The sequence below is a fragment of the Paenibacillus sp. J22TS3 genome (genome assembly GCF_018403205.1).
Taxonomy (GTDB): domain Bacteria; phylum Bacillota; class Bacilli; order Paenibacillales; family Paenibacillaceae; genus Fontibacillus; species Fontibacillus tuaregi.
In genome coordinates this window covers 230686-287565 of sequence record NZ_BOSF01000003.1, presented here as the reverse complement: position 1 = coordinate 287565, position 56880 = coordinate 230686, and the positions used below count along the sequence as shown (strand labels likewise).

Genomic DNA, 56880 nt, shown 5'->3' with positions numbered 1-56880 from the left:
GCCCCTGCAAAATATCCAGCGTATCCTCCAGCACGATGTCCGGTGCGCCGTATTCATCGATATCGCAAAGGATGATCAAATCCGTGATTGCTTGAGCATCGGTCAAGCTGGCCGGCGTGATGTGAAATGAATCCATAAATGTAACCCCCGTGACTCCGGGCTAAGTTGTCATACACAAGAAGCCAACTAACCCAAAAGTGAATTTGTTCCATAGTTTACCATACAGGTACCCCAATTAAGTCTGGAAAGTTCGTTATATATATGTTCTCTCCTCAATTGAAAGGCTAAAGTGTTTGGCAGGGTCAAGAGAGGAGACGAAGGCCGTAAGGCCGGGATTACGGGGGAACTTAAAAACGGGAAGAAGCCCATCAAGTTCACTCTGAACCAATGGGCTATTTTCTCTGTTTGCTTTTATTAAGTTTTAACATGCATATAACGCATCAAGTCAAGGTAGAGGTAAAGAAGCTGTGTCTAACTGATGAACCCGAGCTGTCTTGCCTGCTCCTCAGTAAGTATGTATTGTTCGTTCGGCCAAGTCTCATCCTCCTCCCGCACCCCGAACATTTTGGCGACCTCGGTCCATACGCCCTTCTCCACAGCTTCCTGTTGAGTAATTATAATCTTCATATTTCCCGCCTCCTCTTCTATTGTGTGAAATGTTCTTCCGATCGCTGTTGTTCCCAGATTTCTTGAATTCAATTTATAAGGTAGAAGTCCGGTCACAAAGGCGAACGCTTCGCTTCTCCAGAATCATTTTCACAACTTACCTATTGTTAGTTCTTAAGTTCAGGCTGCCTTACCTGTAAATTCATAATTCAACTTATATAACTTTAAGTTACCCGAAAAATGAGTACCCCAATACGAAATTTGATGCCTTATGCGGCCTAAGTGGGGGAAGTACAATTAGGATATAAATGTAAAGGCTTACATAAGAGAACATCTGGAGGAGACAAACATGGAGGAGAAAGTAACGGCTGAATTATCCCCAGGGCAGCAGCGCCCCTTCTCGCCAGCGGTCAAACGAAGCCTGCTTCAAAGGCTGTATTCACAGCGGCATTTGCAGGTGATGGCTTTGCTTGGGGTGGCGTGGATGATCATTTTCAATTATGTTCCGATGTACGGGATCATCATTGCTTTCAAGGAATACATCATTGGACAAAGCATGCTTGATGCGCCATGGGTTGGATTTGATCATTTCAAAGAATTTTTTGAAGACGAGAGCCTGGGCAATGTCATTAAGAACACGCTGGGCATCAGCTTCTTCAAGCTGCTGATCGGCTTCCCGCTGCCTATTATTTTTGCGCTGTTCCTGAACGAGATCAGGTCGGTGAAGTTCAAGAGATTCGTCCAGACGATCTCGTATCTCCCACACTTTCTGTCATGGGTAGTGCTTGGCGGGATTCTGGCAACCTGGCTTGCGGATGTGGGGATCATCAACCATATTCTTATGGCTCTGCATCTCATAGACAAGCCGGTATCCTATCTGGCGGAGCCCGGCTATTTCTGGACTATCGTCATCGGATCGGACCTTTGGAAGGAGCTTGGCTGGTCAGCCATTATCTATCTGGCTGCGATTTCGAGCATCTCCCCGGAGATGTATGAGGCCGCCACGATTGATGGTGCGGGACGATTTCAGAAAATGTGGTACGTCACGCTTCCGGCCATTAAATCGACCATCAGCATTTTGTTCATTCTTGCTGTGAGCGGGGTGCTCAATTCTAATTTTGACCAAATTCTGGTGCTTCGCAACTCACTGAATGACAGCGCAAGCAATGTGATTGATATCTATGTCTACCAGACCGGGATTATATCCGGACGACATTCGTATTCAACCGCGATCAACCTGATCAAGTCGATCATTGCCCTGATTCTGCTGCTGGCTGCCAACCGGATCACCAAAAAGATGAACAATACTTCGCTATTTTAGGAAAGGGGCTTAGTTGAATGCTTACGCTTAAACGCAAAACGAAGGGCGAGGCCTTTTTCGACGCGGTTAACATTACCGGAATGCTGCTGATCTGCTTTGTGACTCTGTATCCGATCTGGTACGTGCTGGTCAATTCGTTCAACAACGGGGCTGACGCCATGCGGGGCGGAATTTACTGGTGGCCGAGAATGATCAGCTTTGAGAATTTCAAAGCCGTCTTCGCAAGTCCCGGCATCATGACCGCCATGGGTGTAACGGTAGCGAAGACGCTGCTCGGGACCGTGGCCCATGTCCTGTTTACGGCTATGGTAGCCTATGCATTCTCACGCAGGGGACTGATCGGCGGCAGAATCTATATTTTGCTCGGCACCTTTACGATGTTCTTCAGCGGTGGACTGATTCCCACGTTCCTGCTGATCCGGGACCTGGAGCTGCTGGACAGCTTTCTGGTATACATTGTTCCGGCTTTATTCAGCTTCTTCGACTTAATCATCTTCATGACGTTCTTCCGGGAGATTCCCGAGGGCCTTGAAGAGGCCGCAAGGATCGACGGGGCGAACGACTGGACGATCTTTCTGAAGGTGGTGCTTCCGGTATCTATGCCGGTAATTGCCACGATTGCGCTTTTTCATGGCGTGTATCAATGGAACGATTATTTTACCGGGATGATCTATGTGAACAATACAGATCTTCAACCCATCCAGACGTATCTGTACCGGGTCGTGGCCCAGTCCAGTTCGAATCAGATGATGAACGCGGTGCAGGGTGGGTTGACCAAGAGTGTGACCTCCCAATCGATCAAGCTGGCTACCATGGTGGTGACGACACTGCCGATTGTGTTTGTCTATCCGTTCCTGCAGAAGTATTTTGTTAAAGGAATGATGATCGGTTCTATAAAAGGGTAGGGTGCGTCTGTACAGCATATGAATCGCCATCATAACCAGGTAATTCCTCTGGCCGCTATCGACCGGTGAGAGTTGCGATAACCTAAAATTTGTATTTGAAAAGGGGTAGAAAGATGAGCAAGAAGCATTCGCCTAAATCCATGCTGATCCTGCTTGTGGCCATCATGATGATGTTCTCTATGGCGGCATGTTCCTCCGGGGACAGTAAGAAAGCCGGGGAGACTACGGACAGCGGCAAGTCTGCGGTCAAGTTGACCGAGAATGATCCGGGCTGGAAGGCCGATACGTCGCCAATTACTTTTGACTGGTATCTTAATTTCTCCTGGTTCCCGAACAAATGGGGGGTAGATCCCACTTCGCAATATATTACGAAAAAGACCGGTGTGAACATTAATTTCATCGTTCCCGCCGGCAATGAGAATGAGAAGCTGAACACCATGATTGCCTCTGGCAAGCTGCCTGACTTCATCACACTTGGCAACACTGAGGATGCCTTCCAGAGAATGATTGACGGCAAGCTCGTTCTGCCGCTGAATGAGCTGGCCAAGGAGTATGACCCTTATTTCTTCAAGGTGTCCGATCCGGCCAAACTGGCCTGGTATACGACCAAAGATGGCAAAGTCTATGGATATCCAAATGCCTCCTCTTCTCCTGAAGATTACAAGCAATACGGGAACACCTATATAGGCAATCAGGTGTTTGCTGTGCGCAAGGATATGTACGAGGCACTGGGCAAACCAGATATGCGGACCCCAGAGGGATTCCTTAAGGCCCTGCAAGCGGCCAAGGAGAAATTTCCGGATGTGAATGGGCAGGCGCTGATTCCACTTGGACTGCATGAATTCACAGAGAAAGGTAATTATTCGCTTGAGGCTTATATCCAGAATTTCCTGGCTATCCCGAAAGAGAAGGACGGCAAGCTGTATGACAGGGAAACCGATCCGGAGTATGTTCGCTGGCTCAAGACCTTCCGCAAGGCGAATGAGTTGGGCTTGCTTTCCAAAGATATCTTTATCGACAAGCGTCCGCAGATGGAGGAGAAGATTGCCCAAGGCCGGTATTTTGCCATGTTATATCAGCGTTCAGACTTTACAGCCCAATTGAACACGCTGTACGCTGCCAATCCGGAAGCGACCTATATCGCCATTGATGGTCCTGCTAATGCCAACCTGGATGCGCCGAAGCTGGATGGACCTGGAATTTCCGGATGGACCGTGACTCTGATCTCCAAAGATGTTAAGGACAAAGCCCGCGCCATCCGCTTCCTCAGCTACCTGAACAGTGAGGAGGGCAACAAGGACCTGTTCCTGGGTGAGAAGGGTGTGACGTATGATACAATTGACGGCAAAGATCAATTCAAACCGGAAGCCTTGGAGCTCCTGAACAAGGACCGCTCTTCCTTTGACAAGAAATATGGCGCTTCCTTTACATTCTGGATGCTTATGAATACTAATATCACCACAAAGTGGAATCCTGCCCAAGTTGAGCCGTTCAAACAGCTGGAAGATTGGACAAAGGGCAAGATCGTCAGCGGGTCGCAGTTCGAACTGCTTGATCCGCTTGGGAACTCTACCGAAGGGATTATCAATAACAAGATTGGACTGCTTCGCGGCAAGACTCTGCCCAAGCTGCTTATGGCGGGTTCCGATGCGGAATTTGACCAGATCTGGGCTGACTATCTAGCGAAGCGTGCAGAGTATGGCATGGATAAGGTTCAGGCCTACAAACAGGCCAAATATGAAGAGAATATGAAAAAGCTAAAAGAGTTCATAAATTAAAGGACTCTTCAAATACCCGCCATTGCAGCGGGTATTTGAGTTATTCGGGAGAGAAATGGAGAGTCAGCATGAGAGGGGAATTTGGAAGGCTTCTGCATGGGATCAAGTATTGGTGGGATCGCAGGTCTCTGCAGACCCGGCTGATCGCCGCTTCGATATTGATCGTTCTTATACCGGGACTGATTGTGTCGGTATATTCTTTTCGTGCGATTAATGAAACTTATATCGGAGATACGCTTAAGAAGAGCGAGAACCTGCTGGAAATGGAGCAGCTCCATATCTCTAACCAGGTGGAAGTGCTGGAGAGAGCAGCCCAGCTGGCCATTTCAGATAGGGATGTGATCAATTACCTGACGAGTGATACCGACCCGAACACCCAGGAACTCATAGAGTTTAATGAGAGCGCTTTTGCCAACTTAACCCGTATTCAGGTCAATAACCCCAATATCGAGCACCTTAGACTGTTCTCCAGCAGCAGGCAGGTGTATGAGATTTGGCCGATTATTTTCAGGGAGGACCGGGTGAGGAAGGAGCCCTGGTTCCCTAAGGCTGCCGGCCTGGGAGATCAGGAGCTGTGGGTTTTCCAGCATAGCGATCCGGACATTATGCAGCGGTTCTCTCCCCGGGCGCCGGACACAACACCCAAAGTGTCTCTGCTTAGGGAAATGAATATTCCCGCAGGCCATCACGCGGGTTTGATCCAGGTGGATATGCTTCTGACCCACTTTACTTCAAAGACGTTCTCGGGCAGACAGGACAACGAATCCCAAATGTATTTGATTGACTCAGATTTGGAGCTGTTCACCAATAAAAATAACCGGCTCGGCAAGACCAGTCCTGGTCTAACTGGGGCCATTCAGAGCCGGGTCCGCATGCTCCGGGACACCAATAAGTGGAATCAGGAATACAGGGAGAATGGAAAGTCTTATCTGCTTACGTATAGAAAGCTGGAGCAGATCGATGGGTATCTGCTGAATGTAGTATCGCTTGAGGGTGTGCTCCGCGACATCTCCACGATCCGTAATATGATCATTGGCGCGAATGTCGGCTTTATTGTCCTGGTCACGCTGATCGCTTATATTCTCAATGCGTTCATCCTGAAGAACCTGAAGAGGCTGACAGAAACGATGAAGAAGGTGCGCAAAGGCGAGCTGAACACGGGAATTGAAATCCGTGGAGGTGGCGAGGTAGGTGAGCTTGCCCATCATTTCAATAAATTGATGAGGACGATTAATGAGCTGATTGCCCAGTCAGTCCGCAAGCAGGCCCTGTCCAAAGAAGCGGAGCTGCGCACCCTGCATAACCAGATTGATTCCCATTTCCTCTACAACACGCTGGAGAACATTAAGATGCTGGCTGAGATGGAGAATCAGTATAAGATTTCCGATGCTCTGACCTCGCTGGGAGGAATGATGCGCTACAATTTCAAGTGGTCTGGAGAATATGTGAAACTAAAAGATGAGATAAGGCATATTCAGAACTACATTGAGGTCATGAATATCCGCTTTGAGGAGCCGGTTAAGCTCCAGCTTGAAATCCCGGACGAATATATGGAGCTGGAAGTGCTGAAGGTATCCCTTCAGCCCATTGTCGAGAATTCGGTTAAGCATGCCTGGGGGGAGCAGGATGGATCATCTGATCATAGGATTACCATTCGCGCCGAAGAAAGCGGCGGTGGAAGGGTACAGATCTCTATCACCGATAACGGAAAGGGAATACCCGAAGACAGGCTTGCCTTATTAAATCAACGCTGCGAGGAAGCCGGGCATGAGCGGTCAGGCTTTGCATCCTCAGCCTCTATCTCCTCTACGGAGCTGAAGGCCGGAGTTGGGGGGATCGGGCTGCTTAATGTTCATCAGCGGCTCAGGCTGTTCTATGGTCCTGAGTTCGGACTGCGTGTGGAGAGTGAAGAGGGAAGGTACACAACCGTTAATTTGAGCATCCCGAAACGGCTGCTTACAGGAGGTGGCATTCATCATGCGGAAACAATTATTGATCGTGGATGATGAGAAGAATATCAGGCAGGGCCTTCAGGTGATGATTGAACGGCAGTATCCGGGAAAGTATGAGATTCGGACGGCTGTTCACGGACAGGAAGCCTTGGATATGCACAGGCAGCAGCCTGCCCATATCATCCTGACCGACATTCGGATGCCTGGAATGGATGGATTTCAACTGATGGAACAGCTGAGCAAGGAGGAGGCTGGGGAAAGGCCAACTCTTGTGATTCTCAGCGGTTATGATGAATTTGAATATGCCAAGACGGCTATCCGGTATCAGGTTGTAGAGTACCTTCTCAAGCCGATCCGTCGTGAAGAGCTGTATGCCGTGCTGGAGCGAATTGAGGAGGAAAGCCAGAGCCGAATCCGGATCAAGCAGCAGCTCGCTGAGTCCGAGGAGTTCCGGCGCGAGCTGAGGTCCAGTCGGCTGCAACTCCTGTTAGGCGGCGGGGAGTTGTCTGCCCCTGAGCTGACGGCCATTGGACAGCAGATCGGGTTCCCGGATTATAAGCTTCCGTTTCAAGTGGTCGTACTAACGTATATTCGTAAGGATGAAGGGTGGATGAAACGGGATGAACTTCGGCTTCTTGGCGACAAGCTGGTAAAGGAGGCAGGGGCGGATTATGAAGCGGGCGTGCTTGACGCCCAAGGGAGGATGGTGTGGATTACCTCCCAGCCCCAAGCCTTTCAGACAGCAGCCGAGCAGGCTGAAGCAAAAGGTCTCGGCGGTGTCGTCATGGGAATTAGCAGTGAGGGGCACACATTGCCGGATATTTATCGGTGTTATGAGGAGGCGCGGATTGCACAAAAGTATGTGTTTACCCTGTCTCACGGGAACTGTGTCCGGTATGAATCCATTCAGGAACGGAACCGGCAGGAGGAGCCGATACCGGCAGAGGACATCCGCAAGCTGGGGAATCTCCTTGGCTGGAAGCCGGAAGAGGAGATTAAGGACCATCTCCAGTCCATTTTTAAGATAAGCCAGCTGCCCCAGATCAGCATTTCTTATTTAGAAAGGGTGAGCCGCGAAATTAATGAACGGGTGCTGGATGAAGTGTTCCGCATATACGGAGAGGCTTCCATAGAGCTGCTGAAAATGTACCGCCGGGTGGGAAGCTTGTACAACTTCCGTCATTTTCACGCGTATTACCGTACATTGGAGCATCTCCTGATCTGCTTGAATGACTATATCAGGCAGATCAGTTCTGTGCACTCGGGCCAGGCCGATATGAGGAAGGCCTTTGCCTATATTGAGGAAAACTATCACCGTATGCTGAACATGGCGATGGTGAGCAACTACGTATCGCTCAATTACTCCTACTTCAGTGAGGCCTTCAAGGCTGCCGCAGGGGAAAGCTTTGTGAATTATTTAAAAAAGGTACGGATCCGCCACGCCAAGGATAAAATGAACAATTCTTCGTTGAAGCTGACTGAAATCAGCCGAATTGTAGGGTTTGAAAGCACCAAGCAGTTTACCCGGGTATTTAAGGAGATAGAAGGAATTACTCCCCAGGAATACAGGGCCAAGCTGGCGGTATCGGTGCAGGTTCAGAAGGATTAATCCGCGGCAGCGGGTTTCTTTATATTTCCAGCCAGGAGGCAGTCTGGTACACTAAAGGAGTGAAATCTAAGCGGGAAAGAGAGGGGATTAACGACATGACAGATTTCAGATATCCGATTGGGCAATATGAGGGCAGCAGGGACAATTCGTCTGCCCAGAGGGAGATTTGGATTCAGGAGATAGATGAGCTCCCGGTCAAGCTTGCTGAGGCCACCCTGGGGTTAAGCGAAGATCAGCTGAATTTGCCTTACCGCGAGGGAGGCTGGACCCTAAGGCAGGTGGTGCATCATTTGGCTGACAGCCATATGCATGCGTACACTCGCTTTAAGCTGGCTCTGACCGAGGAAGAGCCGGAAATCAAGCCATATTTTGAGGAGCGGTGGTCTAATCTTCCGGATGCGCTGACCTCTGATATACATATTTCATTACAGCTTCTGAAGGCCCTGCACGAGAGATGGGTAATCTTGCTGAGGTCGATGGGGGAGTCCGATTATAAGAGAACCTTCTACCACCCTGAATTAAAGAGGGGGATCAGCCTGGATTATAGTCTGGGTAATTACGCGTGGCACGGCAAGCATCATACGGCACATATCACTACACTTAGAGAAAGGCTGAATATCTAAAAGGCAATCAGCCCCTCTTCGAATCGGTTCGGGATCAGGTGGGAATTGCAACAAATGATCTGGAGATTACAGTCTTTGAAACCCCGAAGCATCATTGGGGAATCCGGGGTTTGCCGGGCGCTGAGCTTTCGCTGAATTATAAGATGGATGTGTAATGAAGGGACTCCTGGCATGACCATGAGAAATTAGACAGAGAGAAAGGAGCACCCTAAATGTTTATAATCAATCTTACTTACCGCCAGCCCCTGGAGGCCGTGAATCAGTATCTTGGCGAACATGGCCAGTTTCTGGACAGGCATTACCGGGCAGGGAGGTTTATTTTCTCCGGAAGAAAGGTTCCGAGAACCGGGGGAATTATTCTAGCTAAGGCGGCATCCAGGGAAGAGCTGGAGGGCATCCTTAAAGAGGACCCTTTTCATCAGCAGGGGCTTGCAGAGTATGACATTACCGAGTTTCATATTACTAAATTTGATGAGCGCTTTGCGTGTTTCATGGACAATTAGGAGGCGAATATATTGAAAGCTTTTATTTTTGATATGGATGGGGTCATTATCGACAGCGAACCGATTCATTTTGAGGTCGAGATCGGTACAGTCAAATATTTCGGGGCCGAAATTACCCAGCAGCAGCTGGAGAATTATGTAGGCATGACCGCACCTGAGATGTGGAATGAGATTAGAAATGAGTATAAGCTGGCCCATCCGGTAGAGGAGATTCTGGCTTACCAGCTGGAGAACAAGATTAAGGCTTTAAGAGCCTCTGAGCTTGAGCCGATCGAAGGCATCAAAGAGGTGATTGAGGGGCTGAAGCAGCGTCAAATCCCAGTGGGTATCGCCTCCTCTTCTTCACCGGAATTTATTAAGGAAGTTCTGCTTAAATTCGGATTGACCGAATATTTCGATTGTATCGTAAGCGGGGAAGAGGTTCCGAAGGGCAAGCCAGCGCCGGATGTATATCTCAAGGCAGCCGAGCAGCTTGGAGTTAAACCGGAAGATTGTGTGGTGCTGGAGGATTCCTCGCATGGAGTTACCGCAGCCAAGGCGGCAGGTATGAGATGCATCGGGTATGTCAATGTGAACTCGGGCAATCAGGATCTGTCCCGTGCCGATCTGATTGTAAGTTCAATTCACGATATCAATTTGGATGACCTCAGCCGTCTGTAACGGCGGGATGTTGTACATTAGTTGAATTTCTGGTGTATAGGCGCGCGAATGTTTAACGGATGAGGAGAAGTGCATATTATTTTGACAAAAATAGAAGCATTGAATCCAAAGCTGAAGCCAGCCATGAACATTCATAAATAGATTGCTGTCCTGCTCTCCGCACTCCTGACAGGTCTCGGCATGTTCTATTCCGGAAATCTGCTCTCCATATCACTGGCAGTTGTTTTGCTGATAGGTCAAGGGTTTGTTGTCTATATCTCGTTTGTTACAATGGGCTTCCTGGGCATGTTCACACTGCCGCTGATCATTGCGAACCACTGGTTCTGTATTTTTCTGACTTACAGGTTTACAGTCCGCGAGGAGCGCACGTTCATGCCCGCAGGCCGGCGGTACAGCGTCCCCTTTATAATGCTTCGGGTCCTGATTGGTGCCGTGCTTATCTATTTGGCTTATACCGAAGGATACAAGGCGGGAGTGGCTCCATTCACGAAGACGGAAAGTGAGAAGGCCGCTGTACGGCGGCAGGCTGAGAAATATCTGGAGCAGAAATATGCGGAGAAATTTAAGGTGGACGGGGTTGAGTATATTTTTGCTGTGGACAGTTATAAGATCAAGCCAGATATAAGCAGGCATAAGATTTGATGGAGGATAGAAAATGCTGAACTTCGTGGCATGCTCGCCGGAGACGATTCGGGTCGAAGTAGAGATTATGAATTCAAACCGGGCTTTTAACCTGATGTCGAATGATAAGGAGGAGCTTACTGAGCAGGACTTTCTCGATGATATCAATGAATCGTCCAAGCTTGGAGCCGAGCGGGTTCTGCTTCAGGTGGACAATGAATATATAGGGGTTATGGATTGGATCATGGAGAATCCAAATGACGGATACCCTTGGCTGGGGCTGCTGGCCATTCATAAGCAGTTTCAAAGGAAGGGATACGCCCGTCAAGCGCTTGCCCGCTATTGTGAGCTTATGCGGGAAAGAGGGGTGTCATCTTTCCGAATCGGGGTGCTCCTGGACAATGAGCCGGCTCAGCAGTTCTGGAAGCGGATGGGATTCCGCGAAGTGAAGAACGGTAAGATGGGTGAGAAGCCGATTATCATTTATGAGAAGGCGCTTTGAGCGGAGGGAGAGCATGGGTGATTCATCAAAAAAGACTTGGACTGCCTCTTTGTCAGGGGATTTCGTACTGAATTTCCCTATCTATGTCGGCTGCTCCTATGGGCTGTTCACCAAATCAGGTGAACTTGGCCAGACGTTCTGGCCACCTCATCCCTTGCCCGTCCCCGATAAGGAACGATATGAGCTGAAGCGCCAGTGGGATGTCTGGTGGAACGATATAGTTATGCATAAATCGCAAAGCAAAACGCAGGGGTTTAGGTATTCACCTGGAATGGGGCTTGCTGATCAGCAATTCTCTGATCTCGAAGGGGATCTATTAAGACAGGCTTGTGTGGATAGCTGGCCTGTGTTTAATAGATGGTGGAACATGCCTGCTGGTGGGCAAATAGCTATGTATTATTGGGAAAGTGTTCCGAGGATAGAACGGTATATGCAAAAGCTTGAACAGCTGCATGGGGGCCTGAAGTCGTCTTTGTCCCTGGTAGTTGACCTGATCTATACAGGATTGGATGCTCCAATAGAACCGGAAGAGGGTTATTTGATTATACCGGTTGATGGTCCGCATTTGCTCAAAGAAGAATGGTGGTTAAAGACGTTAAGCCGATATTTCTCGGATTGATTAGGAGGACTAATGAAAGACAGACGCAGTGTTATTGAGGCGGCCGAGCGGTACGTTAAGAAGGAACTTGAGGCTGATCCCAGCGGACATGATTGGTGGCACATTGACCGGGTAAGGCGAATGGCCCTGCGCATTGCCGACAAGGAGCAGGCCGATGTGTATATATGCGAGCTTGCCGCACTTCTTCATGATATTGCGGATGAGAAGCTTAACGATTCGAAGGAAGCCGGAATGGCCAAGGTCCACGGTTGGCTGTGTGAACATGTGGAAGACAGGGATGTCATTGACTCGGTTGTTGAGATTATCTCAACGATGTCGTATAACGGCGGGCAGAACCCGCCGATGAAGACGCTTGAGGGACAGATCGTTCAGGATGCGGACCGTCTGGATGCCATCGGAGCAATCGGGATTGCGAGAACTTTTGCTTACGGGGGCTCCCGGGGAAGGGTTATGTATAATCCCGGCGCATATGAGGAACTGTCCCCTGAAAACTACCGAAGCGGTGACCGGGCTACGATAGACCACTTCTATGATAAGCTGCTTAAGCTAAAAGATCTTATGAACACGGCGTATGGCCGGGAGCTTGCCCTTGAGCGCCATAAATTCATGGAGCTGTATTTAAAGCAGTTCTATCTTGAATGGGGAATAGAGCATTGATGATGAAGGGGGTCTATGATGTCCAAAGCATTGATGGTGATTGATGTGCAGGTGGGGATGTTTGATGAGCCCGATCCGGTATATCAAGCCGAAGAGCTGCTGGTAAAGCTGGAGGACCTGATTGAAAGAGCGAGAAGAAGTCAGGTTCCAGTTATCTATGTGCAGCATAATGAGGAGCCCCCCTATGGCCAACTGGTACATGGACAGCCTGCTTGGGAGATCCACTCCCGGATAGCTCCGGCGAGTCAGGATACCATTATTCAGAAAGAGACGCCCGATTCTTTTTTTAGAACGAACCTGAAGCAGGAGCTTGAGAGCCTTGCTGTGAACGAGCTGATCATTGCGGGTCTGCAGACCGAGGTCTGTGTGGATACAACGATTCGAAGTGCCTTTAGTCACGGTTATAAGCTTACTCTGGCCCAGGATGCCCACAGTACCTGGGATGGAGGCGGACTTAGTGCAAAGCAGATTATCCGCCATCATAACCGTATTCTGCAAATGTTCGCAGATGTGAAGAATAGCGCAGATATTTCTTTTTAACCCTGCTAAAATAAAACCATACCCAAATTTCACACTGCATGGCCCGGCTGTAGATCCGTAACGATCTACAGCCGGGCTGTGTTTTTTTATATGTAGGAGGAAAGTTAATCTGCAAGGAGAAAGGGGCTTAGGATTGGGAAGGATTCTGTTATTAGCGATAGCCGTATTGCTGGCGAGTTTTTCGGGATGCAGCGAAGAGGAGACGCCAACTAGAGAGTCGATAAAGCTCTTCAACACCCGGGACGAAGCTGTAAGGCAGTATATCAAGAATGAACCGAATAATGGAATTGTTGTTAGCCTGAGTCTTGCTGATGGAGCGGAGTTTCTTCTCTCTAAAGACAGGCAGAAAGTTTACTATCTTGGCCAACTTGTCCAGAAGGGGAATCAGACAGGTGCAGAGCGAATTACACCCGGCTTTAAGTTCGATGGAGAGTGGGTCAAGTGGGAAATTGATTCTTTGGAGGACCGCACGTACACAGTCAAGCTGTCTAAGGAAAGCACTGACCAAGGCACATATCTGAAAGAACTGGATATTTGGGTTGTAATCGAGGAAGGCAGGCATCAGAACAGTGCGCCTGACATCATGCCAGTCAATGCTATCTTATCGTATAAGGTACTGGGAACAGAACTGTATGTTCCGGGTGCCGCATAACAAGATTTTGCAAGGGTGGGAAACCGGCTGGGGTTCATTTTGGGAAACAAGGGGGTACTAAAGAGTAACCGGAATGTTTTCTTGGTAGGAGTCACGGTTTCGATTGGCATTGAGCTGCTGCAGTGGACATTGACCAACCAGCAACTAATCTATCCGAGGTCCGTAGAATATAAATGCTGTGTTGTTGAATACGATTGGCTTCGCTGCGGGTTATGGGGCAAGCCGACAAAGAGAGGGGTTTAAGTATGAGAATTGAAGATATGATCATGAACAAATTTACATGTTCGCGGTGTGGGCATACAGAGTGCAATGTGAAAGAGGTGGCTATGAGCGGCACGGGGCTGAGCAAGGTGTTTGATATCGAGCACAACCATTATTTGTTCGTGTCCTGCACCCATTGTGGAATCGTGGAAGTGTATGATCCAGATGTGCTGCGTGGACATAAATCCGGCAAGCTCGGTACGGTAATGGATATTTTGTTCGGAGGCTAGGTAAAAGAGAAGGAAAGGAGCGAGGAAGGATGGGGATGACCGGAATTCTAAAGCGGATACCCGAAGAGACTCTTGATTTAATCCTCAAGGGGGATCTGGACCCTGAGGATGTGATTCGGGATGAGGAGGAGCCGGGGCTTGATTTGGATAAGTCTTGGCACGCCCTTCATTTCTTACTGAACGGCAGCGCCTGGGAGGGTGAGCCTCCTCTCTTCAACGCTATTCTTGGGGGTGCCGAAATAGGAGAAGATCTAGGGTATGGCCAGATCAGGTATTTGACCAGCAAGGAGGTACAAGAGGTTGCACTAACGTTAGTAAGCATTACAGAAGACGATCTTATGACAAGGTATGACCCGGACGCGATGAATCAGTTGGAGATTTATCCTTTTGACAATTGGTCGGGACCGGGTGGAAGGGACTATGTACTCTCTTATTATTCAGATTTTAAAGAGTACTATATGGAAGCTGTGAGAAGCGGCAGCGCTATGCTGCTGCTAATTGCATAGTTGCGCGACTGATTCAGGTGGCCAACTCCTGGCTTGTGTGGGGGTAAAGGGCAGAAGGGAGGAGTGCCAGATTTGAGGAAGCTGTTCAAACGTAGGCATATTATCGGTTTGTCTGCCGCCTTGCTGCTGATTGTGGCGAGCTGGGTCGGGAATGTCATATATTATCAGAGCATGCAGCTGAAAGGCCCGTTGTTCATTAAAACGTACATGACCATCACCCAATCAGGGGAGCGGATTGAGCTTCCTTATCTGGAGAACAAGTCAGCCTCCCGGAAGGTGGCACAGGTTATCCTTGATGAGCTTCCTGGGTTGAGTTTTGACATTTCACCTGGCAGTTCTCATGAGTTTGCTCATCAAATTCTGAATACAGCCTCGGCACAGTGGCATGCGGATGAGGGAGGGAGCCCCCGTCTACTGGAAATTCATGAGGCCACCGTCATTTACAATGACGGGCAGTCTGTGAGGCTTCCCATTGGGGAGATAGAGATTGTACCGGATACCAGAGAAACACGGCTGCTGCAATCTCTGACAACTTCAGGATCTACAGATGGAAAGGGCAGTGAGGTGGTGAATCTGACTGAAGATGCGGCTCTCGAGCAGATCACCTGGTCATATAGAGATGTTCTGGAGCCGTACCTTCACATTCGGGAGTCAGATAAACCGATAGACAGCCTTAAGCTGCCCTTATCCCTAAAAAGAGGGGCAGTTCTGTCGTTTGCCTATCAATGGGATATCCCGAGGGACAGGCTGATCGAGCTGGCCAACTATAAACCAAAGCTGCAGCTCACCTTCCGGTTGAAGGATGGCCGGAAAGTAAGAGAAAGTCTGTCATTAGCCAGGGGGCTCTATTTGTCAGGGCAGCAGATTCGGCAGCTTGTCCAGGCTGGAGGTGAAAAGCCGTGAATGACCGTGCCAATCAGGCGTTTCGCCTTATGGGCTGGGGAATGGTATTTCCCTTGCTCAATCTCCGTATTCAAGGCTTTGACTTGATTTCGGACTGGATCGGTTACACCATGGTTCTCGTGGCCTTGAACACCCTGAACCCGATGAATCGCTTCTTTAGGATAGCTAAGTGGATGGCTGTAGTACTGGTGTCCGGATCTGTAGCAGGCCAAGCCGCAGGTTTGTTCACTGGCTTTGAGGTGTCTGACTCTTCTTATTTGATACATCAGGTATACTCAGGCCTCGTGTCTATACTTCATGCGGCTCTGGTGTACTGCATCTTTAACGGGCTGATTGCCGCGGCATGGGCAGTTTCGCTTCGGAATTTAAGGCACAGCACGGCTGTACGCCGGGACACCTATTTTATAATCGTCTCTGCTCATCTGCTGCTTTGGCCATTTGGGCTTAATCTGGATGATGGATGGGCACTTGTGGTAACTGGTGCAAGCATTCTTCACCTTGTTGTTGAAGTGCTGTTTGTTCGACTGCTCTTTAAATTTGCCAAAGAGTATTTACCGGGGAGATATATGGATAGATCAATCTAAATATACTGCGGAGGTGACGTTTTGGAATTTAAGCTGTTGACACAATACACGTCCGAGGACCAGAGCCTGCTTGGTCCATGCGGTTATAGATCCCATCATAAGTACGAGGTCAGCCGGTCAGGGACGGCCGAATGTATGACCATACAGATTAAACGGGTTCCCCTCCCGGAACCTTACGTCAAAGAATGGCAAAATGATCCGGATGAGCTGGAAGAGTATAACCGGATTGCACCGCTCGGACATTCGTGGGGGGCTTATATGGACGGGCGGCTCGCTGGAGCTGTAATTGGGGAGCCGCAGACATGGAACAATACGCTGCTCATCAGCTCTTTTCACGTGGCTGAACCCTATCAGCACAGAGGCATTGGCAGCGGGTTGATGCGGACTTTCCTGAATGCTGCGGGCGAAGCAGGATTCAGGGCGGTGGTGCTGGAGACGCAGAACACGAATGCCCCGGCAATAGACTTCTATCGGCGGTGCGGATTTGGAATCGAAGGGCTCGATATGTCCTTGTATAGCAACGAGGATTTAGGCAGAGAAGTGGCTATTTACATGAGATACAAGTTCCCAAGTACTCCTGGTGCAGCCGGCTTGGCATAATTACATAGGTCGGCGAATAACTCGGTTTCCCTACCTCCATCGCAATTTTAATGCTAGCTTTACAATTGCAGGCATCTCCTGAATTAGTCATATTGTACTATATGAATAGAGAAAAGGACTCATTTGCCAAAGGAATCTATTCAGACCAGTAGAAAGCAGGAGAGCAGCATGCCGAAGCAACCCACTTCCAGACTGCACTTACGCAGTCTGTTCACTTATTTCCGGTACCTTAATCATGCCCGCAAGAAGGAAATGATGGAGTACAGGAAGTTTGTGGCCTTTCAACAGATTATGAGAACCAGGGCGTTATCCACCTTTTTTCAGCCCATTCTGGACCTGGAGACGGGGGAGAACCTGGGTTATGAAATATTGAACAGGCCGCCCGTGTCGGAACTGTTCCCCACTACGGAGTACTTTTATGATTTTGTGGGCCAGCAGACCGGCCAAGTCGCCCGGTTCGAGCGCGGCTGCCGGGAGGTCTCACTACAGTCCTTCAGGGAAAAGCAAACAGAGCAGCCGGGGAACAAGGCTCCGCTAATCTTTATGAACGTGCATCCCCTGGCACTCAGCGAGACCAGCTTTGCCAGCGGGGAACTGCTGGAGCTGCTGGATCAGCATAAGATATCCCCGGGCCAGATCGTGTTCGAGCTGACAGAGAAGCAGGCAGTCACAGATTATGAGGCCTATGACGAAGTGCTGTCCGCCTACCGCGAACGGGGCTTTCGAATTGCTATTGACGATGCGGGCTCCGGCTACAACAGCTTGAAGACGCTGGTCTATCTGAAGCCGGAGTATGTGAAGCTTGACAAGTCACTTACACATAGAATTCACCAGAACCCGGTGCAGCAGCAGATCGTTACGATCCTGCTGGAATACGCGAATACATCAGGAACCCAGGTTATAGCCGAAGGAATTGAATATATGGAGGAATTATCGTATCTAAGGTCCCGGGGAGTACATATGGGGCAGGGATATGCATTGGGAAGACCCGCCATGGAACTGACCCGAGGAGCTCTGCCTGTGGGAGATGAGAATGTATGTGACGGAAGCGCTTGAATCGGCAGTCCAATTCATGATCTTGTGTTCGTGAAATTTAGAATGAACGGAGTACCAAAGTGTACGATGGGGGTGTAGAATGATTACCCAAATTGGAGAGATTGCAGAAGTAATTCCACACGTCTATGTGAATACCAAATGTGAAAAGGTGGATCAAATCTTCAAGAGCAGCCCTAAGCTGCAGGGGGTTGTTGTGCAGGATGGAAGCCGCCCGTCTGCCTTGGTCATGAGAGCCCGGTTCTATCAGCAGATTGGCACCTTGTATGGGTACAACCTGTATATGGGTCGTCCGGTTGAGCTTGTCATGAACAGCTGTCCGCTCATCGTGGATTACAGTGAGAATATCACGGAAGTCAGCAAGCTCGCCATGAATAGGCCTGAGGAAGAGCTGTATGATTACGTCATCGTAACCCGTGACGGGCAGTTCTACGGGGTGGTCAGCATCCGCCATTTGCTGCTCAGCTTCGCTGAGATTCAAGCGGCTATCGCTACGTTCCTTAACCCGCTCACCGGGCTTCCCGGGAACCTCTCCATCGATGAGCGGTTAAGACTCTGCCTGGGACAAGCCCGGTTCAGTGTGCTGTACTTCGATCTGGATCATTTCAAGGCCTACAATGATACTTACGGTTTCAAAGCTGGAGACAAGCTAATCCAAGCTACAGCCTCTATTCTAAAGGAGACTGTGACCGGGCAGGACAGCTTCATTGGACATATTGGCGGCGACGACTTCATTGCAGTCCTGAATGATTACAATTATCCTGAGCTATGCTCGGGTATCATTGGACAGTTCGATGAGATTATCCGGAGCTTCTACACGGAGAAAGATCTTGAGAGACAATATGTAATGAGTGAGAACCGGGATGGGCAGGTAGAGCCGATCCCGCTGGTCAGCATCTCCATCGCGGTGGTTACCAATGAACTGCGCAGCTATGCCAGTATTGATGAAATCGTTCGTGAGTCCGCCCGAATCAAAAAAGTATGCAAAAAACACAGTTTCAGCTGCTACTGTACCAATGAGGGGGAGCAGTCTGAATCTGTGTTGAGACATTAGTCTGCAAGGAAGGGCTTCTTCTAGACATTTAGTTTGCTGCTGCAATCGGCTCCACAGCCCAATTAGTATATGTCTACAGTTGCTCCAAGGGTCGCAGCCTTGATGAAGGAAAGCTGCTGGAGTGCCTTTAGCTGATTTTTCGTTCCTGTAACAACAACGCCGATAATCATGCCTGATTGCTGGTGTGATTTAACTGAAGCAAGCGCTCGTCCTGCATTCTCTGCATAATACGAGTTCGTGCATTTTGCAACGGCCTCGAGATTTTTTATGAACTGCTCCTCGGTAGTCCTGTTGCTGTCAGATAAACGTTCGGTATAGGCTTGAAACCCGTACAGCTCTTCGGCCCGCAGCGGTTCTGCCCCATTCTTCAGAGTGTCCCGACTATAGCTGTCTGCCCAGTACCAGGTGGCATGTATGCCCTGCGGCAACATACGGTCTACTTGACTTAGAGTATAGCCTTTATCGAAGGAAAGTCCCATTTCAATATACTGGTCATCACGCATCCTATTCAGCAATGGAAGATCATTTAAATAACTTGAATATATCACGGACGGATGGTAAAAGAGCATTTGGCGTTCCCCGCTGCGGTCATTATAGAACCGGGCATCCCCGCCATCATTAACCTGAACACCCATACTGCTGCCATGCAGTACTTCGCCTTCGCCGCGAATAATATCGAAGGGGACTTTGTGGTCATCCCATGGAATGACCCGATTCTCGATCATCTTGAATTCTTGATACTCAAGGGTTCCTCTCAGGAGACTGAAGTGGAATTGAGGTTTATCCATATACAAATTGGGTCCGGTGATTCGTTTATTCAGCTCAAGCGGGGTTACTGCCTTCCAAGCGGTTTTGGAGAGCAAATACGAATTCAGTAAGTAACCACCACAGAAAACCAATATACTCACCACCCCCGAAATCAGAATATTTCGAAACACACTTCTCCATTTGGCCTTTTGAAATATTTTATTCATGGACTCATCATTGAAGGCCTCTTCATGTGGGTGTTGTTCGTTTCTGTACTCATTCATGTTTACCTGACCTCCTGTATATTTTGGCGAACTGCTTCTTAGCCCGTGATAAATAGGTCTTTACGTTGCTTGGCTTCAAATCCATGGATTCGCCGATCTCTTTATAGCTCATTTCATGTTTGTATCTGAGTTCAAGCACTTGCTTGTGCAGCGGGGATAATTCCTGCAGCACTTTCTGCACTTCCTCACTCTCTTCCTTGACCGCGAGCAATTCCTCAGGCAGGCCTTCTTTGGAGACAAGCTCCTCCGGGGAGGGAAGAGAAGCCAGCCGTGTAGATCGCCTGCATAGATCATAGTAAGCGTTAATGGCTACTCTAAACAGCCAGGCGGAAAGCTTCTCGGTATTAATGGAGTCCGAGTACAGGAATGCCTTGTAGAACGTGTCCTGTACAATATCCTTCGCATCCTCGCTTGAAGCGCCCATCTTTACCAAATAGTTGTGTATTTTGTTCATTTGATTCTGGGTCCATTCCCTCTGCGCAGGGTTCATCTCTTCCCTCCTCCCGGCTCTATAACGTTGGAGCAGCATGAAAGTATACACTTCGCGAAAAATTTTTACCGAAAATGTTCATTTCGATTGGGCTTCTGGACATGCAAAAAACCCGCGCAGCGCGCGGGCCAGGCTGAGGTATAGATGAATCCAGCTGCTTGATTCACTATCACTTACTTATGAAAATATTTGTCCACTCCGCCAGAAATCCCGGCAACCAGCTTGTCCTGGTAAGCGGGGGTCGACAAGCGCTTGTCTTCATCCGGATTAGACATAAATCCAACCTCAACCAGTGTGACCGGTACCTTGGACCAATTGAAGCCGGTCAGATCACTGCGGGGCACCACGCCTCTGGATTTGGCCTTGGTTGCACTTTTCATTTCCTGTTGGATATACTCGGACGCCAGCTTGCTCTTCGCGTAGATGGCTTTCGTGTACTTATTGCTTTGAGCCGGATAAAGCACGCTGAAGCCTGCGGTCTTCGGAGAGTTGTCCCCATCAGCATGAATGCGGATGAAGAGATCAGCCTTGGCGTTGTTGGCGATATCCGAACGCTCTTTGTTGCTCAAATTCACCTTATGTGTCTTGCGGGTCATAACCACCTTGTATCCGCGTTTCTCCAGCTCTTTCTTCAGCTTCAGGGAAATCTCCAGATTCAGCACATATTCCGGTTTTTTGGTAGCTACCCCCTGTGTCCCCGAGCTAACCTTGGGTTTCTTCTCGGCAGCCCCCGGGCCAATCGGTTCCTTTTGGTTGTTGCCCTTAAGCTGATGACCAGGATCAATGCAAATGACATAAGGCTTCTTGGCTTGTGACCCCTCAGAGGATTCAGATGTCCGGGACTTCGCTGCGGAAGAACCTTCAGCACTGGCAGAGGAGACGAAAGCAAACATTAAGGCAAGCATGGCAAGTAGAGATGTGTAATTCTTCTTCAACGCATGAACACTCCTAAATCGCTTGATAGTTAAGATTTCCATTCCAATTTAGTATACAACAATCCATACAACAACAAATACGAAAAATCAGGTTCAGCATAACCAAATGAAGACAGCATGTTCATATCAAAAAAGCGCAAAGCCTGACTCTGCTTCAGGCTTTGCGCTTTACTATTCAATTGTCTATTTAACGTTCTTCTTATTATTTCTAATGATGTTGTGATAGCGTTCGAGATGCTGCTCATGGGATTTCAGATAAGCATTTGGCCCAAAAAGATTATCGTAATAGTCCAAATCCAGGTGGTGGGTCTGCAAATACATTAAGCTGAATACCGAAGGAACGGTAGCCGGAAATTTACCGAAGGTATCAAACACATATTGGGCCTGCAGGGTAACGGCTGCACGGAATTGCTCATCGTGTACTTGCGCACTTTCACGGACTTTGTCACTCTTCTTCCAAGGGCCCGGAGTGTCAGGATGGAATGGTCCTCCGGGTCCAAACTTCCTGTCACAGAAGGCATCAACCGCGGCTTTCATAGACTCGAAGTGCGGCGGGGTGTAGGAGACAAATACATCTTCCAGCCCTGTAGGGTTAGGAAGAGACCATCGCTTATCGGTATCATAACGGAAGCCAAGTCCTGGAACGTCGGGATCTCCGCTGGCCCCTAGCACAGTCAACCGGTCAATTCCGTCGAACATCCAGCCGCCAAGACCTAACGCTTGCTGCATCAATGCACCGGCATAAGTGGATGTGGCAAGCTCAGCCGAGAGCTCTGCTAATGAATACTGGTCGAGGAAGGTGAGCGGAAGTGGATGATCTGTATCCACCAGGTCTTTAAACTGCTCAATGCCCGGGATTTGGCGCTGATTGACATCATCATATATGCACAGCCCGTTCTGTACATAAAAGCACAGGTTAGCGATCGTGTGTTGAGCCAGATCACCCACCGGGAAGGCAAGCAGTGTACCGGGTTTGTTCGCTACCCAGGAATTGTGGCCTTCCATGTAGGGTTCGTAATTAGGAATATGCAGACGCTTATCAGAGAGCTTGTGAATGTGTTTCTTATAGGTGCGGAGGAGCTCTTCGACATTCAGCCGTCCATTCTCATCACGCTGGACTTCGGGAACCGCATCACGGGTTTTGAAGATATACGTTCCCGAATCGTCTGTAAAGAAGATTTCAGACGTATGGAAGCCGGCAGCCGAAGGAAAGGTCCGGCCTGTAGCTGATCCGGAGTAATTGGATAGATGTGGTTTATAACGGTCATGACGTGTAACCGAATGGTGCCATCCGGTTACGCCCCCAACCGCAAGCAGAATAAGCAGCCGCTCCAATTCATTAAGCGGGAGCGGTTCATGCTGCGATTTGTAAGCCAGCTGTCCGTCAGGAATCTCAGCTCCCAAGAAGAAACGTCTGGATCGTCTCCCGAACAAGGCATCAACCAAGGGGAAATTTAGCAGGTCTTCAAGCAGCAGGTCATTGTTTACATGATTTTCTTGCCCATTTTGTAATGTTGACATCATCGTACCTCCAAATAAATTGAAATAAAAAAGGAGATATTTCTATTGTTTGTTGCAAAAGAAATATCTCCAGTTTGTCTGGTAGAATACTTATTAAATTCATAGGATTAGTTAAGTTTATGGATTTAACGGATATATTAAACAATGATATAAGGCTTGTCAATCTTGAAAATTACGGATTGACGAAGCTTTAAAAGTTGTGCTAACATGTCCCACATCAAAGCATACTATGTCTATGAGAATAATCACATTTACCGGACCGCCGGAGATGACTTCACTTAATTGCTATTAGGTGTGTCATCTCCTTTTTTATTCAGATCAGTGTATGCGCAATGAAAGCAGCATAGGAGGTACCACAGGATGATGAAGTTAGAGGGTTCAATCGTAGATGTGCCGGGGACGAAATTGGGACATGCACACAATGAGAAAGCCTTGACTGGCTGTACGGTCGTTATCTGGGAGGACGGGGCTGTCTGCAGTGTAGATGTCCGCGGCTCTGCTCCCGGGACGCGGGAGACCGACTTGCTTGAACCGACCCGCTTGGTTGACCGGGTCCATGCCGTTTGTCTAAGCGGTGGTTCAAGCTATGGGCTGGATGCGGCAAGCGGAGTTATGGAGTTCCTGGAGCAGAAAGGAATTGGAGCGGATGTCCGCTTCGGCGTGGTGCCTATTGTCCCGGCGGCGGTGTTATTCGACCTGTCCATGGGAGATCCCTCTGTCCGGCCTGACCGGAATATGGGTTATCTTGCGGCAAGCCTCGCTTCGGACGTTGAAGCCCGGCAGGGCAACGTCGGAGCGGGGTGCGGGGCCTCGGTCGGCAAGGTCGGGGGCTTCGAGAGGGCCATGAAGGGTGGATTGGGCACCGCATCCATTAGCCTGCCAGGGGGACTGGTGATTGGAGCGGTCGCCGCAGTCAATGCGCTGGGCGAAGTTCGTGATCCTGCGACCGGAGAGGTACTGGCTGGACCGATTGGAGATGCAGGTGAGCTTGAAGACAGCATCACCTGGCTGACGAAGCGGCCCTTCTCTTTCAATCCGGTTCCCCCTGGGACGAATACGACACTGGCTATTGTGGCCAGCAACGCTAATCTCAGCAAGAGCCAGGTGAAGAAAGTAGCCGAGATGGCCCAGAACGGGCTAGCCCGAACGATCTACCCGGTTCATACCCTGCATGATGGGGATACCGTGTTCGCTGCCGCAACCGGAGGTGTGGATGCTTCCGTAGACCTTGTCGGGTCTCTGTCAGCAGAGGTGGTGGCAGCGGCCATTGTACGAGCGGTCAAGGCATCTGAATCCGCAGGTGGACTCCCTGCATACCGGGATCTGGCAGGTGGAAGACAAGGAGGAGAATCCGTATGAGCGGCCGTTATCATGTCAGGGACATTAGGATCGAGCGAAATGTTTCCGTTCCCATGAGGGATGGGGTAAGGCTCTTCGCCGACATTTACAGGCCGGATACGGAGGAGGAGTTCCCAGTCCTGCTGATGCGGACTCCTTACAACAAGGAAGATGCACAGACGATGAATTATGCTCACCCATCCTGGTACGCACAGCATGGCTATGTTGTGGTGGTTCAGGATACCCGGGGACGCTGGGCCTCGGAAGGGGATTTCGATCCTTATCGCAAGGAGGGAGAGGACGGGTTCGATACGATTGAATGGGCTGCGGCTCTACCTCATGTCATTCCGAAGGTAGGAATGTATGGATTCTCCTATGTAGGTGCAGTTCAGTGGCTGGCCGCTTTGGAGCGTCCCCCTCATTTAATCTGTATTGCTCCAGGCATGATCGGGAGTGACGCATATCAAGGAAAGACGTACCGCAGCGGCGCCTTCTCCCTTGCCCTGATCCAGTCCTGGGTCCTCTTCATAGGAGAGAATCATGCTCTGCGCAGCCAGCGGGACGATTGGACCCGGACGCTGTCCAGTCTTGCTTCGTCTGTCCAGAATCTGTATAAGTCTCTTCCCTTGAAGGAGGCCTTCCCTGAAGAGCTTGCACCCTATTATCAGGAGTGGCTTAAGTACTTCACCCGTGGTGAATATTGGGCATCCCAATCTCTGAGAGAGAATTACAATTCCATTGAGATCCCGGCTCTCCATCTTGGAGGCTGGTACGACATTTTCCTGGACGGCACTATTGAGAATTTCCTTGGTGTGAGACAGGAGGGAGGGACTCAGACTGCAAGAGACAACCAATACCTGCTGGTGGAACCTTGGTATCACATGCCTTGGTCACGATATGTCGGTGAGCTGGACTTTGGCCCTGAGGCCGTCAACCGAATCGATCAGATTCAGCTGAAATGGTTCAACCGGTGGCTCAAGGAGGATCATGGCGCTTGGGAAGGTGTGCCGCCCGTAAGGTATTTCCTTATGGGAGAGAACAAGTGGAAAGCGGCAGATCAATGGCCTCTGCCCGAGGCAGAAGAGACCCCTTTCTATCTGCACAGTACATCAAGGGCCAATTCCATTAACGGCGATGGACGGCTTGATCTGAACAAGCCGTCAGATGAGCATCCTGATATTTACGTCTACCATCCTTCAATCCCGGTTCCCGCATTGGGTGGGCGGTCAGGTGCCGTTCCTGACCTGACTCCGATGGGGCCTAAGAATCAGCTGCCGATTGAGATCCGGAATGATGTTCTTATCTATACGTCGGAGGTTCTTACCGAGGATCTAACGATAGCCGGGGATTTGGGAGTCGTTCTGTATGCATCTACCACAGCCGAAGATACCGATTTTGTAGTGAAGCTGGTTGATGTGTATCCCGATGGCAGGGCAATCAATATAGCCGAAGGCATTGTACGGGCAAGCTTCCGTCATTCCCTGGAGCATCCTGAACCCGTGACTCCGGGTGAAGTAGTCAGGTATGAGATTTCTCTGGGAGCCACGGCTAATGTGTTCCTTAAGGGACATGCAATCCGTGTGGATATTACGAGTTCCCTGTTCCCTACGTTTGACCGCAATCCGAACCGGTTTAAGGAGCCGGGAGAGGTTAAGGAGACAGACTTTTTGACAGCGACCCAGACGATTTATCATGAGGCGCAGTATCCGTCCCATGTTCTGCTGCCATGGATCAAGAATTTAGAACTAAGAAGTTGAATTTAAGAATTACCAACAGGCAAGAGTGTGAATTGGTTCTGGAGAAGCGAAGCATTCGCCTTTGTGCATCAGGAGGAGAGCATGAAGAAATCTTTTATTTGGTTTGATTTGGGATATACGCTGGTCTATCAGCAGAGGGAGGCCGTCTATCAGCAGTTTCTTCTTGAACAGGGAATAGACCTTCCCCTGGAGGAGATCGAGCGGGCGTATCATCTGACAGACAAGCTGTTTATGAGACAGTATCCCGGAGCTTTGGGTAAGGAGATGACCACGTTCTATGCATGGTATATAGGGGTCCTGAATTACACACTCGGATTACATTTCAATCTGCATGATCAGGTAAACCGGTTGACTGAATTACAGAGCTATACGAAGCAGCGCTGGCTTCCATATTCTTTTACACCTGAAGTGCTTAAATGGTTGAAACAGAAGGCGATTGGAGTCGGTCTGATCAGCAATTGGGATCACAGCGCCAGAGCACTTCTGGACGAGCTGGAGCTTCTCGATTATTTCGACCATATAATGATCTCTTCGGAAGTGGGTGTGGAGAAGCCGGACAAGGAGATTTTCGAACAAGCCCTGCACGCTGCAAGGGTTACCCCAGAAGAAAGCTTATATATCGGGGACAACTACTATGATGATGTGATTGGCAGTTCCAGAGTGGGGATGGAAGCCCTGCTGATTAACCGTTTTGGGCAGCTGGGGATTGAAGAAATCCGGCATGGCCATACGATTAAGTCCATTCAGGAGTTACCGGGAATTATACAAAGATAACCTATGTTCAGGAGGGAAATATGAAAAAGATAAACCGGATTTTTTCATTTATGATGATCAGCGTGCTGCTTATTGGAGTTCTCTCGGCATGCAGCAGTAGCAAAAACGAGGCCGAAGGTAGTCCGTCTTCCGCAGTAACCGGAAAGGGGACTGGGGATGCCGGGAAGGCGGCCGAGGCTGCCAAGGGAGGCAGCATTGTTGTCATTGTTCCGCAGGACCCTGACTATCTGGACCCTCATCTAGCCGTTGCGGCAGGGACTTCCGAGATGATGTTCAATGTGTATGAGGGGCTGCTCAAGCCGAACGAGAAAGGCGAGGTGTACCCGGCAATTGCCGAATCTTATGAAATTTCCAAAGATGGTCTTACCTATACGTTCAAGCTTCGGCAGGGGGTTAAATTCCATAACGGGAACCCGCTGACTGCGCAGGATGTGAAGTATTCGTATGACCGTCTGGCCGGCAAGGATACCGGCAAGCCGCTTCAGCCTGCCTTTGCGGGAATTGACAGTATTACAACACCGGATGATCACACTGTTGTCATCAAGTTGAAGGAGAACAATGCATCTTTTCTGACCTCTTTGATTGCAGCCGTTATTCCTAAGAATTATCAGGACAGCAACAAGAAGCCCATTGGCACCGGGCCATTCAAGTTCGTTGAGTACGTTCCGGGACAGCGCCTGGTTCTGGAGAAGAACCCGGACTACTATGTGAAGGATGTTCCGAAGCTGGATAAAGTAGAGTTCCGCATCATTCCTGACCAGGAAGCCGCTCTGCTTGCACTGAAATCCGGCGAAGCGGATATTTTCCCGCGCATCGGTACGGAGAAGCTGGATGAGCTTGGCGATGACTTCAAATCGGTAAGTGCACCGCAGAATCTTGTTCAATTGATGACCTTCAATATCGCACGTAAGCCTTTCAATAATCTGAAGGTACGCCAGGCCATTAACTATGCGATCGACAAAGACGAAATCATTAACGGGGTTGCCCTTGGAAAAGGAACGAAGCTTGGGTCCAACATGAGCCCCATTATGTCCAAGTATTATGAGGCCGGTCTTGAGGATACCTATAAGACCAATCTGGACAAAGCCAAGAGTCTGCTGGCTGAAGCTGGCTACAAGGACGGTTTCTCGACAACGTTAACCGTTCCATCCAATTATAAATTCCATGTGGACACGGCACAGGTTATTGTGCAGCAGCTTGCCAAGGTGGGAATTAAGGTCAAAATCGTGCCTGTAGAGTGGGCCGTCTGGCTGTCCCAAGTCTACCAGGGACGTGATTACGATATGACGATTATTGGCCTCGATGGCAAATTGGACCCGAATGACATTCTTAACAAGTATGTCTCTGATTCGAAGAACAACTTCTTCAATTTCAGTGATCCCGCGTACGACAAGGTGCTGAAAGAGGGACTTAAGGAGATTGACCCGGAGAAACGGGCTGCCCTGTATAAGGAAGCTCAGAAAATTCTGACGAATGATGCCGCAGCCGTCTATATTATGGACCCTAATTTGAACGTGGCTCTCAAGAAAAATATTGAGGGATACAAGCAGTATCCGCTGTACGTGCAGGACATTTCGACCCTATATTTGTCAAAATAGACATATATGGTGATCAGCAAGCTTCAAAAGGGGATGCGCCATCATGAATATCTTGTATCTAACTAGACGTATATTGACATTGCTTCTTACCGTATTCTTTGTTGTTCTTCTATCGTTTGCCGCGTTCCGGATCATTCCGGGTAATCCGGCGCTGGCGATTCTTGGTATGGAGGCTTCACCCGGGCAGGTTGCCGAGCTTCAAGCGAAGCTCGGTGCGAACCTGCCGCTGTTCGAGCAATTTCTGAACTGGATTAAAGGGATTGTGACGCTGGATTTCGGAGAATCGATCCGATTCTCGGAACCAGTTCTTGATATGATTGTCAGCCGTCTGCCCGTAACTTTCTCACTCGCGGTGATATCTCTGAGCATTACGCTGGTCATTGCCGTTCCCCTTGGCATTCTGGCCGCACGGGCAAGAGGACGGGTTATGGATCTAATTATCTCGATTGGCACCCAGCTCGGCCTTGCGGTCCCGTCGTTCTGGACTGGAATTCTGCTGATTCTTATCTTTAGTCTGACCTTGAAATGGTTCTCCATCAGCCAATTCGTTCCCTGGTCGAAGGACCCTTGGCTGGCGTTCAAATCCTTGCTGTTACCGGCTACAGCCGTGGCTATTCCGCAGATTGCCATTGTGGTCCGCTATTTGCGTACAACCATGCTGGAACAGCTGAATCTGGACTATGTGCGGACCGCTTACAGCAAGGGCCTGAAGGAATCGAACATTTACTTCAAACATGTGCTGAAAAATGCTCTGATTCCTGTCATCACGGTCGTTGGCATGAATTTTGGCGAGATTCTGGCCGGAAGTTTGGTGGTGGAGCAGGTGTTTACTCTGCCCGGATTTGGCCGCTTGTTGATTACAGCGATCAGCAATCGGGACTATCCATTGATTCAGGGGATGGTTGTGCTAATTGCTTTTATCGTAATCACACTTAATTTTGTGGTCGATCTGTCCTATCGGTGGTTGGACCCCAAAATCCGGTTGAAATAGGAGTCTGACATGAATAGCAAAATAAATTTAACGTTATGGCTGGGTGTTGTTCTTGTATCGATTCTTCTGATCATTATGATTGTTGGTTTATTCTATGTGCCTTACGGAGTGAACGATATGAATATTACGGACCGGCTGAAAGCACCCGGAAGTGCACATCTTCTGGGAACCGATAATTTCGGCCGGGATATTCTGAGCAGGGTAATGGAAGGGGCGCGTACGGCGTTCGCCGTAGGGTTTGTAGCCGTAAGCATAGGTGTTATAGGAGGTTTTATTATCGGCTCATTGGCCGGTTACGTTGGCCGCTGGGTGGATGAGGTATTGATGCGTGCCATTGATGCCCTGATGGCTTTCCCCGGAATTCTACTTGCCCTGATTCTTGTCGCCATCTACAAACCAAGTCTATTTCAGACCATGATCGCTATTGGGGTACTGTCTATTCCCACCTTTGCCCGCATCATCCGAAGCGGCTTCCTTCAGTATAAGGAGGCTGAATTCGTCAAAGCTGCGAAGGGGCTTGGAGCAAGCCATGCAAGGCTGATTGTCACTCATATATTTCCGAATATATTGTCCTCCATTATTGTGGCTGCCTCCCTCAGCTTCTCCACAGCGATTCTGATTGAGGCGGCGCTGAGTTATCTAGGGCTTGGGGTTCAACCTCCCGACCCCAGCTGGGGGAGGATGCTGAATGAGTCCCAGAGTTATATCAGCAAGGCGCCATGGTACACGCTGGCTCCCGGCATTTTCATTACACTGACGGTGCTCGGGTTCAATCTGCTGGGTGATGGAATTCGCGATCTGCGGGACCGCAGGAAATAGAGAGGACACGAATTGGAAAGGAGAATACAGATGCCGCACAAGATAGATGAACAGGCGCTCCTGCTTGATATCCGCAGTTTGGATGTTGACCTCAAATCCCCGAAGGAAACCCTGCCTGTGCTGGAGGGGATAACCTTATCTGTCCGTCCCGGGGAAGTTGTCGGTATTGTTGGTGAATCCGGGTGCGGCAAAAGCATACTTTCGCTGTCGGTGCTCGGTCTGCTTCCCGGTAATATGAGTATCCGAAGCGGAGAGATCTGGGTTGAGGCAAGCCCGGTGCATCAGCTGGGCAAGGAACAGATCCGCCGGATCCGCGGCCGGAAGGTGGCTATGATCTTCCAGGACCCGATGACCTCGCTGAATCCTTCGCTGACCATTGGGCAGCAGTTGATGGAAGGCATCCGTCTGCATCTTGAATACTCCAAGACGGAGGCAAAGGCGCACGCAATCAGACTGCTGCACAAAGTAGGATTGTCCCGCCCCGAGGCGCTGCTTGGCGAATATCCCCACCAACTATCAGGGGGCATGCGGCAGCGCGTAATGATTGCAATGGCGTTGTCCTGCAATCCTGATCTGATCATTGCGGATGAGCCGACAACGGCCCTGGATGTGACGATTCAGGCGCAGATTCTGGATCTTCTCAAGCACATTAGCGAGGAGGAAGGAACCGCGATTCTTCTGGTGTCCCACGATCTTGGGGTCATCCTGGAGATGTGTGACCGGGTTGCTGTAATGTATGCAGGCCAAATTGTTGAAGAAGGTCCTGTTGATGATATATTTACCGGCCCGAAGCACCCTTACACCATTGGGCTGATGAGTTCGGTTCCATCCCCAGGCAAGAAGAATCAGCGCCTGTTCTCGATTAAGGGAACCGTGCCTTCCTTAAGAGAGCGTAGAGGAGGATGCCGCTTCAGCACGCGTTGTGCTCATGCAACAAGGGAGTGCTTTGAAGGAACCCCTGTACTCAAGCAGGTCAGCGGGGCACATTCCGCACGCTGCTTTTTACTGGAAGAGAGGGGAGCTGAAGCTGATGCAGTCAGTTGAGCATATTGTGGAGATAGACAGCCTCATCAAGCAGTATCCGGTCGGCGGCGGCTTGCGCGCCAAGCAGGTCCTTCGCGCGGTGGATGGAGTATCCCTCTCGATTCGAAAGGGCGAAACCCTAGGGCTTGTTGGCGAGAGCGGATGCGGGAAATCCACGACCGGGCAATTGGCGGCCCGGCTGATCCCGCTAACCAGCGGGGAGATTAAGTTCAAAGGAAGGGACATTACACAGCTTGGCGGCAGAGAATCGAAGGCAGTCCGAAGAGAAATTCAATATGTGTTTCAAGATCCATACACATCGCTTAACCCCAGGCATACTCTGGGCACCTTGCTGGAGGAACCGCTCGTCATTCATGGGATTGGGGAACGGCGAGAACGGAAATACAGAGTGCATGAGATGCTGGAGCGGATTGGACTGAATTCGGCTTATTCGGCTCATTATGCCCACGAGCTCAGCGGTGGGCAAAGGCAGCGGATCGGAATCGCCAGAGCACTGATGCTGGAGCCGGAATTCCTTATCCTGGATGAGCCGGTGTCGGCACTGGATGTGTCGGTTCAATCACAGATTCTGAACCTGCTCAAAGATTTACAGAGTCAGTACGATCTAACCTATTTGTTCATCTCGCATGATCTGAATGTGGTTCATTATATGAGTGACCGGGTTGCGGTTATGTATTTGGGTAAGGTCGTGGAATTGACGGATGTGGACACCTTATACGCGTCCCCGCTCCACCCTTACACGCAGGCCCTGATCTCGGCTATTCCCACCGGGACGGGTGAGGTGAAGAGAGAGCGAATTATTTTGCAGGGTGAACTGCCGAATCCGCTGGAGATTCAGGGGGGCTGCTCCTTTCAGAGCCGATGCCCTTATGCATACGACAGGTGCAGTAGGGAGGTGCCTGCTCTGACTCCTGGAGGGGAAGGGCACTTGGTGAGGTGTCACCTGCACAGCTAATGGTAACAGGAGAGATAGGTATGAGGATAGGCATTATTTCAGATGTGCACATCGATAAGAACAATGTAAAGAACGAGGGGACCATTCAGGAGGCCTTGGGCAGGATTGTACAGGAGACCGGAACGGACCTGCTTATCATAGCTGGAGATGTCTCCAATAATTATGCGACTACGCTGTCCTTCCTTGAAGAGATAGAGAGCAGATCAGGGGTAGACTGTCTATTTGTACCGGGTAACCATGATCTTTGGAATATTGATTACCCGGAGAAAGACGCTTGGTCTCTCTATCGCCACCTTCAAGAGTTCAAGGGAAATATCACAGCCGCTCCTTATCATATAAATGAAGAATGGGTAGTGATTGGAGATGTGGGCTGGTACGATTTCTCTTTTGGGAGCGATAAATTCGCGGAAGTGCATTTCCAAGAGATGAAGTATAACGGCCGTATCTGGAAAGACAAAATTTACGCAGATTGGGGATTGAGTGCTGCAGAGGTTCATCAATTCTTTTATCAGAAACTTAGAAAACAGATTGAGCAGCATAAGGATAAAAAGATTATTCTGGTTACTCATGTCGTACCCCATGAGAACTTTATTGTCCCTACCCCTCACCAGGTTTGGGATTACTTCAACGCCTTTCTGGGAAGCAGGCATTACAGCGACCTGATTGCCGAATTCCCGCACACCATAAAGTATGCAATTTGCGGACACGTTCATTATCGCAAGCAGTTCCAGCTGGGCGAGACCTCGTTAATTTGCAATTGCCTGGGGGACAAGGAAGAATGGCTTCACTCCAAGGAGGCCTATGAGGAGATATCACATACTTATTTGACCATTGAAATTTGATCCAGATCGCTTAGTTAGGCCTGTCTATTAACAGATCCTTAATTCATATAACAAGCAGCCTGTTCCGAAGTGGAAGAGGCTGCTTGTTTCCATATATAAGATGAGCCTTCAAATCAAAATTAAAATCTAAATCTAAATCAGATCACCCGATCGTATCCACCACACGTCCCTGCTGGTCCTTGATTTCAGTTCGGACGATCTTGACTGTAAGGTCCTTGAAGCTGCTAAGCTTGAATTCCTGGGCTACCGGGCTAAGCCTTGTGGAGAGCTCGCGAATGGCCTCTTCACTTAGGACAAGCTCTATGCCGCTTTCCTGTTGCTGTACGCCGGGTTGATCCCCTTGGCGGAGAACCACAAGAGTGTCCCGTGAGGATAGCCTAAGGGCCCGCTCTTTCAAAGCTCTTCCCGGCAGGACCTGGCTGATCACTGAAGCCTGCTTGGCCCCGATCACCAGGGTATAGCTTGTGCCGCGGAACAGCCCCTTCTTCTCTTCCCATCCCAGCTGGTCGACGAACAGGAAACCGGTGCTGGAGCCCTCACGCTCGGCCCCCTGCCGGAGCTTCCGGGCTAGCTCTGCATCATCCAGTAGGGAGGGTCTGAACAAGTCCGTAACGTATAGAGGCAGCAGGCCGGAAGATAAGGCTTCTGTTAACACTCCTACGGTGTTCCACGCCTGCATAGCTTCAAGCTCGTTCTGGGTGATGCCCACCATCTGCAGGAAAGCAACGCTGCCATTTGGGGTTTGTATTTCAGGAAGCTCCGGGTCTTGGATGAATGCCAGCGCGGTCAGCCTTGTATCGTGCTCGAGCGCAATAGGCCCGTTTGCATCCAGGTAATCGCCGGATTTGAATGTATTTCCGCTGCCAAATACGTATCTCCCCATGTTCTGCAAAAGATTCAGGGCCCAAGCCGGCGGCTCGTCTTCATCGTCCAGCTTCCGGAGCCGGAACGTCAGCTCGAAGCCATATCCGCTTTCCTCCACATTCTCAGATTCCTTCTCATAGAGTTCAGAGAACCCATAGGTGACAAAATGCCAATGCGGAACCGGCTCGGCCCGCAGGTATGCGCTGATTCCGTCCAGCGGGTCGGGTCCTCCCAGGATATAAGGGATCATCGTACCGTAATGCTTCGGCTCCTGATCCCCGTAAATGCCCTTCAACTGCTCATCTATGGCATCCCAGCCCAAGGCTTGAGCTTCGCGTTCTTCCTGATCCTCCACGTTCATCGTCAGTTTCCTCCCATCGGTAGTCCTCAAAGAAATTTTCAAGATTATTCCGGTATATTTTAACATAGGGCCGTCCCCTCAAGGAGGGATATAGCAAAATTGACACTTTAGTCCTGCCATCCTCCAGTGTGGCCGTGATTGGCTTTATTCCACGAATTTGTATTGTTACGGGCACTTTCCCCATATAAAATAAGAGATGCTACATATTAACAAAGCCTGTTAACTTCAGGCGGCAAAGGAACTGAGTTATGACCAACAATAAAATGACCAAGGCATATTTAGCTGCGATTTTGAACGCCCTGATAATCGGGTTTTCTTTTATTTTTGTGAAGCTCGCCCTTCAGGCGGCAGGCCCCATGGATGTTCTTGCGCACCGGTTCACGGTCTCCCTTCTTGCAGCGATGGTAATGCTGGTTGTAGGACGAAATAGGCTGAGGTTGCAGTGGAGCAGCATTTTGCGGATTCTGCCGCTGGCGGTTTTCTACCCGGCGCTTTTCTTCGCTTTTCAGACCTTCGGCCTTGTTTATGCTTCCTCTTCTGAAGCAGGCATTGTTACAGCCACGGTTCCGATTCTTACAATGATTCTGGCCACATTCCTTCTAAGGGAGCGATCCACCCTGCTGCAAAACCTGTTTATGCTTCTCTCTGTAGCCGGGGTTGTGTTTATCTTCGTTATGAAAGGGGCTCAGACCCATTCATTGAATGCCGCTGGCTTAATACTTATTCTTCTGTCCGCATTCTCGTCCGCAATGTATACTGTCCTGGCGAGAAAATGGATGAAGAACTTCAAGCTGTCCGATGTGTCTTTTGTAATGATCGCTATAGGATTTGTGGTCTTCAATGCCATGTCCCTTGTCCAGCACATCTCCGAAGGGAGTGTGAGCAGCTACTTCGAGCCGTTTCTAAGTCTAAAATTTGTGCTGGCGATTATGTATCTGGCTGTACTTTCTTCACTGTTCACTTCCCTGCTGTCCAATTATGCCATCTCCCATATTGAGGCTTCCAAGATGAGTGTGTTCAACCAGCTGTCCACCATCGTTACAATCGGGGCGGGGGCTGTGATTTTGCAGGAGCAGTTATTTTATTACCATTTCCTTGGCACGATTATGATTCTAGTAGGCGTTATCGGGGTGTGCCTTCCCCAGGGGACGTTCTCCCGAAGAAACGGAATGCGGGGGCAGTAAGCAGTGAAGCAATGAAGTAATGAAGTAATGAAGTAATGAAGTAACAAACCATGAAGAAACGAGCAATGAAGTAATGAACAATGAAGTAATGAACAATGAAATAACGAATGGTAAGGTAATGAATGATAAAGTAACAAACATTAAAGCAGGGGCCTCAAGCCACCTGCTTTTGTTTTCGAAGTGAAGGCAGCGGCCGTTCGGGGTTTGAGGCCATTGGAAGAATCAGGGTATAATTATAAAAATAAAATGACTCCCACATGATAGAGAGGAGGACGAACTATGAAGAAGCGGTTGAACAAGTTATAACGGGCTGTGGACGCCCGTCTTGGTGCGGGCCAGCCTCGTGGACCACCTATTAACCAACCCACATGGTTTTTGCGAAATTTAAAGAAATGGGAGCGAGCACTTAATCCTCATTTCCATAGTTCAGCTTATACTACTTAACAATGTGGAGGCGGTTAACGAAGATGAGAAGCGAACAAGAAATGATGCGTATGCTGATAGACTTTGCTGAGCAAGACGCCAGAATCCGGCTGGTAACCCTGGAAGGGTCACGGACCAACGGAAACATCCCTCCGGATACCTTTCAGGATTATGATATCTCCTATTTTGTGAGCGATATGGATTCGTTCAAGAAGGATGATGAGTGGCTTAGCTTCTTTGGCCGCCGCATAATGATGCAAAAGCCTGAGGATATGGAGCTGTTCCCGCCAGACTTGGGAGGGGATTGGTTCTCCTATCTCATGCTGTTTGAGGACGGGAACAAGCTGGACCTGACACTTATTCCGGTTCATGGGGTGGAGGAGTATTTTGCCCAGAGCGATGGATTGGTGGAGGTCCTGCTGGATAAGGATGGGTTGGTGACAGACGATGTTACTCCGAGTGACCGACAATATTGGATCAAGAAACCAACCGCAAGGGAATTTGATGACTGCTGTAATGAATTCTGGATGACCGCAACTTATGTGGTCAAAGGCTTGGCGAGAAAAGAATTCTTGTTCGCCGCGGATCATCTGCACGAGATTGTACGGCCCAATCTGCTGAGGATGATGGCCTGGCAGATTGGATCACAGCACGGTTACGACTTTAGCGTGGGCAAGAACTATAAATTTATTGACCGGTATCTTCCCGCGGAGGATTGGGAGACGCTGTTGTCCACCTATTCTGAAAGCGGTTATCCGGAAATGTGGCGGTCTTTATTCACTTGTTACGGGTTATTCAGACAGTACTCTATAGCAGTGGCCGATAGATTAGGGTATGACTATCCGGACTACGATGCGGCCATTACGAAGTATACAGAAGATATTTATAATACGTGGAAATAAGAGCTCAGCGGGCCGCCCATAATAGGGCGGCTTTTCGCTCATGCTCGCCAGTCAACCATGCTGTTCTCCCGCTTTCCATTCGCAAGATGTCACCTCTATTCTAACCGGAAGTGAGCTAACTTGAAGTGAGGAGCCCGCCTAGATGAAGCTGGTCATTATACATAGGACCTCAAATATGACCAGATGCACGAAGCAGCCCCCGCGAGTCCTGGAAGAGTTCACAGGACTTGCAGGGGCTGCTTACAGGCCGGCAGATATTACTTAACTGAATTCCAATACGTGGTGTCTTCCACGGACAGGCGCGCGGTGAACCGGCCAGGTGCGGCAGCTTTGCCAATTGCGATCAATACGGCCGGAACCAGAGTATCAGGAAGGTCATATGCTGCTTTGAGTTGATCTGCATCGAAGCCGCCCATAGGTACAGTGTCGTAGCCTTTGGCCTTGGCCACAAGCATCAGCTGCATGGAGACAAGACCGGCATCAAGCAGGTTGATATTGTGCAGTTTGTCTTTTGGCAGGTTGCCGTACATGGAGACCGTGCGCTCTACAATCGCTTTCTTTGCTTCTTCCGTTAGCGCGCCAGCCTCGACCGACTTGCTGTAGATTTTCTCGGTTTGTTTATAGGATTCCAGATCACCCAGGACCGCAATGACAGCGGCAGCTTCCGCAACATGCTTCTGGTTGTAGGCAATGGACACCAGCTCCTGCTTCTTGGCTTCGTCATCAATGACAAGGAAGCGCCAAGGCTGCAGGTTGGAGGAAGATGGGGCTGTGGAAGCGAGCTCCAGAATCTCAGTCAACTCCTCGCGGGAAATACGTACCGAAGGGTCATAGGAGCGGACAGAATGTCTCTCCTTCATAACGGTATAAAGATCTTGGGCTTCTTGGATTTGGTTGCTCATCATAATCACTCCTAATACGATTTATATTTATTCTGTGCAATAATTAGCACAGTTAAAGCCAAAAAAAGACTATATAAGATCAGCGACAGTATGGCGCTCCAGCACCTGCAGCACTCCGTCGTTAATCTCCTGCACAATCACGCTGAAGGACTCATGCATCTCTCTGCCAAAGGCATGATCACCCGTAGTCTCCAGTATGGCACCACAGTAAGGTCCTTTCTCCTCCAAAGCAAGATAGACCTCTTTTAAGGTAATATCCTCAGGGGAACGCTTAAGACGGTAGCCTCCGACCCGGCCTTCCCGGGTCTCCAGAATGCCCTGACAGGCAAGCTTGGAGAGAATCCGCCGAAGCAGAGTGGGCTCCGACTGAAGCTGGCAGGCAATTTCACCGCTCGGGCAGCACTCTGGATGCTTAGCGAGCACGACCAGTGACTGGATAGCAAGACCAAACCATTTGAAGTTAGGGGCACCTGTTAGTTTATCAGTTGTCACGGTATTTGCATCCTCTCTGCTCAACTCCCCCTCAGTATATCCCTTAACTGTTGTGATTTCAAGCACAGTTTAGAAATTATAGAAAAAGCCTGGGAGAACCTTGTTCTCCCAGGCCGGGCAGCCGGCTAACGCGCGCCTTAAGCTTCAGGCGAGAAGGTGCGTCCGCCGAATTCTTTATCCAGTTCAAAGAATGCTGTGCTGTTCACGTCAATCCGCTTCAGCTTCTGAATAATGCCGTCGAACAGAGCTTCCTCTTCCACCTGCTCTTCAATGAACCAGGATAGAAATTGGAGTGTGGCATGTTCACGGTCATCCAGAGCAAGGTCGGAGAGGTGGTAGATCCGCTGAGTATTCACCTGTTCGTGCTGATACGCATGTTCGAAGGCATCCAGGATAGAATCGTAGTCATTCTTAGGCTCTTCCAGTGCGGAGAGCACCACGCGTCTTCCACGGTCATTCAGGAATTTATAGATCTTGGAAGCATGGAACCGCTCCTCTTCGGCTTGTACCAGAAAGAAGTTGGCAAATCCATCCCAGTTCACAGCCGAGCAGTAGCCGGCAATCGCCAGATAGACATGAGCGGAGTGGAGTTCGAAATTGAATTGTTCATTGAGAGCTTCGTATAGTGATTCTTTTACCAAGGCGTTCACGCCCTTCCGTAGTAGTGTATAAATTCAACTTTATACTACCATATCCTTGCACCTTGGACAGCTATTTTCTGGAAGCCCGCTTGTCACATATTTGAATCTCTGCCTGGCGGATGCTAGGCTTATGAATAGAGATCAACCGCAAGTAGAAGCCTTATATACTCTATTTAAGGAGGACATGCAGAAGGTGAGCGAAAGCAGGTTTAAGGTCAGTCTGACGCCGGGTCAGGTAAGGCAGTATGTTAAGGATGGTCTTGATGCCAATCTGGTTCATGAGGAATTTCACGACCTGGGGGATGGGCGGGAGATTGGAACGCTGATATTCGAAAAATATTTCTTTCGTGTCAAGAACCGGGTGGCGCTTGTTGTCATTGCCGATAATATTTATGGAACTACGGAAGTCCGGGCCATCTCTACCGGTTCGTCTGAGGGCATGGTCTTTGCATTTGACTGGGGCGCCTCGAAGGATTTTGCAGGCAGTGTGCAGTTGATTTTAAGCAGTTACATTGTGGGAGATTAGCTAGCCATAGTTCATTATTGTGTGGTTACAGCCGTCAAGCAATGCCACGCCCCTCCCTTGTTGCTTTTCCGTTTGTTGATGTCTTTTCTAACTTTCTGTTTACAATAACCCCTGTATTAAGAAACACCCCTTGCAAAGATTAAGGGTTCAGCACCAACGCTGTCCCGATGTCCTAGTGAGGGGTGTTTTTCTTGCGCCCGCTGGGTTCCGGGCTTGGGTGCGGCGTCCGCACCGCCTTTCCGGCCAGGGGTGAACGCCTGGATGGTCACGCGGCACTGCGCCGCTTAAAGTTATGCCCGTTCATTCCAGCAGCGGGCTGTGCCCCTGTTCCTGCATTTCAATCGGCTTAAGCTTGGAAGGCTTAACCGACCGCCGCAGGAACAGGGACAGAATAAGGCCGATCACGGCAATCCAGGTGGCGATGATAAAGGCATCGTTAATGCCGTGGATGGCGGATTCCTGGGAAGCAAGTCCATAGATGACCTGCAAGGCCGCCCCCTGAGCGACAGTGGGCGGAAGACCTCCCGATGCCGCAAGGCCCTGGCTTAGATTGCTGAACTGTTCGGCTACGGCCGGGTTGTTCAGATTGACCGTGTTGCCATAATCGGCGAGATGCACGGTGGTCTTCGTGGTCATCACCGTGACCAGCAGGGCCGTTCCAATCGAACCGGCAATCTGCCGTACGGTGTTGGACATGGCTGTCCCGTGGCTTCCGAGATGACGGGGCAGCTGATTAAGTCCTTCCGTCTGCACGGACATCATGAGCAGGGACATGCCGAAGCTTCGCACGGTATAGAGCATCATAATATGGCCGTAGGTGGTGTTCGAGGTTAACCGGCTGAACTCCAGCGTAGTCAGGGCAGTGATAGCCAAGCCGACAATGGCGAGCGGCCTTGCCCCGATTTTGTCGAAGATGCTCCCCGAGATTGGGGACATGACCCCCATAAGCAGGGCACCCGGCAACAGCAGCAGACCGGAATCAAGCGGGCTGAACCCCCGGATATTTTGCAAATAAATAGGCAGAAGCAGCATCGCTCCGAACATGGTCATATTAACGGCCGAGCCGATAAAGGTCGACACGGTGAAGATGTCGTACTTGAAGACCCTGAACTCCAGCATCGGATTGTCCATCGTCAGCTCTCTGAAGATGAAGAACAGGATGAACAGAACTCCGATGATGAGCGAGATGACCACAGTGCCGCTGCTCCAGCCCTTGCTTCCCGCCGAGCTGAACCCGTACAGCAGAGAACCGAAGCCTATCGTGGAGAAGATGGTACCAAGCAGATCGAATTTTGGAGAGGACAGCTTGGATATGTTCCTGAGCCAGAGAATGGACAGCACAATATCAAGCAGAGTCAGCGGGATCACCATAATGAACAGAATACGCCAGGTATAGTGCTCCACAATCCAGCCGGACAGGGTTGGACCGATGGCGGGAGCGAACATCATGGCGATTCCCATCGTCCCCATCGCGGCGCCTCGCCTCTCCGGCGGGAACACGGTCAGGAAGACGTTCATAACCAGAGGCATAATGATCCCCGCCCCGCCGGCCTGGATGATCCGGCCGATCAGCATGATCGAGAAGGTAGGGCTGATCGCGCAGATGACAGATCCCACCCCGAACAGGGCCATGGCTGAAATAAACAGCGAGCGGGTGCCGAACGATTCAATCAGGAAGGCGGTAATCGGGATCAGCACGCCGTTCACCAGCATGTAGGCGGTTGATAGCCACTGAACGGTGGTGGCCGATACGCCAAAGTCATTCATCAGATGTGGAATCGCGACGTTCAGGAGAGTCTGGTTCAGGATGGAAATGAACGCTCCCAGCATCAATACGGTCAGTGTGCGGCCGAGCGATATATTTTCCATGGAAGCCTCCTAGATATGAACTCTGACCGAAGCGTTCATGCCCGGAATAATGCCGAGCCCTTTATAACCATCAACCTTAATCACAATCGGAATAACCTGCGCTACCTTCGTATAATTGGCATTGGTGTTGGAGGTGGGAAGCAGGGAGAAGGTTCCGGCGGTGGCGAGTCCAATGCTGTCTACTCTGCCGGTAAGAACCGTATCTGGGAAAGCATCAACGTAGACATCAACACTCTGTCCGGCTTTAATATCGTTAATCCGCGTCTCATCAATATTCGCAGTGATCCACAGGTTGTCGAAATCATAGGCCCGGCCAAGCTGTGTTCCGGCGGCTACGAGTCCATTCTGAACTCCAGACTGCTGAACCACCGTTCCGTTAACCGGAAGTGTGATATCGGTCGATCCAGCCGGGGATTGAATGGTTCCAACCCGGGTCCCGGCCGTATAGGCTTGCCCGACCTTGGCATCCCAGCGTACCAGTTTACCGGCTGCCGGGGCGTAGAGGTTAATCGGCTGGCCGGCTACTTGGGCGTTATCGGTTTTGACATAGTTGGCATTTTGGTTGTAGTAATAGATCCCGGCTCCTGCCCCTGCAAGGATAATAAGGATAACCAGAACATTGACCAGCACGGCACGTGAACTCATTAAGTGAGGCCTCCTTCTACTTTCGGAATTGCTGTTAAGGTGTTAGTGCGTTCCTGTAAAAGAGGTTGTCCGGAAAGAGCATCCATTATTCGGTTATTTGCCGGCTCATGAATCTGAGCCGTTTGGGGGATGAATAAGTCGACCAATTGAAGGCAAAGGGGAATGATCCATGAACATCTTTGTGGTATATGACAGTGATAACGGCCATACCGAGGCATTGGCCAAATCCGTTGCCGAAGGGGCCAAGATTCCTGGGGCCAAGGTGTATCTCAGCCATGTCCGCTCTGCCCGGGTGGAGGACCTTACGGAGATGGACGCTATTATCTGGGGATGCCCGGGTCACTTCGGCTCGATCAGTGATGGCCTGAAGACCTGGATAGATAAGCTTGGCTACTTGTGGGCCCAAGGCAAGCTCATCGGGAAGATTGGAGCGGTATTCTGTACAACAGCCACCGTGCATGGCGGGCTTGAGGCAACCATGCTCAATCTGATCGTGCCGATGCTGCACCAAGGCATGATTATTGTCGGACTGCCGGGTAATATCCGGGAGAATGCATTATATGGTTCCTACTACGGGGTAGGCGTAACCTGCCCGGTCGAGACCTCCCCGAATGACCCGCCAAATCTGCCCTCGGGGAATGATCTTGCACTCGGACGGGCCCTGGGACAACGGGTGGCCGAGGTTGCGGGTAAATTAGCGGATGCCGAATCCAGATAAGGGGCGCTCAATGTTATACGGTCTTTTTGTACTTGTACTGGCGGGTATTGTGTTTCTTGTGATCTTTAACATGAAGAATGGTAAAAAAGAGCGGGAAGCAGGAACAAAGGAGGCGGCGCGGGATAAAGCTCCGGCGCGTGAGAAAACTCCTGATCCCGTGCAGGCACGGGAGAGTCATCCATCAGATATGGGACAGGCCGGGTTGGGACAGCAGCCCGGGGTTCCCAGACAGGCTGGATCGGCCAACCAGGCTGGAAGGGCGGGGCAGGCCGGATTGGACTATACCAGTATTGCATACAGGTCGGACCGGCCAGAGTCTCCGTCAGAGGTTGGAAGGGAGTCCTCCAAATTGAGAGAGAATGCGGGGCCTTCGGTCCCCCGAAAGAGCGGGGATGAGATGTATCGTCAGGCCCTCCGTCAGATGGCCAGCCCTGAGGAGGCTCCGGCTGTAGAAGAGCAGCAGGAGGAACTTCGGGGCAAGCCGGACTCCGATCAGGCCTACCGGGAAGCGCTGCGGCGAATTCTGGAGAGGCAGAGCGAGGCTAGAGAGCAGCAGAATCACGAAGAACCGCGGCAGCCATAGGCCACTGCGGTTCTTTGTATGCCGCTGGAATTAGCGGCTGAATAGTGACAGGATCAGCGGTGCTGCTCCGAGTGTGAACAAGGCGGCAACGATCATTGAGATGCTCGAGATGGTTCCGCTTAAAGAGCTCAGCTCGAACGCCTTGGAGGTTCCGGTGCCATGAGCCCCCGTTCCAAGCAGCACGCCGCGGGCGACCTCGTTGTCGATACGGAACATCTTTACGATCATCGGGCCGATAATGGAGCCAAGCAGACCGGTGATAATCACGAACACTGCGGTGATGTTCGGTACGCCGCCGATGACCTGAGATACGCTCATAGCGATTGGTGTGGTCACAGAGCGCGGAACAAGGCTGCTCACCAGCGCGTTGTCCAGATGCATGCTCTGGGCGAGCAGCAGGGAGGACACGATGGCGACGACAGAGCCGGATAGGACGCTGACCAGGATCAGAGCGGCATGCTTCTTGAGCACATTGTAATATTTGTATAGTGGAATGGCGAAAGCGATTGTAGCCGGCTGCAGGAGACTGCTGAGCCATTTTCCTCCGGCGTTATAGGTCTCGTAAGGGATGTGGGCGAGCAGCAGCCCGATGACCAGAATCACCGGGGTCACCAGCAGCGGGGACAGATAGACGCTGGATTTCACCTTGTACACTCTTTTGCATACGTAATACAATGCTATAGTAATGAGCAGACAGAGTAATCCGGTAATCATGATTGGTTCTCCTTTCGCTTAGCAATGCGGGATGCGGTCAGCCCGGAGCTGGCCATGACAATAAAAGTGCTGAAAATAACCACAATCAGAATGCGCACTCCATCGCTTTCCAGCATCGGAATGTATTTCATCACGCCGACAGCGGCTGGAATGAAGAACAGGAGCAGTTCAGCGAGCAGCCAGTTGGCTCCCTGCTCAATCCATTCAAGCTTTATAACCCGGGTCTTTAGCAGCGTGAAGATTACAGCAATACCAAGAATACTTCCGGGTATGGGCAAGTGGAGCACGTCCACGATTTTGTTCATAGCCATGGATATGAAGATCAGGATGGCTACCTGCACAACACCTTTGAACAGTGACTTCAGAGCGTTCATGTTTTGCAAAGCCTCTTTTCATTTTCTGTGTGTACTGAAATTTTACATCATTTATTTTCATAGGTATAATGCATATATCGAATGTTCTGCATTCCTATTGTCTATGGATGGGGGTGTCTTCCAGTGGATATACGTCAGCTGCAATATCTGATTGAGGTTGCCAGGCTGCGAAGCTTTACAAAAGCAGCGGAGTCGCTGTATATTACGCAGCCGACCATAAGCAAGACGATCCGCCAGATGGAGGAAGAGCTGGGGGTTGTGCTATTCGACCGGATTGGCAAGAGGATTGAATTGACCGATGCCGGGCAGATCATGGTGAATCAGGCTCAGAACATTGTCACCTCGTTCAATAATATGTCCGCGGAGCTGGACGATCTGCGCAACCTGAAGAAAGGGCATATCCGTATCGGGCTTCCTCCGATGGTGGGCGCAAGTTTCTTCCCGACAGTGATCGGGCAGTTCCATAAGAAATATCCCGACATCACCATTCAATTGTTCGAGGATGGAGCGAAGAAGGTGGAGGCAGATGTGGCCAGCGGCGCGCTGGATGTGGGCATTGCGGTGCTGCCTCTGAAGATGGAAGGCATCGAGTATTTCTCCTTTGTGGAAGAGAAGTTGAATCTGCTTGTTCATCCCACTCACCGGCTCTCCAGGCTGAAGGAGGCACCGCTGATCGAGCTTGCCGGGGAATCCTTTGTGCTGTTCCGGGAGGATTTTGTACTCCATGACCGGATCATTGCGGAGTGTGTCCGCGTTGGGTTTCAGCCGAGAGTGGTCTATGAAAGCTCCCAATGGGACTTGATCAGCGAGATGGTAGCGGCCAACCTGGGGATTGCGCTGCTGCCGGAGACGGTATGCCGGGAGGTGGACCCATCCAGGGTCGCCATTCTTCCGCTCGTGAATCCGGTTATTCCGTGGAATTTGGGGATTATCTGGAGGGAGGACCGGTATTTGTCGTTTGCCGCCCGGGAATGGATTCGTTTTGCGGGAGAGGTCTTGTCAGATGCAGGCCGGAAATAACAAGTAAGCGTGTGTAATCTCTGATATACTTAGGGTAGATTCTTGCCAATTCAAGCATGGGGAGGTTAGACAACATATGGCGATCAGCAGCCGTTTTTCTGTAGCAGTGCATATATTGTCCCTGCTGGATATAGAGAAGGAAGGCCGGATTACTTCCGATTTCATTGCAGGCAGTGTGAATACGAACCCTGTCGTTATCCGCCGGATTATGAGCATGCTGAGCCGTGCAGGCCTGGTGACCACCTCGGCAGGTGTTGCCGGTGCGAAGCTTGCGCGTCCGCTGGAGCAGATAACCCTGCTGGATGTGTATCGTGCGGTACAGGTGGATATATCGGATGAGCTTTTCTCCATTCACAGCAATCCGAACCCGGATTGCCAGGTTGGGAGAAATATTCAAGACACCTTGGAGACGGCGTTCACCCGGGCTCAGAATGCGATGGAGCAGGAGCTTTCCTCAATAACGATGAATCAGGTCGTTTCCGATCTTGTCCGCAGGGCAGCCGCCAACTAGAAGGGGACTTTGTACAGACGCAAGTTTAGTCAGGACACCCGCTCAAGACGGGTGTTTTTTGTGTGGAAGCGGTGGTAATTTTAATGTAATATATTTCCTCACAGCGTATTCTATTTTTGTTTGGTTAAATTCCTTATAATAAGTGGATTAGATTATCCATCTTAGATCCAACTAACAAGAGAACAGGGGTATTTCATTTATGAGTGTAATGAGGAAGAAATCCATCACGTCGATGATGGAACTGAAAGACAAGGGTGGCACCTTGAAAAAAGAGCTGGGAGCATTTGATCTCACCATGCTCGGTATCGGCTGCGTGGTGGGCACCGGGATATTTGTTATGACCGGAGTCGCAGCAGCCCAGCACGCCGGACCGGCGCTGATCCTGTCCTTTATTATCGCGGGTCTGGTCTGTTCCTTCTGTGCCCTGTGTTATGCAGAGCTGGCCTCCATGGTACCGGTGTCCGGGAGTGCATACACCTACAGCTATGCCACATTCGGGGAGATTATTGCATGGATCCTGGGCTGGGATTTGATTCTGGAATACGGCTTTGCGGCTTCTATGGTCGCCAGCGGCTGGTCAGGGTATTTCCAGGGGCTGCTGTCGGGCTTTGGTATCCATCTGCCGCATGCGATAACAAGTGCATTTAATGCGGATAAGGGAACGCTTATTGACCTGCCCGCAGTGATTATCGCCCTGCTGCTGACGTTCTTGGTCTCCAGGGGAGCGAAGGAGTCAACCCGGATTAACACGATCATGGTTGTGCTTAAAATCGCGGTTATCGTGTTGTTCCTTGTTGTTGGTGTCTTCTATGTGAAGCCAGCAAACTGGACCCCGTTTATGCCGTTTGGGTTCGGCGGTGTTATTACTGGCGCAGCCACCGCATTCATTGCGTATATCGGCTTTGATGTGGTGGCGACGGCGGCTGAGGAGGTTCGTAACCCGCAGAAGGACCTGCCAAAAGGCATCATTGCTTCCCTGATCGTGTGTGCGCTGCTGTACGTGCTGGTTACAGCTGTGCTGACGGGGATCGTGCCTTATCATTTGCTGGATGTTAAGAATCCGGTAGCTTTCGCCATTCAGTTCATTCATCAGAACTGGATTGCCGGATTTATTTCACTGGGTGCTATTGTCGGCATTACTACAGTATTGTTCGTGCTGCTGTATGGCCAGACCCGCTTGGTATACGCCATGGGGCGCGACGGCCTGCTTCCGAAGCGTCTGTCCAAGCTGAATCCGAAGACAAAGGCACCTACAGTCAGCACCTGGGTAACCGGGATTGTTGTGGCTTTCTTCGCGGGAGTGCTGCCGCTGGACAGGCTGTCTGACCTCGTCAGTATCGGAACGCTGTTTGCCTTTGTGTCGGTAGCGATTGGGATTATTATTCTTCGGAAAACCCAGCCAGACCTGAAGCGCTCCTTCCGGGTGCCATGGGTTCCGGTGATTCCGCTTCTGGCCATTCTCTGCTGTGGTTATCTGTTGTTCAGTCTGCCGCTCGTAACCTGGGAGGCCTTCCTGGTGTGGATGGTGATTGGCCTGATTATTTACTTCAGCTACAGCGTACGAAGCAGCCGGCTTGCATCTGGGAATACAGAAGAGGAGTAGCTGAAGGAATAGCAGGGTTGTTAGTGGATGCAGCGGCAAGGCACAAAATATTTCTACGACCGCTGCTGCTCTGGATTTCTTAAGAGCTGTTGCCCTGCGTTTAAGTTGATTTTGTATACAGGACGGGCTTTTGTCTTTAATGACAGAGCCCGTTTTTATTTTGCTGCCAAACATGATATTGATAATTTTGCCGCAGGAAGTATAGAAATGGCTCCGCATACAGAACTTAATGGTGTGTGAAGGATCAGATGACAGGTCTGACAATCAAGATGAAAATGTACAAGGGAGCATAAACATGAAACGAATCTTCAGGTTGGCATTAGCGCTGTGTCTCGGCGCGGGGATCGGTTTGGCGGGATCGGCTCAACCCGTGTTGGCCGACGGACCCTTCCACTTTGGGTTTAAGAAGAGTGTGAACGGGAGTCTTCCGTCCATCAACGAGGAAGGCTTTAAGGACATAATTGATAAGAACGGGGCTATCTTCACAGGAGATACCACGAAGAAAGATATCTACCTTACGTTTGATAACGGGTATGAGAACAAGGGGTATACCTCCATTATTCTGGATACTTTGAAGGCGAAGAAAGTGCCGGCAGCTTTTTTCATTACCGGCCATTATGTCAAGGACCAACCGGAGCTGGTTAAGCGCATGGCCGCAGAGGGGCATATTATCGGCAACCACTCATGGAGCCACCCGGACATGACCACGATCTCCAATGAGAAGATCAAGGAGGAGCTGGACAAGGTCAAGCAGGCGGTGACAGAGGTAACCGGTGTTAAGGAGATGGCTTATCTGCGCCCGCCGAGAGGCATATTTGATGAGCGGACGCTGAGCGTTACCCGACAGTACGGGTACACGAATGTGTTCTGGTCTTTGGCATACAAGGACTGGGATGTGAATGACCAGAAAGGGGGCGCTTACGCCTTCAAGAAAGTGGTCAGCCAGCTTCATCCCGGAGCAGTGCTGCTGATTCACGCAATTTCCAAGGACAACACCGATGCGCTTGGGAACATCATTGATGAGGCGAGAAGACAGGGCTATACGTTCAAAAGCCTGAATGATCTGCCTGGCAAGGCCGGTGCGGCCAAGCCGGACACGGTTAAGCCAGGTCAGCCGGGGGATCAACCAGGAAAGAAATGATCTTATCCTAAACGAAAGCTAATCTGGGGAGACTCGCCAAAGTCTGCTTAAGAGACGAACGACCCGCGGCCAAGCGCTAGTCGTCGCCTTTGGTTTTGGATTTCATTCACTGTTGATAATTCAAGAAATCCAAAACCAATAGCGAGAGGAGTGGGCGTTTGCTCTCGGAGTCTTTACGAACACACACACCGATCTCCTAAACAAAATGAGGGGCTGCCTACTGCGGCGCCTCTTTTTTTGTCATGAACTAGTTCTAGACCGGCTTTAAACTGAAAATTGACTTTGCTCAGAGGGCGGAATATAATTAGCTTTGCAATATAGTAGGTAACCTAAATATTAGCTAACTTAAACAACGATAAAGAAGGTGAAAATTTGAGTATTCATGATAATCCCAAAGCGCAGAGGCTGTTTGATGCCTTCAATCGTGCCCGCAAAGCGGACTGGCGCAGGCCTTCGGTAGGCGGATGCAAGCCGAGTGAAATGAGGCTGCTGTTCTACATCAAGAGGGGGATGAAGAATCATGAAGAAGGCTTCAGTGTGTCCGAGCTTAGCAGTGCCCTGGAAGTGACGTCGCCTACCGTAACCCAGCTGGTTAACAGCCTTGAGGCTGAGGGCTTGGTGGAACGCAGAATGGACTCGAACGACCGCAGGGCCGTCCGGGTCAAGCTGACTCAGCAGGGAATGGACCTTACGGAGAAGGCGATGCAGGCGTTCTTCGGCCGGTTTATAGAGTTATATGAATACTTGGGTGAGGAACAGAGTGAGCAGCTTTCGGAGCTGCTGGAGAAGGTAGGCCGTTTTCTGAGTGATTATCCGGGCCGGGAAGAAGAGAAGAAGGAATAGATTCAGGGCCCGTTCGGGAGAGGAGAGTTGTCCATGATCAAAGTTTTTCGTTATCTTAAGCCGTTCCGTATGCCGCTGATCTTTGTCGTTGTGCTGTTATTCCTGCAGTCGATGACCGAGCTGTATCTGCCCACCTTGATGGCGGATATTGTGGATAAAGGCGTGGCTCAGGGTGACACTAATTACATTTGGCGTATTGGCCTGTTTATGATCCTTGTTGCTTTTGGAGGTATTGCCGCCTCCATTGCTGCCAGTTATTTCTCATCCAAGGTTTCCTCCGGGTTCGGCAGGGACCTGCGCAGCAAGGTGTTTGGCCACGTCGAGCGCTTCTCTCTGGAGGAGTTCGACAAGCTTGGTACCGCATCGCTAATCACACGCACAACGAATGATATTACCCAGCTGCAGCAGGTTCTGCTTATGATGATGCGCATGATGGTCAGCGCCCCCCTGCTTGCCATCGGGGGAATTATTATGGCGATGTCCAAGGACAAGACGTTATCCCTGGTTTTTGTTATCGTAATTCCCGTTCTGGTTGGTGCGATATTCCTCATCGCTGGCCGGGGAATTCCGCTCTTCAAATTGATTCAGAAAAGAATTGACCGTCTGAATTTGGTGCTTCGCGAAGGATTGACCGGAATCCGGGTTATCCGCTCCTTCAACCGGACTGAGCATGAAGCCAAACGGTTCGAGAAGGCGAACTTCGACTTAACTGAAACCTCTATTAAGGTAAATAAGATTATGGCTGCAATGATGCCAACTATGATGCTGGTGCTGAACGTTTCGTCCATCGCGATCATCTGGTACGGGGGGCTGCGGATTAATAACGGGAGCATGAATGTTGGTGATCTCATGGCGTTCCTGCAGTATGCGATGCAGATTATGTTCTCGTTCATCATGGTCTCGGTGATGTTCGTTATGATTCCAAGAGCTTCTGCTTCGGCAGCCCGCATCAATGAGGTGTTGGACACACAGCCAGTCATTAAGGATGCCGAACACGCGGAGAAGGCTTCAGAACAAAAAGGATATGTGGAGTTCCAGAATGTCAGCTTCAGCTATCCTGGCGCGGAACAGCCGGCTGTATCGGACATCAGCTTCAGCGCCAAGCCGGGGGAGGTTACGGCGATTATCGGAGGTACGGGGTCAGGGAAATCTACCTTGATCAGCTTAATTCCGCGCTTCTATGAAGCGGACACCGGCGCTGTGCTTGTGGATGGTCAGGATGTGCGGACCCTGTCCCAAGCGGATCTTCGGGCCAGAATCGGCTTTGTGTCGCAGAAGGCTGTGCTTTTTACGGGGACGATTGCAGACAACATCAGGTACGGGAATGAATCGGCATCGGATGAGGAGATCGAGCATGCGGCCCGCATTGCCCAGGCTGCGGATTTCATCGCAGAGATGGATAAAGGCTATGAGGCTGAAATTTCCCAAGGGGGCAACAATGTCTCCGGGGGCCAGAAGCAGCGTCTGTCTATTGCCAGAGCTTTGGTGCGACGGCCGGAAATTTATATTTTTGACGACAGCTTCTCGGCGCTTGATTTCAAGACTGATGCGAAGCTGAGGGCCGCCCTGAAGGAGGAGACCCGGGAATCTACCGTTATAATTGTGGCCCAACGGGTCAGCACGGTGAAGGATGCCGACCGGATCATTGTCATGGATGAGAGCCGTATAGCGGGCATAGGCACACACCGCGAGCTGCTGGAGACCAGTGAAGTATACCGGGAGATCGTGTACTCCCAGCTGTCAGAGGAGGAGATCGCATGAGTGAGCAGCAAAGATCGAGACCTGCGGGCGGAGGATTCGGCAGAGGCCATGGACCTGGAGGGCCGGGCATGGTGATGCCGGGGGAGAAGGCCAAGGATTTTAAAGGAACTTTAAGAAGGCTCCTCAGCTACCTGAGACCTCACCGGGGCCAGATTCTCGCCGTGATCGGCATGGCGGTGCTGAGTACGATATTCAGCATTGTGAGTCCGAAGATTATGGGTAAAGCCACGACCGAACTGCTTAATGGGATTATTGGCCGGATGCGCGGCGTACCTGGTGCACATATCGATTTCGATTACATCTGGCAGATTGTTATGCTGCTCCTGGGGCTGTATGTGATCAGCTCCCTGTTCACTTATATCATGCAGTTGTTGATGGCAGGGGTGGCGCAGAAGACCGTATACGACCTGCGCCGCGATGTGAACGACAAGCTGGGCAGACTGCCGCTCAAGTATTTCGATTCCCGTACGAATGGGGAGATTCTCAGCCGGGCCGTCAATGATGTGGACAACATCAGCACCACGCTTCAGCAGAGCTTGACTCAGCTGATTACATCGGTGCTGACGATTATTGGGGTCATCGTCATGATGCTGACGATCAGTCCGCTGCTGACATTGATCGCACTGGTTACACTGCCAGTCAGTTTTCTGGCTATCAAGAAGATCAGCGGCCGGTCTCAAGGGCATTTTATCGGCCAGCAGCGCAATCTGGGGGAACTGAATGGACATGTGGAAGAGATGTACACCGGACACCGGATTATCAAGGCGTTCGGGCGTGAAGAGAAGTCCATCCAGAAGTTCGACCAGATTAACGACAAGCTGTATGACTCCGCCTGGAAAGCCCAGTTCATATCGGGTCTGATTATGCCAATCATGAGCTTTATCGGGAACCTTGGTTATGTTCTGATCAGCGTAATTGGTGGCCTGCTGGTGACCAAGAGATCGATGGAGATCGGGGATATCCAGGCATTCATTCAATACGTGCGCCAGTTCACCATGCCTATCACCCAGACTGCGAATATCGCTAACATTATCCAGTCCACAGTAGCCTCTGCTGAGCGGGTATTCGAGCTGCTTGATGAAGAAGAAGAGGTACCGGAAGCCGCGAAGCCGGTTGAACTGGCTGACGTGCGCGGAGATGTGGCGTTTGAACATGTGAGCTTTGGATATGGGGAGAACATGCTGATTGAAGACATGAACATCGATGTGAAAATGGGACAGACGATTGCCATCGTTGGTCCGACAGGCGCCGGGAAGACTACGCTGATCAATCTGCTCATGCGTTTTTACGAGGTGAACGAGGGCAGAATCACCGTGGATGGTGTGAACATTACCGACTTTAAACGGGGAAGTCTGCGGAACATGTTTGGTATGGTGCTTCAGGATACTTGGCTGTTCAACGGTACGATCCGTGACAATATCGCCTACGGGCGGATTGGAGCTACGGAAGAGGAGGTTGTGGCGGCGGCGAAGACTGCCCATGCGGATCATTTTATCCGTACCCTGCCGGACGGTTATGATACGGTCCTCAATGAGGAAGCCTCGAACATCTCCCAAGGTCAAAAGCAGCTGCTGACCATAGCCCGGGCGATTCTTGCCGATCCATCGATTCTGATCCTGGATGAAGCGACGAGCAGTGTGGACACCCGTACAGAGGTGCTGATCCAGAAAGCGATGAACGAGCTGATGAAGAACAGAACAAGCTTTGTGATTGCCCATCGTCTCTCGACCATCCGGGATGCGAGCCTGATCCTGGTCATGAATCACGGACAAGTGATCGAGAAGGGGACCCATGAAGAGCTGCTGGAGAAGGGCGGCTTCTATGCGGATCTGTATAATAGCCAATTTTCGAACGGTGCAGCACAGGAGATTGCAGGATAAGCAGTATCAATAAATTTTGACGTGAGTGCTATAAAAAATGAACTTTAGAATTAACCGATCCCAGCTTCGATCCCGAGTAATTCTGAAGAAGCGGAGCGTCCGCCTTTGTCTCCGAAATGCCCCTGCTTGGATATCTAGTTCAAGGATTTCGGAGACAACCGTGGTCGTAAGAACGCTCGGCATCGCAGCACCCCAAAAGGTAACCTTCATAAGTTCATTTCATATAGTTACACTGGAGAGCCTTTTGTCTTTCGCTTGACGCGGAGCAAAGGCTCTTTTTGTATGAAAATTTAAATTCCTGTGAATTATTGTCACGTGGGTTGCTTACCGGACCCGCGGGTATATATAATATGACTTGAAAATGACCCGCGGGTCATTTAGGACTAGGCAATGATTCATCCATCATATTGATTGAATATTAGGAGGAAACCAAGTGAACCAGGAGAAGAAGGGATTTGGCGCATGGGTATCCGGCCGCAGCGGCAAGTGGGTCATGCTGGGCATCTGGGTGCTGATTGCCGGACTGCTTAACATGCTCTGGCCAGGTGTGAACAAGGAGACAATTAACAATTCTCCGAATCTGGCTGACAGCAAGCCATCTGTTCAGGCAGAAGCTGTTGCCGCGCGTGAATTTCCGAATGGCAAGGGATTGCCTGCCCTGATTGTGTGGCATCGGGAGGGAGGGCTGAGGGATGAGGACCTTCTGCATATTCAGAAGTTAACGGAGCAGGCTGAAGGGTCCCCCCTGCCGGAGCAGTCTTTTGTCGTGCCGCTGCATAAAGCGCCCCTGCCTGCATTAAAGGCTCAGTTGTCCACGGATGGAAGCACGCTGGCTGCCCCGATCTTGTTTAATGCTTCTGCGGAGACGGATCAACTCAAGGAGAGTCTTGTGCAGTTCAAGAGCCGGGCGGCGGCCGAATTCGGTAGCGATCCTTTTGCCGTGGAGAATACGGCGGGCGGGGAGATGACAGCCAGAGTGACTGGGCCAGTCGGTATCTCGATAGACGCTACAGGTTTGTTCAAGAATGCGGACTTCTCGCTGCTTATGTCTACGGTTGTGCTTGTGCTTGTCATTCTGCTGCTGATCTACCGTTCGCCGATACTCGCCCTTATCCCCCTGATTGCCGTAGGCTTCGCCTATGGGGTGGTAAGCCCTATCCTCGGAATAATGGCTCATAAGGGCTGGATTGTCGCGGATTCGCAATCGATCTCGATCATGACGGTGCTGCTGTTTGGGGCAGGAACGGATTACTGCTTGTTCCTGATCTCCCGCTTCCGCCAGCTGCTGCACGAGGAAGGCAGCAAGGGAAAAGCTCTCAAGCGGGCAATCACAGGTTCATCGGGAGCCATTGCCATGAGCGGCTTCACTGTAGTTCTGTCCTTGTTTGCTCTGCTGCTCGCCGAGTATGGAGCTTATCACCGGTTCGCAGTGCCTTTCAGTATTTCAATTCTTATTATGTTTATTGCAAGCCTTACGCTGGTTCCTGCCCTATTGGCGATCTTCGGCAGAGCCTCCTTCTGGCCGTTTGTCCCCCGCACGCCGGAGATGGAGCAGGAACGTGCCCGGGCCAAGGGCAGATCTGCACGTGAGCCGCATAAAAGCCGGATGCGTATTGGAAGCCTCGTAGTTCGCAGACCGTGGGCTGTTATGCTGGTTACCGTCCTCGTTCTGGGAGTTCTTGCTTCGTTTTCATCCCAGATCAAGTATACGTATGATCTTTTGTCGTCATTTCCGAAGAACATGGCTTCCCGCGAAGGCTTTGATCTTATTGGACAGCAGTTCTCCAAGGGAGAGCTGGCTCCCGTTAAGCTGATGGTTGATACCCAGGGCCAAGCAACTGACCTTGAGGGCAAGCTCGCGCAACTGGATTATGTGGATCAGGTTGGCAAGCCGCAGAAGGGTAAGATGAACCCGAACATTATTAGTTATGACCTTCAGCTGAAGATGAACCCTTACTCGATGGAAGCGATGAACCATATCCCTGATCTGCGGGCAGCGGCGGAACAGTCGCTTGCCAGTTCGGGTGTATCCTCCCCGGATCAGGCGGTCTGGATCAGCGGGGCCACGGCAACCCAGTACGATACCAGGGTCACGGGCGACCGGGACACCCGGATTATTATCCCGGTTGTAATCGGCTTGATCACGCTGCTGCTGCTCATTTACCTGCGTTCGGTAGTGGCTACCGTGTACCTGGTGCTTACCGTAATTCTGTCCTATTTCTCGGCACTCGGCCTCGGTTGGGTCATCCTGCATTATGGATTGGGGGCTGAAGCGATTCAGGGCGCCATTCCGCTGTACTCCTTCGTCTTCCTGGTAGCGCTGGGTGAAGACTATAACATCTTTATGATCTCTAGCATCTGGGAGAAAAGAAAGCATATGCCGCTTAAACAGGCCGTCAAAGAAGGTGTAAGTGAGACGGGCGCTGTAATCACTTCGGCGGGCATTATTCTGGCCGGCACCTTCGCCGTCCTTGCCAGCCTGCCGATTCAGGTGCTTGTGCACTTTGGCATCATCACAGCCGTAGGCGTGCTGCTCGATACCTTTATTGTCCGTCCGTTCCTCGTACCGGCAATTACTGTCCTGCTTGGCCGCTGGGCTTTCTGGCCGGGCAAGCATGAAGCGGTGAAGGAGAGACCAGTGAGTACGGATATGTAGTTGAGGTCGGCACAGGCCCGCAAACAAAAGGAGCTGTTCCCATAGGCAGATGTATCTGCTGAGGAGAACAGCTCCTTTTTCAAGTGATTCGAGGTGGTGCAAGAGTGGCCGAGCCTTTGTTATACAACGCCAAAATGCTACGTTGAAAGCTGTGCGCGGTGAGAATCGCCAGATTAAAGCAAGCGACCAGCAGCGGCAGTCCGGCAGGAACTGTACTTCCGCTTACGTACTTCCAAGCACTACAGCAGCGGAGGCAGCGAATCGTCCTGAAGAAGCGAAGCGTTCGCCTTTGCTCCTGGATTCCCACCCTGAAGATACAATTCAAGGAATCTGGGAGGAACAGCGATCAGAAGGATGATCCGCAGCCGTAGCGGCGGACTGTGACGAACAGTAGCCGTACCCGTAATGGTGGTTGTGACGTCCAGTGGCCGCAGCTGTAATGGTGGCTGTGGCACATATGACCTGATCGCTACTCGACTTGACCTGCGGTACGATAAAGCCAGTTACTTCGCGATCAAATACACACCCACAAGAATAACAGCCACACCAATAATTTTGGTTACGGTGATCACTTCACCGAAGATGAAGTAGGCTGCGACCATCGCGAAGACATAAGCGAGGCTCTGCATCGGATAAGCAACCGTCAGCGGTAGACGGTTCAACACGGCGAACCACAGCAGTGTTGCGATCCCGTACAGGGCTAGTCCCCCGATGATTGTCGGGGAGAAGACCAGCTTGACCCACTGCCCAGCTCCGGAGAGACCGCCGTTCTTCTGCAGTCCAATCTTGAACAGAATTTGTCCCGTTACAAGCAGCAAAATGTTGGCGAGCAGGTAGGCGTAACTAATCATCTTGTCCATGACGGGACTCCTTTTCTTTGCGGATCGTGAGCTCCTGGGTTAACCGGAGCACCTGGTTGGACAGCTTGGTCACCACCAGTGTCAGGTGGAGAATGAAGGCGAAGCAGAAGAGCAGCCCGAACAGGAATAACATCGCTGGCGCATATTTGACACCGAGCCAGGAAGCAATCGTCTCAATGAACTTGACGTTAAGCGAAATAATAAAGAGCAGGACTCCGAACAAAATCCAGAGAAGGGAGTACTGTTCCTTCAACTTCTGATGGCGGACAAGCTCAAGAACGATCGCCAAGAACAAGAACGACAGGATTACGGATAGAAAATAGATGGTCATCCCACCTCACCGGCTTTCGTCGTTTTATCGTAGCGGACTGCGCTCATCAGGACAGAGAGGGTAACCTTGAGCATGTAATACACGGACTTAATTGGCGTAATGGAAGATTTACCGGTCTCTCTGGAACGCATCTCTGTGGATACCTCGGTAATTCGGCAGCCTTTGCGTTTCAAATAAACGATCGATTCAACTTCCGGATAATCCATTGGATAATATTCGGCGTACAGGTTGATAACTTTGCG

62 protein-coding genes (2 of these 62 cut by a window edge) are annotated in these 56880 nt (G+C 50.5%); 44 read left to right on the top strand and 18 right to left on the bottom strand.

Going from position 1 to position 56880, the window contains the following annotated elements:
- Window positions 1–136: the start of a GNAT family N-acetyltransferase gene (locus tag KJS63_RS11065; protein ID WP_213619191.1), read on the bottom strand. The gene continues 788 nt to the left of window position 1, outside the view; only the first 136 of its 924 coding nucleotides appear in the window; its start codon is at window positions 134–136; its stop codon lies off the left edge, out of view.
- A gap of 335 nt (window positions 137–471) precedes the next feature.
- A complete protein-coding gene (locus KJS63_RS11060; RefSeq protein WP_213619190.1) occupies window positions 472–627 on the bottom strand; it encodes a hypothetical protein in 156 nt (51 codons plus the stop codon).
- A 328-nt stretch (window positions 628–955) separates the two neighbouring features.
- On the opposite strand from KJS63_RS11060, the gene KJS63_RS11055 reads away from it, so the two are divergent.
- From KJS63_RS11055 to KJS63_RS10955, 21 genes are all read left to right on the top strand, one after another.
- Window positions 956–1927 (top strand): ABC transporter permease, encoded by a 972-nt coding sequence (locus tag KJS63_RS11055; RefSeq protein ID WP_068620891.1) that lies wholly within the window; start codon window positions 956–958, stop codon window positions 1925–1927.
- Window positions 1928–1944: 17 nt separating this feature from the next.
- Window positions 1945–2832, top strand: a complete 888-nt coding sequence (locus KJS63_RS11050; RefSeq protein WP_068620889.1) for a carbohydrate ABC transporter permease — start codon at window positions 1945–1947, stop codon at window positions 2830–2832.
- Window positions 2833–2945: 113 nt separating this feature from the next.
- On the top strand, window positions 2946–4610 hold the full coding sequence (locus KJS63_RS11045) for an extracellular solute-binding protein (RefSeq protein WP_213619189.1): 1665 nt from the start codon (window positions 2946–2948) through the stop codon (window positions 4608–4610).
- 68 nt (window positions 4611–4678) lie between these two features.
- Entirely contained in the window at window positions 4679–6616 is a 1938-nt protein-coding gene (locus tag KJS63_RS11040; protein WP_213619188.1) for a cache domain-containing sensor histidine kinase, read from the top strand.
- On the top strand, window positions 6588–8171 hold the full coding sequence (locus KJS63_RS11035; protein ID WP_213619187.1) for a response regulator: 1584 nt from the start codon (window positions 6588–6590) through the stop codon (window positions 8169–8171). Before KJS63_RS11040 ends, KJS63_RS11035 begins: the two co-directional genes overlap by 29 nt.
- A 95-nt stretch (window positions 8172–8266) precedes the next feature.
- Window positions 8267–8794, top strand: a complete 528-nt coding sequence (locus KJS63_RS11030; protein ID WP_213619186.1) for a YfiT family bacillithiol transferase — start codon at window positions 8267–8269, stop codon at window positions 8792–8794.
- Window positions 8795–9006: 212 nt separating this feature from the next.
- Window positions 9007–9297, top strand: coding sequence for a YciI family protein (locus KJS63_RS11025; RefSeq protein WP_213619185.1), 291 nt, complete (start codon window positions 9007–9009; stop codon window positions 9295–9297).
- A 12-nt stretch (window positions 9298–9309) separates the two neighbouring features.
- Window positions 9310–9957, top strand: coding sequence for an HAD family hydrolase (locus tag KJS63_RS11020; protein WP_244862569.1), 648 nt, complete (start codon window positions 9310–9312; stop codon window positions 9955–9957).
- A gap of 180 nt (window positions 9958–10137) precedes the next feature.
- Complete coding sequence (locus KJS63_RS11015) at window positions 10138–10599, top strand: hypothetical protein (protein WP_213619184.1); 462 nt, start codon at window positions 10138–10140, stop codon at window positions 10597–10599.
- 13 nt (window positions 10600–10612) lie between these two features.
- Complete coding sequence (locus KJS63_RS11010; protein WP_213619183.1) at window positions 10613–11080, top strand: GNAT family N-acetyltransferase; 468 nt, start codon at window positions 10613–10615, stop codon at window positions 11078–11080.
- A gap of 13 nt (window positions 11081–11093) precedes the next feature.
- Entirely contained in the window at window positions 11094–11699 is a 606-nt protein-coding gene (locus KJS63_RS11005; protein WP_213619182.1) for a hypothetical protein, read from the top strand.
- Window positions 11700–11711: 12 nt separating this feature from the next.
- Entirely contained in the window at window positions 11712–12356 is a 645-nt protein-coding gene (locus KJS63_RS11000) for an HD domain-containing protein (RefSeq protein WP_213619181.1), read from the top strand.
- A gap of 18 nt (window positions 12357–12374) precedes the next feature.
- A complete protein-coding gene (locus tag KJS63_RS10995) occupies window positions 12375–12896 on the top strand; it encodes a cysteine hydrolase family protein (RefSeq protein WP_306432899.1) in 522 nt (173 codons plus the stop codon).
- Window positions 12897–13029: 133 nt separating this feature from the next.
- Complete coding sequence (locus KJS63_RS10990; protein WP_213619179.1) at window positions 13030–13548, top strand: hypothetical protein; 519 nt, start codon at window positions 13030–13032, stop codon at window positions 13546–13548.
- A 245-nt stretch (window positions 13549–13793) separates the two neighbouring features.
- Window positions 13794–14039 (top strand): zinc ribbon domain-containing protein, encoded by a 246-nt coding sequence (locus KJS63_RS10985; RefSeq protein ID WP_213619178.1) that lies wholly within the window; start codon window positions 13794–13796, stop codon window positions 14037–14039.
- A gap of 29 nt (window positions 14040–14068) precedes the next feature.
- On the top strand, window positions 14069–14545 hold the full coding sequence (locus KJS63_RS10980) for a YfbM family protein (RefSeq protein WP_213619177.1): 477 nt from the start codon (window positions 14069–14071) through the stop codon (window positions 14543–14545).
- 72 nt (window positions 14546–14617) lie between these two features.
- On the top strand, window positions 14618–15448 hold the full coding sequence (locus tag KJS63_RS10975; RefSeq protein ID WP_213619176.1) for a hypothetical protein: 831 nt from the start codon (window positions 14618–14620) through the stop codon (window positions 15446–15448).
- Window positions 15445–16032 (top strand): hypothetical protein, encoded by a 588-nt coding sequence (locus KJS63_RS10970; RefSeq protein ID WP_213619175.1) that lies wholly within the window; start codon window positions 15445–15447, stop codon window positions 16030–16032. Before KJS63_RS10975 ends, KJS63_RS10970 begins: the two co-directional genes overlap by 4 nt.
- A 21-nt stretch (window positions 16033–16053) precedes the next feature.
- On the top strand, window positions 16054–16632 hold the full coding sequence (locus tag KJS63_RS10965; RefSeq protein WP_213619174.1) for a GNAT family N-acetyltransferase: 579 nt from the start codon (window positions 16054–16056) through the stop codon (window positions 16630–16632).
- Between the two features lie 168 nt (window positions 16633–16800).
- Window positions 16801–17688: an EAL domain-containing protein gene (locus KJS63_RS10960; RefSeq protein ID WP_213619173.1), complete on the top strand. Its 888-nt coding sequence runs from the start codon at window positions 16801–16803 to the stop codon at window positions 17686–17688.
- A 79-nt stretch (window positions 17689–17767) separates the two neighbouring features.
- Complete coding sequence (locus KJS63_RS10955) at window positions 17768–18739, top strand: GGDEF domain-containing protein (RefSeq protein ID WP_213619172.1); 972 nt, start codon at window positions 17768–17770, stop codon at window positions 18737–18739.
- Window positions 18740–18801: 62 nt separating this feature from the next.
- Here KJS63_RS10955 and KJS63_RS10950 read toward each other — a convergent pair whose 3' ends face one another.
- The 4 genes from KJS63_RS10950 to KJS63_RS10935 all read right to left on the bottom strand — a co-directional run bounded on the left by KJS63_RS10950 (window position 18802) and on the right by KJS63_RS10935 (window position 22716).
- Entirely contained in the window at window positions 18802–19770 is a 969-nt protein-coding gene (locus KJS63_RS10950; RefSeq protein WP_213619171.1) for an anti sigma factor C-terminal domain-containing protein, read from the bottom strand.
- A complete protein-coding gene (locus KJS63_RS10945; RefSeq protein WP_213619170.1) occupies window positions 19763–20260 on the bottom strand; it encodes an RNA polymerase sigma factor in 498 nt (165 codons plus the stop codon). Before KJS63_RS10945 ends, KJS63_RS10950 begins: the two co-directional genes overlap by 8 nt.
- A gap of 173 nt (window positions 20261–20433) precedes the next feature.
- The gene (locus KJS63_RS10940) at window positions 20434–21195 is read right to left on the bottom strand and encodes an N-acetylmuramoyl-L-alanine amidase family protein (protein ID WP_244862568.1); all 762 of its coding nucleotides are present in this window, start codon (window positions 21193–21195) and stop codon (window positions 20434–20436) included.
- Window positions 21196–21378: 183 nt separating this feature from the next.
- Window positions 21379–22716 (bottom strand): hypothetical protein, encoded by a 1338-nt coding sequence (locus KJS63_RS10935; RefSeq protein ID WP_213619168.1) that lies wholly within the window; start codon window positions 22714–22716, stop codon window positions 21379–21381.
- 360 nt (window positions 22717–23076) lie between these two features.
- On the opposite strand from KJS63_RS10935, the gene KJS63_RS10930 reads away from it, so the two are divergent.
- The 9 genes from KJS63_RS10930 to KJS63_RS10890 all read left to right on the top strand — a co-directional run bounded on the left by KJS63_RS10930 (window position 23077) and on the right by KJS63_RS10890 (window position 32834).
- Entirely contained in the window at window positions 23077–24075 is a 999-nt protein-coding gene (locus tag KJS63_RS10930) for a P1 family peptidase (protein WP_213619167.1), read from the top strand.
- Window positions 24072–25811 (top strand): CocE/NonD family hydrolase, encoded by a 1740-nt coding sequence (locus tag KJS63_RS10925; protein WP_213619166.1) that lies wholly within the window; start codon window positions 24072–24074, stop codon window positions 25809–25811. Before KJS63_RS10930 ends, KJS63_RS10925 begins: the two co-directional genes overlap by 4 nt.
- An 81-nt stretch (window positions 25812–25892) precedes the next feature.
- A complete protein-coding gene (locus KJS63_RS10920; RefSeq protein ID WP_213619165.1) occupies window positions 25893–26585 on the top strand; it encodes an HAD family hydrolase in 693 nt (230 codons plus the stop codon).
- 20 nt (window positions 26586–26605) lie between these two features.
- Window positions 26606–28183, top strand: coding sequence for an ABC transporter substrate-binding protein (locus KJS63_RS10915; RefSeq protein WP_213619164.1), 1578 nt, complete (start codon window positions 26606–26608; stop codon window positions 28181–28183).
- A 43-nt stretch (window positions 28184–28226) separates the two neighbouring features.
- Window positions 28227–29174 carry an ABC transporter permease gene (locus KJS63_RS10910; protein WP_213619163.1) on the top strand — a complete coding sequence of 316 codons (948 nt, stop codon included), beginning with the start codon at window positions 28227–28229 and terminating at the stop codon, window positions 29172–29174.
- 9 nt (window positions 29175–29183) lie between these two features.
- On the top strand, window positions 29184–29993 hold the full coding sequence (locus tag KJS63_RS10905) for an ABC transporter permease (protein WP_068620836.1): 810 nt from the start codon (window positions 29184–29186) through the stop codon (window positions 29991–29993).
- Between the two features lie 30 nt (window positions 29994–30023).
- Entirely contained in the window at window positions 30024–31037 is a 1014-nt protein-coding gene (locus KJS63_RS10900; RefSeq protein WP_213619162.1) for an ABC transporter ATP-binding protein, read from the top strand.
- Window positions 31024–31992, top strand: coding sequence for an ABC transporter ATP-binding protein (locus tag KJS63_RS10895; protein ID WP_213619161.1), 969 nt, complete (start codon window positions 31024–31026; stop codon window positions 31990–31992). The genes KJS63_RS10900 and KJS63_RS10895 overlap by 14 nt, the downstream gene beginning before the upstream one ends.
- Window positions 31993–32012: 20 nt before the next feature.
- On the top strand, window positions 32013–32834 hold the full coding sequence (locus KJS63_RS10890; protein WP_213619160.1) for a metallophosphoesterase: 822 nt from the start codon (window positions 32013–32015) through the stop codon (window positions 32832–32834).
- Between the two features lie 142 nt (window positions 32835–32976).
- Here KJS63_RS10890 and KJS63_RS10885 read toward each other — a convergent pair whose 3' ends face one another.
- A complete protein-coding gene (locus KJS63_RS10885; protein WP_213619159.1) occupies window positions 32977–34059 on the bottom strand; it encodes a suppressor of fused domain protein in 1083 nt (360 codons plus the stop codon).
- Window positions 34060–34307: 248 nt separating this feature from the next.
- On the opposite strand from KJS63_RS10885, the gene KJS63_RS10880 reads away from it, so the two are divergent.
- Entirely contained in the window at window positions 34308–35243 is a 936-nt protein-coding gene (locus tag KJS63_RS10880; protein ID WP_213619158.1) for a DMT family transporter, read from the top strand.
- A 467-nt stretch (window positions 35244–35710) separates the two neighbouring features.
- Window positions 35711–36568: an aminoglycoside 6-adenylyltransferase gene (gene ant(6) / locus KJS63_RS10875; protein ID WP_213619157.1), complete on the top strand. Its 858-nt coding sequence runs from the start codon at window positions 35711–35713 to the stop codon at window positions 36566–36568.
- Window positions 36569–36825: 257 nt separating this feature from the next.
- Here the strand turns inward: ant(6) and KJS63_RS10870 are convergent, their stop codons facing one another.
- From KJS63_RS10870 to KJS63_RS10860, 3 genes are all read right to left on the bottom strand, one after another.
- Complete coding sequence (locus KJS63_RS10870) at window positions 36826–37473, bottom strand: nitroreductase family protein (protein ID WP_306432898.1); 648 nt, start codon at window positions 37471–37473, stop codon at window positions 36826–36828.
- A gap of 66 nt (window positions 37474–37539) precedes the next feature.
- Complete coding sequence (locus KJS63_RS10865) at window positions 37540–37962, bottom strand: RrF2 family transcriptional regulator (protein WP_213619156.1); 423 nt, start codon at window positions 37960–37962, stop codon at window positions 37540–37542.
- Between the two features lie 137 nt (window positions 37963–38099).
- On the bottom strand, window positions 38100–38603 hold the full coding sequence (locus KJS63_RS10860) for a ferritin (protein WP_068620817.1): 504 nt from the start codon (window positions 38601–38603) through the stop codon (window positions 38100–38102).
- A 193-nt stretch (window positions 38604–38796) separates the two neighbouring features.
- Here KJS63_RS10860 and KJS63_RS10855 point away from each other — a divergent pair, with 193 nt between their 5' ends.
- A complete protein-coding gene (locus tag KJS63_RS10855) occupies window positions 38797–39129 on the top strand; it encodes a DUF6054 family protein (protein ID WP_213619155.1) in 333 nt (110 codons plus the stop codon).
- Between the two features lie 300 nt (window positions 39130–39429).
- Here the strand turns inward: KJS63_RS10855 and KJS63_RS10850 are convergent, their stop codons facing one another.
- On the bottom strand, window positions 39430–40998 hold the full coding sequence (locus KJS63_RS10850; RefSeq protein ID WP_213619154.1) for a DHA2 family efflux MFS transporter permease subunit: 1569 nt from the start codon (window positions 40996–40998) through the stop codon (window positions 39430–39432).
- Window positions 40999–41007: 9 nt separating this feature from the next.
- Window positions 41008–41643 (bottom strand): HlyD family secretion protein, encoded by a 636-nt coding sequence (locus KJS63_RS10845; protein WP_213619153.1) that lies wholly within the window; start codon window positions 41641–41643, stop codon window positions 41008–41010.
- 169 nt (window positions 41644–41812) lie between these two features.
- Between KJS63_RS10845 and KJS63_RS10840 the strand changes: the two genes are divergently transcribed.
- The gene (locus tag KJS63_RS10840) at window positions 41813–42361 is read left to right on the top strand and encodes an NAD(P)H-dependent oxidoreductase (protein WP_213619152.1); all 549 of its coding nucleotides are present in this window, start codon (window positions 41813–41815) and stop codon (window positions 42359–42361) included.
- A 10-nt stretch (window positions 42362–42371) separates the two neighbouring features.
- The gene (locus KJS63_RS10835; protein WP_213619151.1) at window positions 42372–42944 is read left to right on the top strand and encodes a hypothetical protein; all 573 of its coding nucleotides are present in this window, start codon (window positions 42372–42374) and stop codon (window positions 42942–42944) included.
- A 30-nt stretch (window positions 42945–42974) separates the two neighbouring features.
- On the opposite strand, the gene KJS63_RS10830 is transcribed toward KJS63_RS10835, so the two are convergent.
- Complete coding sequence (locus tag KJS63_RS10830; RefSeq protein ID WP_213619150.1) at window positions 42975–43658, bottom strand: CidB/LrgB family autolysis modulator; 684 nt, start codon at window positions 43656–43658, stop codon at window positions 42975–42977.
- On the bottom strand, window positions 43655–44023 hold the full coding sequence (locus KJS63_RS10825) for a CidA/LrgA family protein (RefSeq protein ID WP_068622571.1): 369 nt from the start codon (window positions 44021–44023) through the stop codon (window positions 43655–43657). The genes KJS63_RS10830 and KJS63_RS10825 overlap by 4 nt, the downstream gene beginning before the upstream one ends.
- A 132-nt stretch (window positions 44024–44155) precedes the next feature.
- Here KJS63_RS10825 and cidR point away from each other — a divergent pair, with 132 nt between their 5' ends.
- The 9 genes from cidR to KJS63_RS10780 all read left to right on the top strand — a co-directional run bounded on the left by cidR (window position 44156) and on the right by KJS63_RS10780 (window position 55447).
- Window positions 44156–45052, top strand: a complete 897-nt coding sequence (gene cidR, locus KJS63_RS10820; protein ID WP_213619149.1) for a cidABC operon transcriptional activator CidR — start codon at window positions 44156–44158, stop codon at window positions 45050–45052.
- Window positions 45053–45128: 76 nt separating this feature from the next.
- Entirely contained in the window at window positions 45129–45563 is a 435-nt protein-coding gene (locus KJS63_RS10815) for an Rrf2 family transcriptional regulator (protein ID WP_213619148.1), read from the top strand.
- A 199-nt stretch (window positions 45564–45762) separates the two neighbouring features.
- Window positions 45763–47166 (top strand): branched-chain amino acid transporter BcaP, encoded by a 1404-nt coding sequence (gene bcaP, locus KJS63_RS10810; protein WP_213619147.1) that lies wholly within the window; start codon window positions 45763–45765, stop codon window positions 47164–47166.
- 27 nt (window positions 47167–47193) lie between these two features.
- Window positions 47194–47406, top strand: coding sequence for a hypothetical protein (locus KJS63_RS10805; RefSeq protein ID WP_213619146.1), 213 nt, complete (start codon window positions 47194–47196; stop codon window positions 47404–47406).
- A 55-nt stretch (window positions 47407–47461) separates the two neighbouring features.
- The gene (gene pdaA, locus KJS63_RS10800) at window positions 47462–48307 is read left to right on the top strand and encodes a delta-lactam-biosynthetic de-N-acetylase (protein WP_213619145.1); all 846 of its coding nucleotides are present in this window, start codon (window positions 47462–47464) and stop codon (window positions 48305–48307) included.
- A 372-nt stretch (window positions 48308–48679) separates the two neighbouring features.
- A complete protein-coding gene (locus KJS63_RS10795) occupies window positions 48680–49150 on the top strand; it encodes a MarR family winged helix-turn-helix transcriptional regulator (protein WP_213619144.1) in 471 nt (156 codons plus the stop codon).
- 33 nt (window positions 49151–49183) lie between these two features.
- Window positions 49184–50911 carry an ABC transporter ATP-binding protein gene (locus KJS63_RS10790; protein ID WP_213619143.1) on the top strand — a complete coding sequence of 576 codons (1728 nt, stop codon included), beginning with the start codon at window positions 49184–49186 and terminating at the stop codon, window positions 50909–50911.
- The gene (locus KJS63_RS10785) at window positions 50908–52791 is read left to right on the top strand and encodes an ABC transporter ATP-binding protein (protein WP_213619142.1); all 1884 of its coding nucleotides are present in this window, start codon (window positions 50908–50910) and stop codon (window positions 52789–52791) included. Before KJS63_RS10790 ends, KJS63_RS10785 begins: the two co-directional genes overlap by 4 nt.
- Before the next feature lie 493 nt (window positions 52792–53284).
- Entirely contained in the window at window positions 53285–55447 is a 2163-nt protein-coding gene (locus tag KJS63_RS10780; RefSeq protein WP_213619571.1) for an MMPL family transporter, read from the top strand.
- Between the two features lie 239 nt (window positions 55448–55686).
- Here KJS63_RS10780 and KJS63_RS10775 read toward each other — a convergent pair whose 3' ends face one another.
- The 4 genes in view from KJS63_RS10775 to KJS63_RS10760 are tightly spaced (at most 48 nt apart) and all read right to left on the bottom strand, a layout consistent with a single transcriptional unit that may run on beyond the window.
- Window positions 55687–55902 (bottom strand): hypothetical protein, encoded by a 216-nt coding sequence (locus KJS63_RS10775; protein ID WP_213619141.1) that lies wholly within the window; start codon window positions 55900–55902, stop codon window positions 55687–55689.
- A 48-nt stretch (window positions 55903–55950) separates the two neighbouring features.
- Complete coding sequence (locus KJS63_RS10770) at window positions 55951–56307, bottom strand: EamA family transporter (RefSeq protein WP_068620795.1); 357 nt, start codon at window positions 56305–56307, stop codon at window positions 55951–55953.
- The gene (locus KJS63_RS10765) at window positions 56291–56638 is read right to left on the bottom strand and encodes a DUF2304 domain-containing protein (protein WP_068620793.1); all 348 of its coding nucleotides are present in this window, start codon (window positions 56636–56638) and stop codon (window positions 56291–56293) included. The genes KJS63_RS10770 and KJS63_RS10765 overlap by 17 nt, the downstream gene beginning before the upstream one ends.
- Window positions 56635–56880, bottom strand: the end of a protein-coding gene (locus KJS63_RS10760; protein ID WP_213619140.1) for a glycosyltransferase family 2 protein. Its footprint extends 468 nt past the window's final position; 246 of the gene's 714 nt are visible here — the last part of the coding sequence; the start codon falls outside the window, past its right edge; the stop codon is at window positions 56635–56637. Before KJS63_RS10760 ends, KJS63_RS10765 begins: the two co-directional genes overlap by 4 nt.

What these genes read in the sequence shown, in the direction of transcription:
- KJS63_RS10870 (WP_306432898.1), bottom strand. Translation starts at nt 37,473, where the DNA reads ATGATGAGCAACCAAATCCAAGAAGCCCAAGATCTTTATACCGTTATG.
- pdaA (WP_213619145.1), top strand. Translation starts at nt 47,462, where the DNA reads ATGAAACGAATCTTCAGGTTGGCATTAGCGCTGTGTCTCGGCGCGGGG.
- KJS63_RS10790 (WP_213619143.1), top strand. Translation starts at nt 49,184, where the DNA reads ATGATCAAAGTTTTTCGTTATCTTAAGCCGTTCCGTATGCCGCTGATC.
- KJS63_RS11015 (WP_213619184.1), top strand. Translation starts at nt 10,138, where the DNA reads ATGTTCTATTCCGGAAATCTGCTCTCCATATCACTGGCAGTTGTTTTG.
- KJS63_RS10955 (WP_213619172.1), top strand. Translation starts at nt 17,768, where the DNA reads ATGATTACCCAAATTGGAGAGATTGCAGAAGTAATTCCACACGTCTAT.
- KJS63_RS11055 (WP_068620891.1), top strand. Translation starts at nt 956, where the DNA reads ATGGAGGAGAAAGTAACGGCTGAATTATCCCCAGGGCAGCAGCGCCCC.
- KJS63_RS10780 (WP_213619571.1), top strand. Translation starts at nt 53,285, where the DNA reads ATGCTGGGCATCTGGGTGCTGATTGCCGGACTGCTTAACATGCTCTGG.
- KJS63_RS10850 (WP_213619154.1), bottom strand. Translation starts at nt 40,998, where the DNA reads ATGGAAAATATATCGCTCGGCCGCACACTGACCGTATTGATGCTGGGA.
- KJS63_RS10935 (WP_213619168.1), bottom strand. Translation starts at nt 22,716, where the DNA reads ATGTCAACATTACAAAATGGGCAAGAAAATCATGTAAACAATGACCTG.
- bcaP (WP_213619147.1), top strand. Translation starts at nt 45,763, where the DNA reads ATGAGTGTAATGAGGAAGAAATCCATCACGTCGATGATGGAACTGAAA.
- KJS63_RS10930 (WP_213619167.1), top strand. Translation starts at nt 23,077, where the DNA reads ATGATGAAGTTAGAGGGTTCAATCGTAGATGTGCCGGGGACGAAATTG.
- KJS63_RS10900 (WP_213619162.1), top strand. Translation starts at nt 30,024, where the DNA reads ATGCCGCACAAGATAGATGAACAGGCGCTCCTGCTTGATATCCGCAGT.
- KJS63_RS10890 (WP_213619160.1), top strand. Translation starts at nt 32,013, where the DNA reads ATGAGGATAGGCATTATTTCAGATGTGCACATCGATAAGAACAATGTA.
- KJS63_RS10880 (WP_213619158.1), top strand. Translation starts at nt 34,308, where the DNA reads ATGACCAACAATAAAATGACCAAGGCATATTTAGCTGCGATTTTGAAC.
- KJS63_RS10925 (WP_213619166.1), top strand. Translation starts at nt 24,072, where the DNA reads ATGAGCGGCCGTTATCATGTCAGGGACATTAGGATCGAGCGAAATGTT.
- KJS63_RS10770 (WP_068620795.1), bottom strand. Translation starts at nt 56,307, where the DNA reads ATGGACAAGATGATTAGTTACGCCTACCTGCTCGCCAACATTTTGCTG.
- KJS63_RS11010 (WP_213619183.1), top strand. Translation starts at nt 10,613, where the DNA reads ATGCTGAACTTCGTGGCATGCTCGCCGGAGACGATTCGGGTCGAAGTA.
- KJS63_RS11005 (WP_213619182.1), top strand. Translation starts at nt 11,094, where the DNA reads ATGGGTGATTCATCAAAAAAGACTTGGACTGCCTCTTTGTCAGGGGAT.
- KJS63_RS10950 (WP_213619171.1), bottom strand. Translation starts at nt 19,770, where the DNA reads ATGAATGAGTACAGAAACGAACAACACCCACATGAAGAGGCCTTCAAT.
- KJS63_RS11035 (WP_213619187.1), top strand. Translation starts at nt 6,588, where the DNA reads ATGCGGAAACAATTATTGATCGTGGATGATGAGAAGAATATCAGGCAG.
- KJS63_RS10960 (WP_213619173.1), top strand. Translation starts at nt 16,801, where the DNA reads ATGCCGAAGCAACCCACTTCCAGACTGCACTTACGCAGTCTGTTCACT.
- KJS63_RS11000 (WP_213619181.1), top strand. Translation starts at nt 11,712, where the DNA reads ATGAAAGACAGACGCAGTGTTATTGAGGCGGCCGAGCGGTACGTTAAG.
- KJS63_RS10835 (WP_213619151.1), top strand. Translation starts at nt 42,372, where the DNA reads ATGTTATACGGTCTTTTTGTACTTGTACTGGCGGGTATTGTGTTTCTT.
- KJS63_RS11030 (WP_213619186.1), top strand. Translation starts at nt 8,267, where the DNA reads ATGACAGATTTCAGATATCCGATTGGGCAATATGAGGGCAGCAGGGAC.
- KJS63_RS10945 (WP_213619170.1), bottom strand. Translation starts at nt 20,260, where the DNA reads ATGAACCCTGCGCAGAGGGAATGGACCCAGAATCAAATGAACAAAATA.
- KJS63_RS10830 (WP_213619150.1), bottom strand. Translation starts at nt 43,658, where the DNA reads ATGATTACCGGATTACTCTGTCTGCTCATTACTATAGCATTGTATTAC.
- KJS63_RS10785 (WP_213619142.1), top strand. Translation starts at nt 50,908, where the DNA reads ATGAGTGAGCAGCAAAGATCGAGACCTGCGGGCGGAGGATTCGGCAGA.
- KJS63_RS10915 (WP_213619164.1), top strand. Translation starts at nt 26,606, where the DNA reads ATGAAAAAGATAAACCGGATTTTTTCATTTATGATGATCAGCGTGCTG.
- KJS63_RS11060 (WP_213619190.1), bottom strand. Translation starts at nt 627, where the DNA reads ATGAAGATTATAATTACTCAACAGGAAGCTGTGGAGAAGGGCGTATGG.
- KJS63_RS11040 (WP_213619188.1), top strand. Translation starts at nt 4,679, where the DNA reads ATGAGAGGGGAATTTGGAAGGCTTCTGCATGGGATCAAGTATTGGTGG.
- KJS63_RS10910 (WP_213619163.1), top strand. Translation starts at nt 28,227, where the DNA reads ATGAATATCTTGTATCTAACTAGACGTATATTGACATTGCTTCTTACC.
- KJS63_RS11045 (WP_213619189.1), top strand. Translation starts at nt 2,946, where the DNA reads ATGAGCAAGAAGCATTCGCCTAAATCCATGCTGATCCTGCTTGTGGCC.
- KJS63_RS10885 (WP_213619159.1), bottom strand. Translation starts at nt 34,059, where the DNA reads ATGAACGTGGAGGATCAGGAAGAACGCGAAGCTCAAGCCTTGGGCTGG.
- KJS63_RS10895 (WP_213619161.1), top strand. Translation starts at nt 31,024, where the DNA reads ATGCAGTCAGTTGAGCATATTGTGGAGATAGACAGCCTCATCAAGCAG.
- KJS63_RS10840 (WP_213619152.1), top strand. Translation starts at nt 41,813, where the DNA reads ATGAACATCTTTGTGGTATATGACAGTGATAACGGCCATACCGAGGCA.
- KJS63_RS10845 (WP_213619153.1), bottom strand. Translation starts at nt 41,643, where the DNA reads ATGAGTTCACGTGCCGTGCTGGTCAATGTTCTGGTTATCCTTATTATC.
- KJS63_RS10815 (WP_213619148.1), top strand. Translation starts at nt 45,129, where the DNA reads ATGGCGATCAGCAGCCGTTTTTCTGTAGCAGTGCATATATTGTCCCTG.
- KJS63_RS10905 (WP_068620836.1), top strand. Translation starts at nt 29,184, where the DNA reads ATGAATAGCAAAATAAATTTAACGTTATGGCTGGGTGTTGTTCTTGTA.
- KJS63_RS10985 (WP_213619178.1), top strand. Translation starts at nt 13,794, where the DNA reads ATGAGAATTGAAGATATGATCATGAACAAATTTACATGTTCGCGGTGT.
- KJS63_RS10805 (WP_213619146.1), top strand. Translation starts at nt 47,194, where the DNA reads ATGCAGCGGCAAGGCACAAAATATTTCTACGACCGCTGCTGCTCTGGA.
- KJS63_RS10980 (WP_213619177.1), top strand. Translation starts at nt 14,069, where the DNA reads ATGGGGATGACCGGAATTCTAAAGCGGATACCCGAAGAGACTCTTGAT.
- KJS63_RS11050 (WP_068620889.1), top strand. Translation starts at nt 1,945, where the DNA reads ATGCTTACGCTTAAACGCAAAACGAAGGGCGAGGCCTTTTTCGACGCG.
- KJS63_RS10995 (WP_306432899.1), top strand. Translation starts at nt 12,375, where the DNA reads ATGTCCAAAGCATTGATGGTGATTGATGTGCAGGTGGGGATGTTTGAT.
- KJS63_RS11025 (WP_213619185.1), top strand. Translation starts at nt 9,007, where the DNA reads ATGTTTATAATCAATCTTACTTACCGCCAGCCCCTGGAGGCCGTGAAT.
- KJS63_RS10920 (WP_213619165.1), top strand. Translation starts at nt 25,893, where the DNA reads ATGAAGAAATCTTTTATTTGGTTTGATTTGGGATATACGCTGGTCTAT.
- KJS63_RS10765 (WP_068620793.1), bottom strand. Translation starts at nt 56,638, where the DNA reads ATGACCATCTATTTTCTATCCGTAATCCTGTCGTTCTTGTTCTTGGCG.